A 57671-nucleotide genomic window follows, 5' to 3' on the forward strand; every position below is an offset into this window, starting at 1 on the left:
ATGCGACCTTCAACCTTGCTCCGGGCGGGGTTTACCTAGCCACCCCGGTCACCCGGGGTGCTGGTGCGCTCTTACCGCACCGTTTCACCCTTACCTGCCTCGAAAGGCCGGCGGTCTGTTTTCTGTGGCACTGTCCCGCGAGTTACCTCGGGTTGCCGTTAGCAACCGCCCTGCTCTGTGGAGTCCGGACTTTCCTCGACTCGAGGCCTGTGCGCACTACGCGCAGGTTCCCCGATCCGCAGCCGCCCAGCCAACTCGTCCGCCCCAGTAGGTTACCGGGTCTCTGTCGGTGGTCCACACTATGGTCTCTGTATGACTCGGTACGTTGCCCTGCTACGCGGCATCAATGTCGGCGGTATCAACATCAAGATGGTGGACCTGGCCCGCGTCTTCACTCAACTCGATTTCGAGAACGTCAAGACGGTCCTCGCATCCGGCAACGTTCTTTTCGACAGCGACAGCACAACTGTGGCGGCTTTGAAGCAACAGATCGAGACGGCACTGAACACTGAGTTCGGCTACGAGGCGTGGGTTTTTGTGCTGGACACACCGGCACTGAGGGCGATCGTCGACAACTATCCCTTCGATCCCGACCACGAGGGCTGGCACTCCTACGCGATCATCGCGTCCGAACCTGCTGTACTCGACGAATTAGCTTCGCTGTCAGACCAACTCGATCCGAACCTCGAGCAGATCGGCGTCGGCGACGGAGTGCTGTACTGGGAAGTCGAGAAGGGTATGACGCTCAAGAGCGTCGTCGGCAAATACACCGGCAAGCCGAAGTTCAAGGCGTTCACCACCACCCGCAACCTCAACACCCTCAACAAACTGCTGCGATAGAACTCGGCTGACACCCGCCCGTGAATCTGCTTCCGATCCTTCTGGTCGCCGCGGTCCTGATCTTCGCGATCGCCCGCCCGCGTGGTCTTCCCGAAATAGTTGTCGCCGGCCCCGCTGCGCTGGTCGTCGTACTCACCGGCGCAGTCAGCCTCACCGAGGCCCGTACCGAAGTAGCGACGATGACTCCGACCGTCGTCTTCCTGGTGGCGGTGCTGATACTCGCGCACGCCGCCGATGCGTTGGGTGTCTTCGGTTGGGTAAGCCAAGTCCTGCAGAAACAATCACGGCGCGACCCACGACGACTCCTGATCTGCGTGTTCATCGCGGCCGCCATGACTACTGCGGTCCTGAGCCTCGACGCGACCGTCGTCCTTCTGACACCGGCAGTGATCGGGGCAGCCCGAGCAGTGGGGGCCAGTCCGCGCCCCCACTCGTATGCCGCTGCGCACCTCTCCAATTCGGCTTCGACGCTGCTGCCGATTTCCAATCTGACGAACCTCATCGCATTCTCGGCGACAGGTCTGACCTTCCTGCATTTCACCGCGCTGATGGCCCTGCCGTGGGTTGTGACGATCGTGATGGAGTACCTGATATTCCGGCTGTTCTTTCGGACGGAGCTGAAAGCGACCAGTGACGCGGAACTGAAAGCGACCGATCATGCCGAGCCTGCTCAGCCGAGCCCGCGCGTGCATGCGCCGACCCTGCCGTTGGTTGTCATCGGAGCAACGCTCGTCGGCTTTGCCGCTTCGGGATTCGTCGGTATCGAGCCTGCCTGGGTCGCGGTTGCGGGCGCCTGCGTGCTCAGCAGTGTGGCGTTGCGTCGACGCCGAACCGATCTACGAAAAATTCTGTACGCCGCAGACCTGTGGTTCTGTGCTTTTGTCTTGGTGCTCGGCGTTGTCGTGGCAGGCGTCGCGCACGGACCGATCGGAGACTGGATCGGACGGATCCTGCCGTCGGACACGAGCTTCGTCTCACTGTTCGTTGTTGCGACGGTGGCGGCGCTGGCCTCGAATCTGGTGAACAATCTGCCGGCCACGTTGTTGATGATCGCGGCACTCGGTCCGTCGGCGCCACCGGGGCTACTGCTGGCCATGCTCATCGGGGTCAACCTCGGACCCAACCTGACTTATGTCGGTTCACTGGCGACGATGCTGTGGAGGCGTGTGGCCACCAGCGTGGGCGCTGCGCCCACGCTGGCAACCTTCACAAAGCTCGGCCTGGCCACAACGCCGCTCACCCTGCTTGTCGCGGTGAGCGCACTGTGGCTGGTGTTGTAACTGGTGTTGCGGCTAGCGCAAGTGCGACGTGTCGTTCACAAGCCGAACGGATGCTCCCCCATCAGGATAGAACTCGGCGATACTCAACGACGCCAAATCCAGATGCAAGCGGTACAGCACCGACGGACCGGCATCGAGTGCCAGCTGCACGAGAGTCTTGATCGGCGTCACGTGTGAAACGACGAGAAGGGTTGCGCCGCCGTACGTTGCGATCAAATAGTCACGCGCGGCAATCACACGCTCACGGACCTCGTCGAAGCTCTCGCCTCCGGGCGGCTTCACCGAGGTGTCGGACAGCCACCTATGGTGCAGTTCCGGATCACGCTCGGCCGCTTCACTGAACGTCAGACCGTCCCAGTCGCCGAAATCGGTTTCGATCAAACCCTTGTGCTCGATCACCGGCAGTCCCAGAACACGCGCCGATTCCTCGGCGGTTTCACGAGTCCGACCCAACGGCGACGAGACGATGGCATCGATACCGCCGCGGCTTCCGAATCGCGCTGCGGCCCCGGCAGCTTGGGCGCGGCCCAATGCGGTCAGGATCGGATTTCCCCGACCGGAGTAACGACGATCTACCGACATCGCGGTCTGACCGTGACGTAGCAACAACATTCGCGTCGGCTTGCCGGTGGTGGCAACCCAACCCGGCGACCCGGCGATCTGAGGTTCTGATGTCGACTCGGAGGGTGCGTCCTCCGGAGCGGCAACCGGTGCCGTCTTTGTTTCGATGCCGGCCGCAGCATCCATCGCCTCGTTTGCCAGGCGATCCGCGTGCGAATTCTCGGCCCGGGGAATCCAGGTGTACGTCACGCGGTAGAACTGCTTAGCCAATTCAGCGGCGCGCCGCTGAAGCGGAATCATGTCCGGGTGCTTGACCTTCCAGCGTCCGGACATCTGCTCGACCACAAGTTTGGAGTCCATCCGGACCTCCACGTCGGTCGCTCCGAGTTCACCCGCAGCGGTCAATCCGGCGATGAGTCCGCTGTATTCCGCCACATTGTTGGTGGCGATGCCGATGCTCTCCTTGCGCTCCGCGAGCACAGTGCGAGCCTCGTCGAAAACGACGGCGCCGTACCCCGCCGGACCCGGATTGCCTCGCGATCCACCATCAGCCTCGATGATGACCTGTGACGAACTCACAGACCGGACTCCTTGGTACGAACCATGATTGCGCCGCACTCATTGCAGCGGACAACAGCATCGGACGGTGCGCCTGCAATGCGCGAAATCTCGGCACGGTCGATTTCGATCCGGCACGCACCACAACGGCGAGCCTGAAGAAGTGCTGCACCCGGTCCGCCTTGAGTGCGCTGCTTCTCGTACACGGCCAGGAAATCAGCCGGGAATTCGCCGACCAGACGTTCGCGATCCGCGAGGCAACGCTCCTGCGACTTGTTCAGATCAGCGACTGCATCGTCGCGGCGACGCTTCGCATCGACCAACTCGTCTTCAGCCTGCGAAAGCTGCGCACCGGCGTGATCGTGATCTGCCTGCAGCGCTTCACGCTGTTCCATGATTTCGAGCAACTCGTCTTCGAGGATCCCCTGCCGACGGACGAGGCTGCCCAGTTCGTGTTCGAGTTCGGTGAGCTGCTTCGCGCCCACGCTACCGCTCTGCAAGAGAGTTCGGTCTTTGTCTTCACGCTGACGAACAGCGTCGATCTCGCCCTCGAGCTTACGAATGTCGCGATCGATGTCATCGATCTGGATCTCGACGGAAACCGACGCGTCCTTGCGGCTGATGCGTTCAGCCTCGAGACTGTCCACTTCCTGCTGCTCGGGAAGCGCGTTGCGACGGTGTGCGATCCGGGTGAGCTCCGCATCCACGCCGGCGAGGTCGAGAAGCTTGGCTTGCACCTGTGGTTGGACGTTCACGCTGTGTAACTCCTGCTGTATGTCCGAGGTCGGCACGACTCATGAAAAAACTACTGTTGAAATGTTCGTGCAACCGTACCTTGATCGGGGCCGACCTACGACGCACTCAAGCACCACGGATCCGTGCGAATTGTCGATACCCGACTCTCCCACCCGGGAATGGACCCGAAGGCATCGTCAACCACCGACTTTGCCTGCCCGCACCACGGAAACTCGCTGGCCCAATGCGCGACGTCGACCAAGGCCGGTCCACCGGCCCGCAGATGCTCGTCGGCGGGGTGATGTCGCAGGTCGGACGTCACATAGACATCGACGCCCAATGCCGACACCGTCGCGAGATACGAATCTCCGGAGCCCCCGCAGACAGCGACTGTGCGCACCATCGCGTCGGGGTCACCCGCGGCGCGGACGCCCCACTCCGTCGACGGCAATGCCTTTGCGACACGCGCGGTGAACTCACGCAGAGTCTCGGGGTGCGGAAGCTCACCTATGCGGCCCAAACCCAATGAACTCGGGAATGCTGCGAGTTCGAATACGTCGAAGGCCGGTTCCTCGTACGGATGCGCGGTGCGCAATGCCTCGAGCACGGCCCCGCGCTTGTTTCGCGCCGCGATGACCTCGACACGATCTTCGCTCACCTGCTCGATCGCACCGACACTGCCGACCGTCGGATTCGCCCCAGAGCCGGGAAGGAACTGGCCGGTGCCGGTCACCGTCCAACTGCACTTGCTGTAGTCGCCGATCCGGCCGGCGCCGGCCGCGAACAGCGCTTCCCTCACAGCGACGGTATCGGGGCTCGGCACCATCACCACCCACTTGTCGAGCGGCGCAGACGGTTTCGGTTCGATCGGACGCAATACCGTCAAACCGAGAGCATCGGCGAGCGCGTCGGAAACTCCGGGATCTGCCGAATCTGCATTCGTGTGCGCCGAGAACAACGCACATCCCGCCTTGATCAGCTTGTGCACCAGAGCGCCCTTCGGCGTGTGCGCGCCGACGGTATCCACCCCGCGAAGGAGCAGCGGATGGTGCACCACCAGCAGATCGGCACCCGAAGCAATGGCGTCGTCAACCACGGCTTCCGTCGGATCCACGGCGAAGACGACTCGGCTCACGGAATCTGCCGGATCCCCACACACCAGTCCGACGGAATCCCAGGATTCAGCCAGTGCGGGTGGATACGCAGCCTCGAGGGCCGCGATGACGTCGGCAAGTGTTGTGTTCACAAAAACTCCTTCATCACGTCGATCAATATCGACACCTGCTGCGGTGGACGGACAGCGAGTCGCACGTGATTCGGGCCGAGTCCCGGAAACGTATCGCACCGCCGCACTGCGATGCCGCGAGTCCGCAGGTGCGTCCGCATCGCTTCGCCATCGGGAAGTTCGATGAGAACAAAGGGCGCCGCCGACGGTTCGTGGACGGCGACACCGATGGAACGTAATTTTTCGCATAGTGCGGCGCGCTGATCCGCGATCACGGCTGCCTTCGCCTGTGACTCCGCCACCGCCGACGGTTCGCAACACGCTCTGATTGCTTCGATCTGCAGGCTGCCGAGCGGCCAATGCGCGCGTCCATGTGCCAGTTTTTCGAGCACGTCGGGTGCGCCGAGCGCATATCCGCAGCGCAATCCCGCCAGCGCCCAGGTCTTGGTCAGACTGCGCAACACCAGCACGTCCGGCAACGACAGGTCGGCAATGCTCTCGGTTTCACCCGGTATCGCGTCGCCGAAGGCCTCGTCGACCACAAGAATCCGGCCGGGACGACGCAGGGCCAGGATGTCCGCTTTCGGATGCAGCACCGAGGTCGGATTGGTGGGGTTTCCCAGCACCACAAGATCCGCTTCATCAGGCACAACTGCTGTTCGCAGTGCGTACGGAGGTTCCAGAATCACCTGCACCGCCGGCACGCCGGCCTCCCGCAACGCCAATTCCGGTTCGGTGAAAGACGGATGAATCAAGGCAGCGGACGCTGAACCCAGCCGCGGCAACATCGCGAACCCCTCAGCCCCGCCGGCCAGCAACAACACCTCGTCCGGAGTGCGTCCGTGCCGCGCCGCAACCGTTTCCCGAGCCCGCAATTCCGCCGGCGCCGACGGGTACGAACCGAGCGTCGACAGCTCGAGTGCAAGACGTTCCCGCAGCCAGGGCGGCGGACCGTCCCCCTGAACGTTGACGGCAAAATCGAGTAGACCCGGAGCAGCGTCGACGTCCCCGTGATGACGCAGACTGTCCAGGTTGCCCGTTCCGATACTCACGCACCAAAGCCTACGGGCGCGGACACGGCTCACTTCGTCGGGGACAATGACCTTCTGTGACTCAAACTCTCGACGCCTTCCCCGTAGTTCTCTTCGATCTCGACGGCACCATCACCGACTCGGCGCCCGGCATTCACGCCGGATTTCGGCACGCCCTCGCTGCCGTCGGACACCCGGAGCCGACGGAGAAAATGCTGGCCGCCGTCATCGGGCCACCGATGATCGACACATTTCGGTCGCTGGGAATGACAAATGCCGAGGTAGAGACGGCAATCAACACCTACATCGAGCGCTACGACGCCGTCGGCTGGAGTGAGAACTCCGTATTCGACGGTATGGACGAGGTCCTCGCGCGTGCCAAGGCCAACGGGACCCGCTTGGGTGTCGCGACGTCGAAGTCCGAGCGGTTTGCCATCCGCATCCTCGAGCATTTCGGACTCGCCGAGCACTTCGAGTTCATCGGCGGCGCGAGCAACGACGGTGTCCGCCGCGCCAAGCCTGATGTGATTGCGCACTCACTGACCTCGCTCGGGCTCACCCCGGTGACAGCGGCCGACGGCGGCACCCCGGACGTCCTGATGATCGGCGATCGAGACCACGACGTTCTCGGCGCAGCCAAGTTCGGAATTCCCGCACTGTTCGTCGAATGGGGCTACGGCAGCACATCCGAAGCCCACGGCGCTCATCGCTCCGTCGCGTCGACATCCGAATTGGGAGGACTCCTCGATGGCCGTCTCTGAACCCCTTCACGTCACCTTTGTGTGCACCGGAAACATCTGCCGCTCACCGATGGCGGAGAAGATCCTTCTCGGACATCTCGAGCGCGAAGGGCTCAGCGATCGGGTCCGTGTGAGCAGCGCCGGGATCGAAAACTGGCACAGCGGCAAGGAAGCTGACGAGCGCACCAACATCGTCCTCCGAGCAGCCAACTATCCGACTGGGCACAGCGCCGCACAGGTCGACCCGGACCATCTGTCGGCAGACCTCGTTGTCCCCCTCGACACCGGCCACGACCGTGAGCTTGCGCATCTCGGCGTCCCGACTGAGCGAAGGCGACTCCTGCGGTCTTTCGACCGCGACGCGGACGGGAGTTCGGTGCCGGACCCCTACTACGGCGACTTCGACGGCTTCGAATTGGTCCGAGATCAGATCGAAGCGGCGATTCCCGACATCCTGGTCTGGATCCGAGGACGGCTGTAATCGTCGGAGCGAATTCACTCACCAATCGAGAACGGATACCGTAGTAGTCGTGCGAAGACTCAAATTTATGTTGCGGCCCGGTTGGTTGGTACTGGCAGCTGTGGTCGGCCTCTTCGCTTACCTCTGCTTCACGGTGCTGGCGCCGTGGCAACTCGGCAAGAACACCACTACCGAGCATCGCAACGATCTGATCTCCAATTCCATCAACGCGGAGACAGTGCCCGTCGGCGAGGTCATTGCCGACGGAACTATCGCTCCGGACGACGAGTGGCGAAACATCACGGACACCGGGTCATACCAACCCGATGCCGATATCCTCGTCCGCCTCCAGTCCATCGAGGGCGCGCCGTCGTACGAGGTACTGACACCGTTCGTGCTGGACGACGGCCGAACCATCCTGGTCAATCGCGGTTACGTACGCCCGATCAACGGCGCCGAGGCACCTCCGATCGCGGCCCCGCCGACCGATCCCGTCACCTTGAACGGTCGTATTCGTCTCTCCGAAGGCACAGCGCCCGGCCGGGTTCCGATGGTCGAAGACGGAGCGAAACAGGTCTACTCGATCGACGCCCGACCGATCGGCGAGTTCATCGGCACCGATCTCGTCGACGCGTACATCCAGCTCGAACCCGATCAGCCGGGTGGTCTCGGTACCATTCCGCTCCCCCAGCTCGACGCCGGTCCGTATCTCTCATACGGCTTCCAGTGGCTCGCGTTCGGCATCATGGCGCCTCTCGGACTCGCCTACTTCATTCGGGCTGAATGGCGTGAGCGCCGCAAGGAGAAGGCGCTGGCCGAGGCCGGGACAACTCCCGACGACTCAACCCCTGAAGCACCTCCAGCACCGGCCCGAAGCAGTCGGCTCCGCAAGCCCGAGCCCGTGTCAGTGCCGCGAACGGCGAAGGAAGCCAGACTTGCCGACCGCTACGGCAATTCCCGCTGACACTGCCGCCGCACCGATCTGAACCACCGAGGACAGCCTCGACGCCCGACGCAAATCCGTCGGCGTCGGGGCTGTCCCGTTTCCGAGTACCGGGCGTTGTTCGACGCCATGCGCGTACTGCGTACGACCCCCGAGCGAAATCCCCAAAGCACCCGCCGCGCTGGCTTCGGCGACACCCGCATTGGGGCTCGGATGCGCGGACGCGTCACGCCTCCACGCCTGCAGCGACTCTCGTGCCGAACCTCCGATCAGCGGCGCCGACGCGACCGTGAGGACGCCCGTCAACCGGGCCGGCACGATGTTCACCACATCGTCGAATCTGGCGGCAGCCCACCCGAAGTTTCGGTATTTCTCCGACCGATAGCCGATCATCGCGTCGAGGGTGTTTGCAGCGCGGTAGACGAACAAGCCCGGAACTCCCGCGACCGCACCCCAGAACAGTGCACCGACTGTGGCGTCGGAGGTGTTCTCGGCGACGGATTCGAGTGCCGCTCGTGTCAGGCCCTCCTCGTCGAGTACCGACGGATCGCGGCCGCAGAGCGACGAAAGTAGCTCACGCGCAGCGGTGAGGTCTCCGGTCGTGCGCGAGGTCTCCAACCGAACTGCCATGTCGTTTCCCGTGCGGGCGAGCGACGTCCCACCCAGCACGGCCCACGTTGCCGCTGCCGTCACGCCGACGTCGGCCAGCCACCCGGCTCGAACAGCAACTCGGCTGCTCACGGTGCCCAGCACCGCAACCCCGGTGATCAGCACCGCGACGTGGGCAACTCCGGCGATCTTGTTGTCACGATACGAAAACTGCTGGAGCGCAGCGGCGCTCGTCCCGAAACCGGCGACGGGGTGAAATCGTGCCGGGTCCGCAAAGCAACGATCGGCGGCAAAACCGAGTAGCAGGCCGACGGCGCGTGCAGTGGACGGAGAACAATTCGATGGGCGTGGCACTTGATAGTTCTATCAAGCCTGACCTGTCGGTCGAACAGAGGACTGTGACGGCCCTATTCGTCGTGTTTAGCTGATCCGGTTGTACGTCCACAACCGAATGAGCCTCGGAGACTTGCATGAACTTCATCGTCGGAAAAGTGTGGCCGTACGTCCTCAATCTCCCGGTGATCGCAGCCGTTGCGCTCGCGGTGAGCCTGCTGCTCTACGGGACCAGCTCACGCAGTGATGTCTGCGATGCGTACAAGGATGTTGCCAGCGAACTGAACTCGTATACCTACTTCCACAACACCTCGGTGAACGTAAGCCTCGACAAACTCGTGCGCGCCGCTGGAAACTACTCCGACGACTCCGACATCCAACAAGATTCCAAGGATCTCGAAAGTATCCGCGACGAGTCCTACGAAGTCGACGAGATCGTGGACGCCACACGGCATATCGCGTCGACATGCGGAATCTCGCTCGTGTACTGACAAATCCTGATATTCGCTCGACGGATTGGAGCATCCACATCGTGGAGATCATCAAACGACACATCACCGCACCCGTCCCCGGCGCAATCGGCTTCTGCGTTCTACTGGTCGCCGCGATCATCTCGTGGACGGCATCGGCCGCCACCTGGCCCGGATTCTTGATCTTGTTGTGTGCCTTGCTGTACGGACTCTCTTTGGCTACCGGCGGACCACTGTTGGAGAACCTCCCCGCCACATTCGCACGAATGGTCCCCATCGTGGGGGCCGTCCGCTCGGACCTTGCAAATCCTGCAATTGCCTCGACCGATCCCGACGCCGTCGCGGCCTCCGATCCACGAACCGATCAGACGGCACTCATGCAGTTGGCCTGGGCCCACCCGCATCTTCGACCGCTTGTCGCCCGAAATCCTGCCGCGTACCCCGCATTGCTCGATTGGTTAGCCGCACTGGGCGATCCGGCCGTCAACGAGGCACTTCGACAACGACCTCAGCAGCAACAGTTCTGACCACAGTTCTGACTACAAGGAGCACTCATGAATCAGCCGAACTCCATTGCGATAGCGCCCGGTGAAGTAGTCAGGTTCTCCGAACAGTTCTGCCCCAACATGATTCTCACCCACCTCACGACAACCGTGACACTGACCGACAAGAGAATCATCGTCCGACGCCCCAATACGCTCTTCGGAATCATCCCGATGGGCTACAACGAGCATGCGAGCCCGATCAGTCATATCGCGCAGGTCAGTGCAGGTGAATCGTTTTCCACCAAGTTGATAGGAGCGGGCACAGTCTTCCTTATTTGGGCACTCATGTCCTTCATCGGCCTCGATGTCCTCGGTACACTTTTCGGACTCCTGCAACTCGCCATAGCGATAGCGTGCTTCTTCAAGGCGCACCATTTAGCTTTCGTGATCCGGAATACTGGTGCAGGCACGCTTGTCGCGCAGGCCGCGAAGTCGGAGCGAAACAAGGTCGCCTACGCCCAGGCAGCCATCCGTGACCTTCTGTTCGGCGACGGAACCGCCCTGCCGATGCCGCCCGCTCCCTCATTCCCGAACACAACTCCGCCATCCTCGCCCAACGTTCCAAACACGTTGACAACGCCCGCATTCCAGGGCTCTGTACCTTTTCAGGGCTCTGCACCTTTCCAAAGCACTGCACCCGCTCCGCGATTCACCGCCGAGCAGGCATCGAACCCGAATACGTCGCAAGCACTGCTGTCCCAGATCGCCGAACACGAGCCGTCATTGCGAGTACTGGTTGCGGCAAACCCGAATTGCTATCCCGGACTGATCACTTGGTTGCGAGCGATCGACGATCCGGACATCAACCGCGCGTTGTCTTCCCGGGTTTCGGTCTGACGGACCAGGAGGTCACGTGATGACAATTCCACCGCCACCGCCACCGCCTCCCCCACCCCCGCAACCCGGCCCACCGCCACCACCGTCTGCAGCGCCACCAGTCGATCAGACGATTCCAGTTCGGTTGCAAAAGAATTCACCGACGTCGACGGGCCAGGTCCCCCAGGATCCGTACACACAACCGGCGCCCTACACACAACCCTCCCCATTCCCTCAGCCCTCGCCGTCTGGCAGACCCCCGCAATACGCACAACCGCCGGCCCCCAATCGGTCGCCTGCAACTGCACAGCCAACGCGCAACCGGCAGACCCCGATACTGATTGCGGCCGGCGCTGTGACGCTGATCGTCGTCCTGGCGCTCGGCGCATTTTTCGGCATAAGCCACTTTCGGCAAAACAACAGCGACAGTGGAGACTATGAAGCCGCCGCTGCAGACAAGGCCGCCAGTCCCGACGCCAGTGACAGTTACGTCACCCGATGCGGGACCCCACCGACGTTCACTCCGACAAAAATCGTGACCGACTCCGGCGCGCTGGCGGTGACGATGAAGATCACGGCGACCTGTCCAACCGGCGATGTCCTCGCATCGAGTCGAACTCGAGTATCCGTGAGCGCGTCAGGTGCGAATGTGGCGTCCGGCTACTTCAACTTCTCGTCCACCCCGATATTTGTGCCACGCACCGATACCGGCGGACAGAAGTACACCGAACAGATATTCCGATTCCCGATCGGCGCATTCTGGCGGACCCCTGAGTCGTTGCCGTCGCCCTCCGCATCGACATTTGTAATCGAAAGCCAGCAATCCGGAACCACCGGAGCACAGTCAGGCGAATTCCTTTCACGGAGCACATCATTCGACGCGACCGCACCGGCGTCGCCGTCGACCGGTGACGTCGAAAAGGCCAGCTACGATGCCCTTCGCGCAATCGGCGATGCCGACAGACCAGTAGTTTTGAGCCAACTTGGAGAAAAGTGGGTCCCACAGATCAGCTCGAAGCGACTCGGACTCGTTGCCGACGGCGTCACCTGGAACAACACCGAGATGCTGCGTGAACATCTCGAACTCAGGCTGCGGTACCCGAACGTCAAACTGCTGTGGTCGGGCGAATGGAGTGTGTTTAGTTCCAAGGATTTCTGGATCACGGTCGCCGGCGTGACGTATTCGGATTCAGCCGATGCAAACCGGTGGTGCAGCACCAACGGACTCTCCGCCGACCACTGTTTTGCGAAGCTGATCAGCGCAACCCATCCGATCGAGGGCAGCACCGCAAGTCGATAGCGGCTGTCACGGTCCCGCGGGGACGTGACATGGCCCGTTCGAGAGCCAGAGACGGTGCCGTCGACCTCCCGGTAGCCCGAGATACGTTTTTCGGGTGCAACTCTCGCCACGATGGTGCCAGAGTCCGGTTAGCGTCGTTTGCTGATCCGGATCGATTGAACGCGACGTAAGTACGATCGTCGCGGATGCAGCGGGGCGTAGTTGAAGGGAAGCTGCTACGTCCCGCTGCTACGGCTGCTCGATGTACCCCGACGATCCAACTGATCGCTGGAAGACCGCGTGAGCATGCCGACGTGCCTGTGATCAATCTGCACGACGACGCAAGTCCTCTGCGAGCCTGATTTGGTCATCAACGGCACACCTATCCCGGCTGTCTCGGCATGGCTTGGGCACGCATCGGCTGCGGATGCCCCTGGATGTGTACACCGATCTGTTTGACGACGACCTGAAGGTCGTTGCGACGACGCTCAGCGGGGCGCGGGCGAAACCTGGCGTGGGCAAAATGTGGGCAGAAGACGAACAGCCGGCTGCCGATAGGGCATAGAAAAAGCCCCGGCCCGCATCTACATGCGAACCGGGGCTTTGTCTTTCGGTGGGCGCGGAGGGTTTCGAACCCCCGACCGCTGGTGTGTAAAACCAGAGCTCTACCACTGAGCTACACGCCCGAACTCCCGGCGAGAACCTCACCGGGAGTGCTCTAAGACTCTAACGCAGCGATGGCGTTTGCCCAAAGCCCGTGGTCACGGGCCTCTCCGGGACCATTCATCTCAGCGAAGCGGACGATTCCGTCTTTGTCGATGACAAATGTTCCACGGTTCGCGAAGCCCAACTTGTCGTTGAACACGCCGTACTTCGCCGCAACCTCGCCGTGCGGCCAGAAATCAGCCAACAACGGGAAGGTGTAACCCTGCTCAGCCGACCAGATCTTGTGCGTCGGCGAAGCACCGACAGAGATGGCCAGGATTGCGGTGTCGTCGTTTTCGAACGTGGGTAGTTCGTCACGAACCTTGCAGAGCTCACCCTGGCATGTTCCGGTGAAGGCCAACGGGTAGAAGACGAGCAAAACGTTCTTTTTGCCACGGAAGTCGGAAAGCGAGACTTCCTGATTGTTCTGATCCTTCAACGTGAATTCCGGTGCCTGGGCACCAACTTCGATAGGCATGAGCGATTCCTTAACTGGACAGTGCATCGGAAACTGACAGTGCATCAGAAACTGAAAATGTGCCGGAAACTGAAAATGCATCGGACGTCGCGCTTGCGCCGTCCGATGCACTACTGCTTACAGAGGAAGTCCTGGTCAGCGCTTGCCGGCCGGACGAGCCTTCGGTTGCACGAGTCGGCTGGCCGACCAATCACCGAGGTTCGCGGCCGAAGTCTGAGTCAAGCCGGCTGTAGGTGCAGATTCAGCGATCTCACTGGGCTCGACGTGACCGTCGAGGCCTGTCTTGGGGGTCAGGATCCAGACAAAACCTTCGTCTGCGAGAGGACCAATGGCATCCATCAGGGCGTCGACAAGGTCGCCGTCCTCGTCGCGCCACCAGAGCAGCACGACATCGATGACCTCGTCCGAGTCCTCGTCGAGCATTTCCCCGCCGATGGTTTCCTCAACCGCGGCACGAATGCCGTCGTCGGTATCCTCGTCCCAGCCCAGTTCCTGCACCACCATGTCGGCAGTAATCCCTAGTTTCTGAGCGTAGTTCTGGGCATCCGCCGCGGCGACCACGGTGAGGTCCTCCTTTTGTTGATGGTGTGCGGAGTCCCCGCACACCTAACGTTTGTTGTTCGGTTAGGGAAAGCGAACAGGGTCAGAGGCGTTAGCGCAAGCCGACCACGCCGAAAACTTTTGCCAATCAGCGCCTGTTGACACTCCCGAAACCTTACGCCTTCGAATCTGCGCAGGTCACAAGGCTCCACATTCGCTGCGGATCGAATCTCGAATCGAATTATTTGTATCGGTGATCGAGTTGATTTCGGAGGCCGAGTGACTACGTTCGACGACGCGGGCGGTGTCACTCAAGCTGCCCGCAAGGTCCGAGAACAATCCGGACAGCTCCGATGGGAGGTCTCCGGCAACGTCTTTGAGCCACGACGCCATCTCGTCAGCCGAAGACACCGCAGCGCGCCCTTTGGCCTTGACGTCGGAAGCATCGTTGTTATTGGCATCGATGTACGCGTTGAACGTAGCGACGTCGTCCTTGGAGCGAATCATCATCTCTTCGCAAATCGCAAAGGTGTTTTCGGCTGCAGCCGCAGCTGCTTTCGACGACGAGACAGCCACCACCGACGACGTCACTTCTGCCTGATAGTCGGCAGCCTGAGCCGCGTTGGGCTTCGGTAATCCTTCGACAGCGCCTGAACAGCCGACAATCGCTACCGATCCCACTGCCATAGCTCCGAGTGCGAGGGCGAGTGCGCTCCGCCGGGCCCTGCCCCCACTCTTTTTCGGTCCCACGATCCGCCTCCCCTAGAAAACCACTGGCGCCGCAATCATTGTCGCCACAAACCACTGTCGCCGACGAACCGCAATTGCGGCAACTCGCGAAGGCCCACACTCCCTGTCGCTACCGGCAACGATCGCCGGCGGGCGCCGAACTGAGAAAGGCTACCCGACGGTAACCAGGGCCACAGTGTGCCTGGCCGACCGGGATGGTGAAAGATTGAGGTACGCGCCATATTCATCATGGAAGTGGATCGGGCCTAACAAGGTCTCGATCACCTGCAGAGGACGCCCAACCATGCGTCCCCAAACCCAATGAGGAGCAAACGTTGTCTGACCTGATCCAGGGTCCCGCGTCGCAGCCCAACGCCGAATCCGGCGGAACGGGAGTGACGGGGTCACCGTCACCCAATCCCACGCCCGGAACGGACGGCCGAGTACGCGTCATCCGTGAAGGTGTTGCGTCGTACCTTCCGGATATCGACCCCGACGAGACCACCGAATGGCTCGAGTCATTCGACGGACTCCTGGACCGGTCCGGCCCCACCCGCGCCCGCTATCTGATGCTGCGGATGCTCGAACGCGCCGGCGAGAAGCACGTTGCACTGCCCGCGCTGACATCGACCGATTACGTCAACACCATCCCCACCGAAAACGAACCGTGGTTCCCCGGTGACGAAGAAGTCGAGCGTCGTTACCGCGCGTGGATTCGCTGGAACGCGGCCATCATGGTGCACCGTGCGCAGCGTCCGGGCGTCGGCGTCGGCGGCCACATCTCAACTTACGCATCTTCGGCCGCGCTCTACGAGGTCGGCTTCAACCACTTCTTCCGCGGCAAGGAACATCCGGGCGGCGGCGACCACATCTTCATCCAGGGTCACGCCTCCCCCGGTATCTACGCACGCGCGTTCCTCGAGGGCCGCATCCCGGCCGAGCAGATGGACGGGTTCCGCCAGGAGAAGAGCCACGCTGATTTCGGCGGCGGACTCCCCTCGTACCCGCATCCGCGTCTGCTCCCCGATTTCTGGGAGTTCCCGACGGTATCCATGGGCTTGGGCCCGATGAATGCGATCTACCAGGCTCGGTACAACCATTACCTGAGTGATCGCGGCATCAAGGACACTACCGATCAGCACGTCTGGGCATTCCTCGGCGACGGCGAGATGGACGAGCCGGAGTCACGCGGTCTCGCTCATGTGGCGGCGACCGAAGGCCTCGACAACCTGACGTTCGTCGTCAACTGCAACCTGCAGCGCCTCGACGGCCCCGTCCGTGGCAACGGCAAGATCATCCAGGAGTTGGAGTCGTTCTTCCGCGGCGCCGGCTGGAATGTCATCAAGGTCGTCTGGGGACGCGAGTGGGATTCACTGCTGCATGCCGACAAGGACGGCGCGCTCGTCAATCTGATGAACGTGACACCGGACGGCGATTTCCAGACGTACAAGGCCAACGACGGCGCCTTTGTTCGTGACCACTTTTTCGGCCGCGATCCGCGTACCAAGGATTTGGTCAAGGATCTGACGGACCAGGAAATCTGGAACCTCAAGCGTGGTGGCCATGATTACCGCAAGGTTCACGCTGCCTATGCGGCTGCCATGGCCCACAAGGGTCAGCCGACGGTCATCCTTGCGCACACCATCAAGGGCTACACGCTGGGCAAGGGCTTCGAGGGGCGCAATGCGACGCACCAGATGAAGAAGCTGACGTTGCAGGATCTCAAGGATTTCCGCGACTCGACCCGCGTGCCGATCACGGATGCCGAACTCGAGGCGAACCCGTACCTGCCTCCGTACTACCACCCCGGCAATGACTCACCGGAAATCCAGTACATGCTGGCTCGTCGTAAGGCTCTCGGCGGATTCCTGCCGTCCCGTAATACGGACGCTGCACCGCTCAAGCTGCCCGACGACAAGACGTACGACGTCATCCGCAAGGGCTCGGGCAAGCAGCAAGTGGCTACCACCATGGCCATCGTCCGCATCCTGAAGGAACTGCTGCGCGACAAGGAAATCGGCAAGCGCATCGTGCCGATCATCCCCGACGAGGCCCGCACGTTTGGTATGGACTCGTGGTTCCCGTCGCTCAAGATCTACAACCGCAACGGTCAGCTCTACACGTCCGTCGACGCCGACCTGATGCTTGCCTACAAGGAAAGCTCGGTCGGTCAGATCCTGCACGAGGGCATCAACGAGGCCGGTTCGACGGCGTCGTTCACCGCGGTCGGCACGTCGTATGCCACGCACGGTGAGCCGATGATCCCGCTGTACATCTTCTACTCGATGTTCGGTTTCCAGCGCACCGGCGACGGCCTGTGGGCAGCTGCTGACCAGATGGCTCGTGGATTCGTTCTCGGCGCAACGGCCGGCCGAACCACATTGACCGGTGAAGGTTTGCAGCACGCCGACGGTCACTCGCTTCTCTTGGCGTCGACCAACCCGGCAGCGGTTACTTACGACGCGGCGTTCTCCTACGAGCTCGCTCACATCGTCAAGGACGGTCTGCGTCGTATGTACGGCGGTACGGAGGGTGTGGCCGGTTTCGGCGGCGAGAACATCTTCTACTACCTCACCATCTACAACGAGCCGTATGTTCAGCCGGCCGAACCTGCCGGTTTGGATGTCGAGGGTCTGCTCAAGGGCATCTACCTCTACAAGACCTCCGACTCGTCAGGGCCGAAGGCACAGATCCTGGTTTCCGGCGTGGCAATGCCGGAAGGTCTGCGGGCTCAGCAGATGCTGGCCGACGAGTGGGGTGTCTCTGCAGACATCTGGTCGGTCACGTCGTGGGGTGAATTGCGCCGCGAGGGAGTCGAGTGCGAGCGTCAGGCCCTGCTCAACCCGTCCGAGGACGCACCGGTTCCCTTTGTCACCACCGCGTTGTCGGCGGCGCAGGGTCCCCTTGTGGCTGCATCCGACTGGATGCGGGCAGTCCCCGATCAGATCCGCCAGTGGGTACCGGGCGACTTCACCACGCTCGGCACCGACGGCTTCGGTTTCTCGGACACACGCACCGCGGCTCGTCGTTTCTTCAACGTCGATGCCGAGTCCATCACCGTCGCAGTTCTGAACGGACTGGCGAAGGATGGCTCGATCGATCGCACACAGGCCGTCGAGGCTGCGGCCCGGTACCGCATCGACGACGTGAACGCTGCACCCGAGCAGACCGGGGACACCGGTAGCGCGTAAGTTTCACCGCTCTAACCACCAGCGCCCATCGCTGCGGGTGTCCTTGAGCCATCCACAGCCTCGCGACATCCACAGCGATGGGCGTAAGTTTTGCAGCATGCACGAACCTGATCCCGAAGTAGCCGAAGCAGGCGTGCCTGAAGTCGGGGTACGGAGAATTCGTCCGTCTACTTCCGGTTTGCAGGCTTCGCTTTCCAAGCGTCGCCAAGTTCGCGATCCACTGCCGGACGCATTGCTGCGCCGCGTGAAGCAGTTCTCCGGCCGTCTGGCCACTGAGGCTGTGACGGTGATGGAAGAGGAACTTCCATTCTTCGACAGTCTCGACGCGTCCCAGCGCGCCGACGTTCAGTTGCTGGTGCAGACGTCGGTGGTGAATTTCCTGGAGTGGCTCAAGCAGTTGGATTCGGAGATCAGCTTCGGGTACGAGTCTTTTCCGGTCATCCCCCAGGATTTGGCACGCCGACTCACTCTGCGACAGACCGTCGACATGGTCCGAGTCGCGATGGAATTCTTCGAGAAGTGGCTGCCGGCGTTGGCTCGCAATGACCAGCAACTCATCGCTTTGACGGAAGCTGTCCTGAGATACGGCCGCGAACTCGGATTCGCGGCCGCGACGGTGTACGCGAGCGCTGCCGAATCTCGTGGCGCGCTGGATACCCGTCTGGAGGCGCTGGTTGTCGACGCCGTTGTCCGGGGCGATACCGGTTCGGACATGCTTTCGCGAGCAGCAACTCTCAATTGGGACGCAACAGCTCCAGCCACCGTCATCGTCGGGTCGCCGCCGCCGGATGAACGGGTATCGGTCGCTGGAAATGTTCACGCCACTGCGGCAACTCATGGTCGCGCCGTGCTCGCTGTCGTTCAGGGCAGTCGCCTCGTGATGATTGTCAGTGGCGACGTGAGCAGTAAATCCGAAGAAAGTGAATTCATTCAGGATCTGTTGAAGAACTTCGCCGACGGACCTGTCGTGATCGGCCCGACCACACCGACGTTGAGCGCCGCACATTTCAGTGCGTCCGAGGCGCTGGCCGGAATCAAGGCTGTCGTCGGGTGGCGGGGTGCTCCACGCCCCGTATTCGCGACGGAACTACTGCCCGAACGCGCACTCCTGGGAGACCAGGCCGCGGTCGATGCCTTGCAGGATCATCTCGTCACGCCATTAGCTGCGAGCGGCACCGTCTTGACCGACACTTTGGATACCTATCTCGACTGTGGAGGTGCGGTTGAGACTTGTGCACGTCAGCTGTTTGTTCATCCAAATACCGTTCGGTATCGACTCAAAAGAATTACCGAGGTGACCGGTCGGGATCCTACTAATCCGCGCGACGCATACGTATTGCGCATAGCAGCTACCGTGGGCCGATTGACGCAAATCGATAACAACGTGGACAAATTGGCAACTTCGGTCACAACCTTCACAATGTGACGAACCGGGATGTAACTCTTCGACGTCCAATTCCGATAGCGGACCGCGACGTGGGAATTTGTAGGAAACCTACAAAACGCGCAAGCAGAGTTCATCGCGACCGACATCTCGCAGGCGGCTCCGCGCAGTGTTCTCTTAGTAAGTGATTTCGTTGCTCGCCCCAGGACAGGGCTCTCAGACACCCGGCATGCTCAACCCATGGTTGACGTTGCCCGGCGCGCAAGACCGCCTTGAACTGTGGTCGAAAGCCGCGGGCTTGGACCTCGTCCGCCTCGGCACTACCGCAACAGCCGAAGAGATCACCGATACATCGGTCACTCAGCCGCTCGTCGTAGCAGCCGCCCTCCTTGCCTATGAGGAAATCGAATCACGGGGCCTGCTCGGTTCCGACGTGATCGTTGCCGGTCACTCTGTCGGCGAACTCGCCGCAGCCGCTATCGCCGGCGTCATCTCCGCTGACGACGCCGTCGCACTCGCTGCCGTTCGCGGTGCCGAGATGGCCAAGGCCTGCGCCCTCGAAGCGACGGGTATGTCAGCCGTTCTCGGCGGCGACGAAGCTGAAGTTCTGGCACGCATCGAGGAACTCGGCCTGGAGGCAGCCAACCGCAATGCTGCTGGTCAGATCGTCGCAGCAGGTCTACTCACTGCACTGGCAGAACTCGCGACCACCGCGCCCGCCAAGGCTCGGGTACGCGCACTTCCCGTCGCCGGCGCGTTCCACACACGGTTCATGGCTCCGGCTCAGGACGCCGTCGCAGCCGCTGCCGCCAAGATCACGCCTTCCGATCCGATACGGACATTGCTCTCCAATTCGGACGGATTGCCGGTCACCTCTGGTGCCGATGCACTTTCCAAACTTGCCGCTCAGGTAACGCGTCCCGTCCGCTGGGAACTCTGCTCCGCATCGCTGCGGTCTGCCGAAGTCACCATGGTCGTGGAGTTGCCGCCTGCCGGAGCCCTCGTCGGTATCGCCAAGCGTGAAATGCGTGGCACGCCGACGTTGGCCCTCAAGAACCCGGAGGATATCTCCGAACTGCCCGGACAGCCGTAGTCCGAGCGCTCCACCCACGTTCAGCTGCCTAACGCTGAACGTGGCGCATTACCTCAATCGATCAAGAAGGGAGCCACACCAGTGGCCCACACTCAGGAAGAAATCATCGCGGAACTCGGCCAGATCGTGGAGGAGGTCACCGGTATCGAGCCTTCCGAGGTTACCGCTGACAAGTCTTTCGTCGACGACCTCGATATTGACTCCCTGTCGATGGTCGAGATCGCTGTCCAGACCGAAGACAAGTACGGCGTCAAGGTTCCGGATGAGGATCTTGCGGGCCTGCGCACCGTCGGCGACATCGTTGCCTACATTCAGAAGCTCGAAGCCGAAGGCGCCGAAGCCAAGAACGCAGAGTGAGCCGACCGTGACTTCCGCTTCTACCCGCAGGGGGAAATTTCCCGACATCGTAGTCACGAGCCTCGCGACTTCGACGTCGGTGGCTGGTGATGTGGATGGCACGTGGAAGGCACTGCTCGCCGGCGAAAGCGGCATCGGAGTCCTCGACGACCCGTTCATCGAAGAATTCGACCTTCCGATTCGTATCGGCGGGCACCTCAAAGTTTCACCGGACGAGGGCCTATCGCGAGTTGAGATCCGACGGATGAGTTGGGTCGAGCGTCTCGCGCTCACCCTCGGCCGCACAGCGTGGAGCAACGCCGGTAGTCCCGAGGTCGACAAGGACCGCCTCGCGGTTGTCATCGGCACCGGACTCGGCGGTGGCGACACACTGATCGACGCGGTCGACAAGCTCCGCAGCGGAGGCTACCGAAAGGTGTCCCCGTTCTCGGTGCAGATGGTCATGCCTAACGGGCCGGCTGCGACGGTGGGCCTCGAACTCGGCGCTCGCGGTGGCGTCATCACGCCGGTTTCGGCCTGCTCGTCAGGATCCGAAGCCATTGCTCACGCTCATCGCATGCTTGTCATGGGTGACGTGGACATGGTGGTCGCCGGCGGTGTCGAGAGCTTTATCGACGCTGTCCCGATCGCAAGCTTCGCCATGATGCGGGCGATGAGCACCAACAACGAAAATCCGACTGCGGCTTCACGTCCTTTCGACAAGGACCGCGACGGATTCGTGTTCGGTGAGGCCGGCGCTCTGATGATCCTCGAAACCGAGGAACATGCCAAGGCACGTGGGGCTACGATTCATGCCCGCCTGTTGGGCTCCGGAATCACCTCCGACGGGTATCACATCGTGGCACCACATCCCGAAGGGCTGGGCGCGGCGCGAGCGATGACTCGCGCGATCGAGATGGCCGGTCTGACGAAGTCGGATATCAAGCACATCAATGCTCACGCCACTGCGACGCCGATCGGCGACATCGCAGAGGCTGCGGCAATCAATTCCGCAGTGGGCAATCACGCTGCGGTGTACGGACCGAAATCCGCGCTGGGACATTCGATCGGCGCTGTCGGCGCTCTCGAATCCGTCCTGACGGTTCTGGCTGTGCGCGACGGAATCATTCCGCCGACGCTCAATCTCGACAACCAGGATCCAGAGATCGATCTCGATGTCGTCAAGGGCGAAGCCCGAACCGGCAGCTTCGATTTCGCACTGAACAACTCGTTCGGTTTCGGTGGGCACAATGTTGCGCTCGCTTTCGGCCGGGCATAGCCAGTCGTTGCACCTGTCCGCGGGTGACGCCAGAACACAGCGTCGCTCGCGGGCACACCGATCGGCAATTAACCCGAAGGCACGTAATTGAAGGAGGACGCGATGACCATTCTGGCCCCCGTGACAAAGTCCGAATCGTCGACAGACCCACGCGATCCCCTTGCGCGCCTGGAGAATCTGTTCGATCCGGGATCTACCGTTCCTCTCCATCCCCGTGACAAATCCGGTGTACTCGCGGCATCCGGAATGATCGACGGTATTCGCACCATCGCCTACTGCTCGGATGCCACCGTCATGGGCGGCGCGATGGGCGTCGATGGATGCAAACATCTTGTCAGCGCGATCAATACCGCCATCGACGAGCAGACTCCCATCGTGGGCCTCTGGCATTCCGGTGGCGCCCGTCTGGCCGAGGGCGTCGAAGCCCTCCATGCCGTCGGACTTGTTTTCGAGGCGATGGTCCGCGCGTCGGGCCTGATCCCCCAAATCTCTGTAGTTCTGGGCTTTGCCGCCGGCGGAGCCGCGTACGGTCCGGCGTTGACCGACGTGGTCATCATGGCGCCCGAAGGTCGCGTTTTTGTCACCGGCCCCGACGTCGTACGTAGTGTCACCGGCGAACAGGTCGACATGATCTCGCTCGGCGGGCCAGACACCCACACCAAGAAGTCCGGTGTCGCACACATCGCCGCTCACGACGAGTCAGACGCCCTGCACCGCGCCCGACGACTCGTCTCCATGCTGTGCGAGCAGGGCACGTTCGATCAGCGTGCTGCCGAACTCGGCGATTCCGATCTGCGGGCCATGATGCCGGCGTCAGCGAAGCGCGCGTACGACGTGCGGCCGATCGTCCACGAACTACTCGACAACGTCGAGGGCGAGTCGAGTTTCGAAGAGCTGCAAGGTAATTATGCCCGCAGCATCGTGACCGGATTCGGCCGGATGGCGGGCCGTACTGTCGGCGTCATCGCCAACAATCCGCTCCGTCTGGGCGGGTGCCTCAATTCCGAGAGTGCGGAGAAGTCGGCGCGATTCGTGCGCTTGTGCAACGCATTCGGAGTTCCGCTGGTGGTTGTCGTCGATGTCCCGGGCTACCTGCCCGGTGTGTCGATGGAATGGGAAGGCGTTGTCCGACGGGGCGCAAAACTGTTGCATGCCTTCGCTGAAGCCACCGTTCCCCGCGTCACCGTGGTGACCCGAAAGATCTACGGCGGCGCCTACATCGCGATGAATTCTCGTGCACTCGGCGCAACAGCCGTGTTCGCGTGGCCGAATTCCGAAGTTGCTGTCATGGGAGCCAAGGCCGCTGTGGGGATCCTGCACAAGCGTGCCCTAGCCGCCACACCCGACGACGAGCGTGAGGCCTTGCACGATCGACTCGCAGCCGAGCACGAAGCCATTGCCGGTGGCGTGGATCGGGCCGTCGAAATCGGTGTAGTCGATCGTGAAATCGATCCCACGAAGACTCGCAGCATTGTCACGGCGGCTCTTGCTGCCGCACCGAACGTACGCGGACGCCACAAGAACATTCCGTTGTGAGAAACGTGGAGGGTGGGTCGCTGATCAGCGGCCCACCCTCCACGTTCACATCAGCTCACTCGACGGTGTAACCACATCACTTCCGCGCCCTCACCGGAGCTTCGGTACGGTTCCAGCTCTTCATCCCAAGGCGCGCCCATCGCGCGATCGATCTCGGCCACGATGTCACCGCCCGCATTCATGATGGATCTCAGTCGCATCTCACCGACCATGACATCACCGTTTGCACTGGTGGAACCACGCCACAACCCGAGCCCGGGTACATGACTGTAGCGTTCGCCGTCCACCCCACAGCTTGCATCCTCGGTAACCTCGAATCTGAGCATCGGCCACACGCGCAACGAATCAACCAGTCTTGCACCGGTTCCGACGGGACCGGACCAATCCGTTGTTGCACGGAGCAGTCCGTTGTCTGCCGGCTGAGAAGTCCATCTCAGCTTGGCAGGACTCGCCAACGTGGCGGACAAAGCCCAATCCACGTGCGGGCATAACGCAGCGGGTGACGAGTGGATGTAGACCACACCAGCCGTCAGATCCGCAAGGTGATTCGGTTGCACACGAGCCTCCTGCTTCGACGAGGGACGTCTTCCCCAACGACCTCTGCCGAGTTTGTGAAGCAGGCTCGATTGAACAGTGTGCCTGTGTTACCCGTGTTGCGCTAGTGAAACGGGAGAAAATTGTTACCTATTTGTCTACTATTTCCCCGCTATTACGTGATCGGACACCTCGGTCCATAACGGCTTGGCCCAGTCTCCGAATGGTCGATCAGTAAGAACGACGCACGCCGTGTCGATACGCGGATCCACCCACAGGAAGGTTCCCGACTGGCCGAAGTGACCGTAGGTAGCCTCGGAATTCTCCAGACCGGTCCAGTGCGGATTCTTGTGGCCTCGAATCTCGAAACCCAAGCCCCAGTCATTGGGCCGCGCAGAGCCGTATCCCGGCAAAATTCCGTTCAGGCCAGGAAACTGGACCGAAGTCGCGGCTTTGTGCGTCTGCGGTGAAATCAGCGTCGGAGCGAGTAGCTCTGCAGCGAACTTCGACAGGTCCTCGGCCGACGCCTGGGCTCCGTGCCCCGCCGGTCCCACCAATTCTGCAGTGGTCATCTGCAACGGTTCGAAGACTGCCTCGGCCAGATAGTCGGCAAAAGGTATCGACGTCTCGCTCTCGATCAATTCGGCGAGCACCTCGAACCCCGCGCTCGAATAGATGCGCTTCGATGCGACGGGCGCCTGGACCTTCCGCTCCCCGAACGCCAATCCGGACGCGTGCGCCAGCAGATGGCGAACGGTGGAACCTTCGGGACCCGCCGGCTGATCAAGCTCGACAGCACCTTCTTCGACGGCAACAAGAATTGCGTACGCACACAACGGTTTTGTCACTGACGCCAACGGAAAGACTCGATGCTGATCTCCATGGAATGCACGAAAGCGGCCACCCTCGTCGGAATTCTTTCCCGAGAGGACGACCGCTGCCGCATGGTCGACTGGCCACTGATCGATTACGTCAAGACTGTGCACTCGATCAGACTACTGGCCCATGGATTCAGTTAACTGATCACCAGTCAGCTTCGGTGTAGCGGATGACGCCACGGATGTTCTTGCCGTCCAGCATGTCCTGGTAGCCGTCGTTGACGCCCTCCAGGCTGTAGGTACGGGTAATCATGTCGTCAAGGTTGAGCTTGCCGGCCTTGTACATGGCGAGCAGGTTGGGAACATCCTGGCGTGCATTTCCGCCACCGAAGATGTTGCCCTGAAGATCCTTCTGGAGCATCGACATCAGGAACAGGTTGAGCTTGACGTCCATGTCCATGAGGTGACCCATGGCGGTGACGACACAACGACCAGCCTTGGCGGTCAAGATCATCGCCTCTTCGACGTACTCACCCTTCATCTCACCGACGGTGATGATGGTCTTCTGAGCCATGCGGCCGTGAGTTTCATTGATGATCGGTTCGATTGCGGCCGCAGCACTTTCGTAGGCGTGAGTAGCACCGAACTTGAGGGCCTGCTCGCGCTTCCACGGCACCGGATCGATGGCGAAGATCTTGCGGGCACCGGAGGCAACTGCGCCCTGGAGCGCACTGATTCCGACGCCGCCGCAGCCCATGATCACAACATCTTCACCGGGCTTGACGTCGGCGATATGCGTCGCCGATCCCCAACCGGTGGGAACGCCACAACCGACGAGTGCTGCAACCTCGAAAGGAATGTCCTTGTCGATCTTCACGACAGACGACTGGTTCACAACCATGTACGGGGAGAACGTGCCGAGGAGGCACATCGGGATCACGTTTTCGCCGCGAGCCTGGATGCGGTACGTACCGTCGCTGATTGCTTGACCGCTGAGCAGACCCATTCCGAGGTCGCACAGGTTCTGGTGCCCAGCTGAACATGCCGGACAGGTTCCACAAGCCGGAATGAAGGACAGCACGACATGGTCGCCCACCTCGAGACCCTTGACCTCCGGGCCGAGCTTGGTGATGACGCCGGAGCCTTCGTGTCCGCCCATCACGGGGAACGACGGCATCGGCGTTGCGCCGGTGACGATGTGGTGATCTGAGTGGCACATTCCCGCCGCTTCCATGCGGATCTGAACTTCACCGGCTACCGGCTCGCCGATCTCGATCTCCTCGATGGACCACTTCTCGTTGAGGCCCCACAGGATTGCACCCTTGGTCTTCACGTCACTTCACCTTTCATTCGCACACCCGCATCTTTCTTTGTGACCATAGCCACAAATGACCGAAATTGGAACGTGTTCTAGCAAAAGATTTAGATTCGCAGGTCAGACGCGCTATTGAGCTGGACTTTCGGCGTGGCGTCCAATTTCGGAATGACCCACTGAGTGGGACAACCAGATTTTCGGACCGTTCGCTCCAGCCATTGCGCGCGCCTTCCGACGCGGAGCAGACTTTGATGATGGGGAGTCCGGGGAATCGGCACGGAGAACATCCGCAACGCACACCAGCCTACGGCGTGGTCATGATCATCGTCGCCTTCGCTGCAGCGATCACGGTCAGTTACGTCGGGCCGGTGTGGTTACGGATCACGATCTACATCGTCGCGGTAGTCACCATTGCAGTCGGATTCGTACTCACGCTGCGTGACTACTCGACCTAGTTCGGAGCTCGTGTGATCGTGAAGGATTTCGTTCGCTGAGCGAGTGAAATCCTTCACGATCGCGGGGCTGCGTAGTCAAGCTGAGCATCTACACCAATCGAACAAAAGACGTAACGATTGGTCGAGAATTCGAGAACTATGTGGGTATGACGCAGCCTCCGCCGCCTTTCCAGCCCGATTCGAACGTCGACCATGCGTGGCACGACGGCTATAACCTCGGCCTCGGCCACGGCGCCGCCTCGGTCCCTCGTCCGACGCACCCTGTGGTCTGGGTTGTGACGGGCGCGGTAGGCGCCCTCGCGATCGCCGGTGCAATGTTCGGTGCAGTCACACTGATTGGCAAGGCAAACGCACCAACTGTATTCACGATGACAGGAACCATGAGCTTGGACTCCAGCGACTCGAGTTCCACTGGCTCCGGCTGCGTCGGCGATGGCGGCTATGACGACATACATTCCGGTACCGAGGTGAAGGTAACCAACGGGGACGGCAAGACGGTCGCCACTGGCCGACTCGAAAGTGGAGACAGGTCCAGCGGCGAGTGTGTCCTGCCATTCACCATCAAAGGTGTACCTGCAGGCAGTGAGTTTTACGAGGTCGAGGTCTCCCACCGCGGCGGGTTGACGTACTCCGAGGCTGAGGCGCGGGAGCCCCTGTTCTTCTCGCTGGGCTAACGCCAGCTCGGCGTGATTGTGAAGGATTTCGTTCGCTGAGCGAGTGAAATCCTTCACAATCACGCAGCCTGCGAAGTGGTGGGGCGGGTGGGGCTCGAACCCACGACCAATGGATTATGAGTCCGATCTCGTTACCATGCACATCCTGCGGAAACCTGTCAATAATCGCCCACTGCCTGCAAAAGTTCCGATCCGATCCGATCCGATCCGATCGCCCAATATTCCCGATTGTGGGCAAAATGTGGGCAAGGACGAGTGGGTGCGTCGAACAGGTAAGCGATCGACTTCACTTCCATTCTGAGCGGTAGGCGCGACCTGTCCGGACTGCCTGGCATGTACTTGTCACCACACTACGGAGGGCTGTCGTGTCGCATGACGCCAGCAAGACCGAGATCCCAATAACAGTGGCGCAAGTCGCCAAGCTTCTGGGATGGGAAGGGTCAGGATCAAACACAAGCCCGTCCTACGACACCGTACTCAAGGCATGTCAGAGGGGCGATCTACGTGCTCGACAGGTAGGCGGACGCAAAAGCCGGTGGCTTATCTTGCCTTCGGACGCAATAGCTTGGAGACGTAGTGGACTCTAGTCTGCGCCTTCGGTGAAGTGAATGTCTTCCAACTGTCTGGTATGTATTACGGACACTTCGCGAAAGGTAGTCATGGAAGACAAGCGTGTGCGAGGGATCCTCTACGTCCTCGGAGCTTTAGCTTTCGTATTCATTGTCAGCCAAAGCACGTTAGACGCATCTCCTGCGCAGATCTTGCTCTTCGTCGTCTTTATCGGCCTGCCAGTTGGATTCGTCGTACTTGTGATCCGCGCCTTGATCCGGGTCGGAGACAAGCGGCCGCCGCCTGTGCAGTTCGTCGCACCGCACTCCGGCCTTGGACCAGGGTGGTATCCAGACCAGCAAAGCCCCGGCTTAATCCGCTGGTACGACGGGCACGCAATGGACGTCACACGTGCAGCCAGCGAACACACCTCCCCCACCGCCGAGTTACTGAAGGACGCGACGATGAACCCACAGCCCGGCTGGTACCCAGACCCACAGAACAATGCCCTTCAGCGCTACTGGAATGGCACGATGTGGTCCGACGCCACCCGAAGGGGCAGCGGACTGACCTCACCGCAACCCCAAGGCATGCCGCAGAAGAAGCCGATGAGTACTGGCGTCAAACTGCTGATTGTTGGCCTACTAATCATGGGTAGCGGAATCGTCATCTCAGCTGTCAGCGGCAATGACAATTCGACGTCCACCGCTACGCGGATCACAACGACCGCTCGGGCACCATATGTTGCAGTCGACAAAGTCTCTCCAGAAACGAGGGCAGCAACGACCACCAAGCAAGCGCCGATTGCTACAGGACTCGGCACCGAGATTCGTGATGGCAAGTTCGCATTCGTGGTCACCAACGTGGAATCAGGACTCACCAATATCGGTAAGAAATCGTCATGGTTCAACGAAACCGCTGAAGGCCAATTCGTCATCGTCTCCATCGATGTCACGAACACCTCGACCAAGCCGCAGTTCTATTCCAGTTCAAACCAGCTTTTGATCGACCTTCAAGGCCGTGAATTCACTAACGACAGCTCCGCCGAGTTGGGCCTCGAAGGTGACAACAGAGGTGTCGGCGACCTAAACCCCGGCATAACTCGATCGACGCGCCTGGTCTTCGACATTCCAATTGATGCTGTTCCTGCCGCACTCGAAGCGCATGACTCAATGTTCTCAACGGGCGCGCGAGTCAAATTCAAGTGACCCCAGAAATAACTGAAGGCCCCACCAACGGTGGGGCCTTCGTCTTTTTCAGATCTAAATGCTGGCGCGACAATAGGCCCGGTTATTTCTTCCAGACGTATTCGATGCGTTCGTCGTCTAGTCCGCCGGGTCCTCTGCGGTCGGTGGGTTTGACGGTCACGTGGTCGAGAAGAATGGATACGACGTCGTGGCGTTGGCGGGGGCCGGCCTGTTCCCACCATTCGACTATTGCGGATGGTGTCGGTTCCGGAAGATCGTCGAGCACTTCTTGCTGCTTCATTTTCAATTCGATGGCCGCGATGTTGGCCCGTACTTTGTCGGTTCCGGCGCGCATCGTTTCGCGTTCGATGAGTCCGTCAGCGAAATCCTCACCGAGTGCGGTGTACCGAGCTTGGAGATCTTCGATCCGGGCTTCGGCTTCATCGCGGGATCCGAGCTGGTTGATCGACTTCGTCAACGCTGCCCGAAGTTTCGGTGACGACAGGCGCGCGAGGACCCGTTCGGTGACATCGGCGTCGAGGAGTTCCGCTTGAACAGACACCGTCGCGGGGCATTCACCACTACGAGTTGAGCACGTGTAGACAGCGGCGCGACCGGTGGACGCTGACGAATACAGGGCCCGGCCGCAGCCACCGCAGCGAGCGATACCACCACCGAGCAATGCGACCTGAGTGCGGCCGCCGGTGAACTTCGCGCGCTCCGGATCGAGCAACAGTTTGCACAGCCGGTTGTATGTGCGGGTTTGCAGGATCGGCGGGATTTCGGCGTCGACGAGTTTGTCGCCCGACTTCTTTTTCCCGATCATGCGGGGGTTGGTGAGCGCCCGTTTGATGGTCACCGTCTGCCATGTCTTGTCGCCGGCGGTGGCGATGCCCTCTGATTTGAGGTGCTCGGTGAGGCCGCGAAGTGAGCCACCTTCGAGGAGCCATGTGGCCATCATGCGGATGACGGTCGCTTCGTCCTCGACGACGGCGTCGCCTTTGTCTGTCCAGCCATACGCACGACTCACAACTGTGCCCCCTTCGGTCACTGTACCTACCGAAACTGTAGCGGACATGAGAAAGGGGCGAGACCGCAACGGCCCCGCCCCTCAGTTCCTGCAGCTCAGATCACCGCGACCCGCGTACCCATATCCCCTGGAACTCGACGGGGGTCGGTGTCTTCGCGGCCGCTGTCGCCACACCGAGAACAAGTCCAGCCAAGGTGACGATGGCACCCCACTGCTGGCCGTTGAGGATCCCGAACACTCCCCCGGCAACGCCCTGGACGGCGACGAGAAGAAGATACAGCGCGGTCCGCACACTCGAGGTGGAATGCAGTGCCGCGAACAGCAACGTAATCACGCCGAGGACGAGAGCCGACCACTGCGCGACGACAGTGGTGTCGATGTACCCCCATGACGCGAGGAGCACAATCGCGGCGCCGCCGTAGCGGTACCAGTTCTCCCGCGCGGACGCTGGGACTAGCTTGCGGATGGAATCGAGAATGGACATAAAAGCTCCTATCAGTGGGAGATCGGGAAGTGCTGGTCAGGTCCCGCGGTCGGGCGCAGTGCGACGGTGCCGGTCGGCGAGTAAAAGACGTCGCCATGTTCGAAGTGCTGGACGATGTCGCCGTTCTCGAGGGTGATCTCGTCAGAAGTGGGCCAGCCGAGTTCACCGTTCTCGAATTGGGCACGACGCCACGTCGCGAGTATCAGGCCGTGCACTCGGTGTCCGTCCTGCTCCCCGTACTTGCGGTACAGCGGACCACCTTCGAAGCCCTGGACGTCGCCCCACGGCTTTCCGTCCGGTCCGGTAAGCACGGTGTGGTCACCGATCGGGAACCCGAGCGGCCCTGCCTCCCACTCGTGGGTGGCGTACGTATCGAGCAAGTAGTTCGGGATCGCCTTTGCGCCAGTCTCGGGCGACCAGTAGATGGCCCCGTTATCGAAGTGGGAGAACTTCCCACCTCGGGTGCGACAGTCCAACTCGCCTTCCTCGAGGAGGCCGAGCCACGATGTTTCGCCGCCGATCCGCTTGTACTCCTCGTCGATTGCGTTGAGAACAACGGTCGGGACGGGCGCCGGCGCGAGGTATTCGGCAAGGATCTGTTTGGCGAACCACCACGGGAAGTAGGCGCCGAGGTCGGTGTGGTTGCCGATGCCCAGAACCTTTGTGACATAAGCGTGGTCAGCGATGCCGGATCCGCGGCGGTACCGTCCACCACCTTCGGCGAGGATCTCGGTAGCGATTGTGCCTTTGCGGCGGCAGACCTCGAGGGTGAGCCAGACGGCGATGCGGATGTCGTCGGCGCGGGCCATCCACTGCGCTTCGGTCCACGCTGCGCGGGATCCGGCGAAGCACAGGTTGTAGCTCGACGGGTTCGCGTTGAGTACGGACCATGAGGCGTAGTCGTCGTCGACGACGTGGCAGACGATGCGGTCGCGGACGATGTCGTGGTAGCTCGCATTGTTTGCGGGGTTTCCGCAGTATCCGGCAAGCTGGACAGCCGACGCGTTGCCTTCTTCGGTGTGCCAGAACGCATTTGTGACGGCGGCGCCGAAGCGGCTAGATCGCGCATTGCCAAGCATGAAGCGAGCTTCGAATGCAGGTGCTACAAGTGTCATGACTTCTCCTCGGGGTTGTTTGCGAACTATTCTTGGCCGTTGTCGCCAGTAGTCGTATTACGTGAAATATGTTTCACAGCAAGGCGATTGAATGTCGGACCGCCAATGACGCCGCGACCAACGTTGACTTCCGTGATATAGATTTGCACCTGATATCCCACAGCAGGTACCACCACCGATGTCACATCGAGGGATGAAAAGGTGTCCGAATCTTTCATGCGGGTGCGGGACCGAGAAAACAGGGTGCCGTCAGGTTTCAGGATGCGGATCTCCCACTCCGTTGTCCCACCCAAGGCCGTCCAGTCGAACCAAATTTTGCATTGGATGTCCCACAGCCCATAGTCATCGAGAATGATGCGGCCACCAGAGAGGTGACATTTCTTCATCGGCCCGATCTGATTCGTGAATCCGAATTGGCCTGCCGCGCTGATGCCGCCAGCGGTATTCGCGTACGCAGACCCGTAATCCTGCAGCGGCGAAAGAAGATTCATGTTGTTGTTCAAATCGAGTTGGCCATCACGAATATCTTTCAACGGACCTGGCCCGAAGGAGCCGAGACCGCGGATGGCTTTCGATAGATCATCCAATAACTGTCCGATGTTGAGGAACCCGTTGAGGATGTTCAGCAAGAAGTTTCCGCGTACCCCTTCGGCACGGTTACGCAGATCGAGGTTCCCTGCGTTACTGAAGTCGTACGGGTCAACATTCTGCAGACCCGAGACGGTGCTCTTCGAATATGTCTTCGGTGGAGAATAATTCGGCGCCATCGACGGATCGACAGGCACCTCACCATCCCACGCCATCAGTAGTCACCTTCCCCACGCACTTGCGGGTCGGCCTGCTCGAGGAGTTTGCGGGCGATCCTCTTCTGCCGGAGCTGCAACTCCAGTGCCGCATCCTGGTCTTCGGTGTAGTCGGAGATGTCGGCGACGATGATCGGCTCCTCCGCTTCGACGTCGGCCGGACCTGGGGTGCCGATCGGCACATAGATCACCCGATCAGTACCCGTCGCGTTCAGGCTCTCCGGATCCGGAACCTGCTTGTACAGCGGATTCTGCGGAGGCAAGCAGTCAAGGTTGTCGAAGATATGGATCGCCAACAAATGCTCAGCCATCGGGTCCATGTGCATCCCCGGCAAACCTTCACCCATCGGCGCGTCCCTGAACAGATCCGCCATCGGATGGCGGTTCCTGCGCGCCAACACAATCCCCGTCCGGCGATCCCGAACGATTCCGTCCTTGTCAGCTTTCGCCACAACTACCTCCATCACCTGGGCACAGTGTCACTGTATGTACCGATATTACGGTCACGATGCGACCGACACAGATTGCAGGATTGCCTTGACCTGCTCGATCTGCCGCGCCAACATCGCACCCGGCGCCACATCACGCTTGTCATCACCAATCGAGATGTCGTACCGCGGATCCTGATCGCGACTCCACGACAACTTCAACCCATACACGTGGTCGATGTAGTAGGTGCCGCGCTTACCGATCTCCACCGCAGTCCGGTCACCAAGGTCGAAGTGCTCACCGACACGCCACGGCGCGAAGTTCACCACCGAAACCTTGTACGAGCGGTACGCCTTCGTCTTGTCGAAGCCCGTCTGAATTGCCTGCAGCGCGGACAGCGAGGCACCGGTGCCGCCTGTGGCTTCCCAGTGCTCGCCGTAGCCCGGGCCGCGGATGCCCATCCTGTTCTGCCGCATCGGGTTCGCCATCCGATGGAACGCCAACACGACGTCCTCGATGAGGGAATCGAAGATGCCGAGCGCGAGGCCGGCGTTGCCGAACATGGCGCCGATGTAGCCGAGGATCGCGTTCGCAATGAGCTTCAGCCCAGCGTTCACCCAGTCCGGTGAATGGCCGCCGGTGACGATCGCACCTGCGAGGGCTTTGTGGACGGTCGCTTGCCACTGCCCGATGCCGGAGAGGCCTGTTCTCTGGGCGTTGCGCCACGTCACGAACGGCCGCTCAGGGTTCGTGCCCAGGAACCCGGACAAGGAGTACTCGGGCGGGTTCGGCGCACCGGTCACCGCGTGGACAACCTGATTGATCAGATCGTCCGCAAGCTCCGTGACCAAATGCGTGAGCCCGTCGAGGACGTTGCCTGCCTTGCCGCGGTACCCAGACTTGTCGACGACATCGATCGTGAGGGTCGACTCCGTCAGCGTGAAATGGTCGGGCGCCGGCTGCGGCATACCTGGGAACCAACGCTTCACGACAACCTGCAACCCAGCAATCGCGAGGCACGGTGCGATGACGTCGTGCAGGTTCCCGAAGCGGGTCGTGATGACCTGCCACATCGACTGATCGCTGAAGAACCCGACACTGGGGAGGACAACGATCGGCCAGTTCGCCGGGTTCAGGTTCGCCATCCACGACGACGGATTGAACAAGTCCTCCGGCAGCGCCCACAAGGGCCCGAAGCGCCGCAACAGGTTCAGGAAGATCAAGGACTTGATTCCACGTACCGAGGATCCTGCGTACGACCAGATCTTCGGCGCCTGTAGCTCGGCCGGCAACAGTGGATTCGAGTAGCAGACAATCTTTTTCATGTGCTCGTACTCGTGGAGGAACTTGATCTCGATGAACTCGAAACCCTTCTCATCCCCACGATTGGTGATCGACGACGCCTTACCGGTCCATTCCTTGCCGGCCATCTGCACGCGGATGTGGAGGTCTTCTTCGTCTTCGAGTTCCTCGATGACCCATTCGCGAACCTTGTGGTTCCCGAATAGTGTGAGTTCGGCTTCGCCGGTGTCGTTCAGTTTCTCCTCGAACGATGCAGCGACTTCACCCATGATCGGGACAGGGTTGCGCCAGTTCTTGTCGTACAGCGTCACTCTCGGGCGCGCGCGCATGACAGAAATGCGTTCGATGGTGCGTTGGCGGATGATCGCCCGCACCTCGTCAGGTGTCATCAGATCGGCCATCAGATGCACCTTCCATTACAGGGTGCAGAGTTCACTGTGGGTAACGGAATTGATTTCACAGTGCTTCGCCCCCGAATGCACGATCCCACTGCTGGACTGCGTACACGCTGAGCTGAGTCTGAGCGGTCCCACCCTTCAACGTCACCGGCAGTTGTGCGCCGACAGTGTGTGGTGGCAGCGAGTTATTGAAGTCGCCCTGCAAATTTGCGACCTCCTGACTGTCGTCCATCGCCTCGAGCGCGATCTGCAGCGGGTTCGTCTGAACGTGAAACGACTTCCCCACCCCGAGCGGCGGCAACGGCACATAGATCCTTTGACCAGCAGAGGTGTGCCACTTCGGGTACACACCCAACGCATCCGGCAGCGTGAACGTCGATGTCGTAGTGAGCTCGTTCGAGGAGTACTCGAGCCAACATTCCTGATCAGCAAGGTTGTCGATTAGTAGTGTCCGCTGACTGATCCGGTTCACACCCGACCCGCTGCCGGTGTCGAAGGTGACTGTGTCCTGAAGCGTCCGCGAATACCAATACGGATCGCACGCGAGCAAGGTCAGTGACCACTTAAATTTCGTCGTCAACCCCGGACCCAGTTTGAACAGGTCCTTCGGGGTTCGCTCGAGCCGCACCGTGATCTCACGCCAATCATCCTCACCGGGACCGAAATACATGCGGATCACAAAGTCGGGGCGCTTCCCCTTCGGCGGTTTCATGATCTTCCACAGCAGCGTTTCGACTTGCATGAACTCAGTCCAGTTGCGGCCTTGCACACCGATATCGCAATCGAGGATCCGTTCCTCGACGCGCGGATAATCCGACGGAGTTGAACCGGCCTGGTAGGCGTAGTTCTCCCGGACCTGGGTGATCGGTGTGTGATAGAAACCCGAGTACCCCTCGAGCAGTGAAATGCCTTGCCCCACAAAGTTGGGGCCGAAGATCGGCACCGTCACCAAATCCTGCTCGAACGTCGGAGACGTCGGATCGAAGTCCCGCATGATCAACAGGACGGGGTATCCGCCGTTGAAATCAGGGTCGCAAGTGGTCATTGATATCCATTCCCTACGGCGTCAGCACGGACAGGCCCTGTCGGGCACGACGGTCAATTTCGGCGATGAACTGTTGCGGCGTGCCCTGGTAACCGTGGAACTCGTTGGTGATGTAGGTATCTCCGCTGCTCTTGGACTGGGCGTACTGTGCTGCACGCTCATCGCGGCCCTGCCAACGCATGTACTCCTTCGCCCCCTCGTCGATACGTTCGTTGAGGCGCTCCCCCAGACCAAGAGGTGCCGCGAATTCACCGCCGATCTCCTTGAGCGCGTTGATACCCCACGTCCGCGTTTGCGGCCCGAAATCCTGCCGCGCCAACCACGCGTCGGCACCTTCCTTGCCGCCACGCGCAACGGTGTCCTTGTAGAACGTGTCGTCGTAGCCGGTGTTGTTCGGATCGAATGCCGTCGACGGACCGGAAGTCGCCGCAGCGTTCATCACAGCCGGTGCCGGAGTACTCGGACCAGACGCTGCCGCAGCATTGGCCGCTGCATTCGTGGCGCCATTGTTCGGCATCTGGCGCAAGATCTCGATGAAGTCCGGGCGCTCGAGCACCGAGATGAGTCGCTCGAAATCTGCAGTCATCTCAGGCGACAGCACCCGCTCCGGAGTCAGGATCTTCTTCGGCATCAGGCCGATGCCGCTCGCGATACCGCCCTGGTCGTAGCCGTGTCCCTGCCCCCACATTGCACCGAGGTCGTCGCCGTACGTCGAGCGGTAGTACCGCAACGCTGCTGACATCGATGCGTCCGGGTTCGTGCGATCGTTCGGCAGGGCCGGGTTTCGGTTGGCCGCAAAGGTTCCTGGAATGACCTGCAGTAGACCGACGGCTTCATTGCCGCCGGAGTTGACGTCCTGGACGCTCTGGACGATGTTCGGGTTACCTCCCGACTCCGACTTGATCTGCGCCAACATCAGGTTCTGGTTGCGGGTGCCACTGTCGAAGCCTTCGCGCTCAAGTGCCTCGATGACCTTTCCGCGCCACTGCTCGACACCGGCCCCGAGATCCCACGGTGTCGTGCCCGCGTCGGCAGACGATCCACCAGCGCCGATGAACGAGTTGATCTTGTCCAGGAAGCTGCTCTTGATAGCGTCGAGCGCTGCGCCGGGCACCTGGCCCATGAGGGTGCCACCAAAGTCCGGCATTGCCGACTTGAGTGCATCGAACGGCTTAGAAGCCAGCCCACGAGCTGTTACTGCGATCGCATTCCGGCCGGCGCTGATAGCGCCGCCCACTGCGTCCTTGACTCGATCCAGGAAGCCGGGTTCAGCTGGGGAGGAGGTACCGTCGGCGCCGAGCATCTTGTCCGTCGCCACATGGAGGTGGTGACGATGATCCATGTACGTGCCCTGATCGTAGAAACCAGTCCCGACGTCCTTACCGTCCTTGACATTTCGGTTGAACGGCCAGTGGATGAGCTCTTTGAGGTCCGGTGTGAAGTTGTCTGCCCACCACGTCGCTGCGGCCTTCATCTCGGGTGTGCCTTCGATGCCGCCGTTGGAGAAGTCGGCTGCCATCCCGCGCCCGTGGTACCCGGGGTCGCCGTCACGGTATGACGAGAACGCGCGTCCATTCTGGAGAAGCATGGGGAATTTTTCCGCCATGATCGACTCCATGTTTCCGACGATGCCGCCGTTGGAGAAGTAGCCGGCGAATCGCTTGACCCCTGCCACGCCACCGCTTCGGGCCGCAGCGTTGGCGCTGTTGACGTACGCCGGTCCCATCGCGCGCGTCCACTCGGGACGCATGATCGCTTCGCCACCGCCGACGGCGATCATCCGGTCGTCGCGGCCGGGCGAGTAGCCCGACATGACGCCAGTAGTCGGAGCGATGCCACCGGAAGCGAATCCGAAGAATGCCTTGTCAGCTCCCTCGTCGGACGTGCCGATCTCCGCGACGCCGTCCCACTTGGACAGTCCAGGGATGACTGCGGCGACTGCATTCCAGGCGTTTTTGAGTGCGCCGTTGATGACGTTCCGGATGATCCAGTTGATCGGATCCGCTGCCATGTTTTTGAGACGATCCCAGTCGCCGCCGAAAGCTTCGACAATTCCGAGAGCGAACTCCTTCAAGTTGGCGAGTCCGGTCTTGAAGCCAGGGAAGATCCGATTTGTGATGTCGAGGGTGGCCCCGCCGATCTTGGAACCGAGTTTGCCCCAGTTGATTCCGCCTTCGTCGGTGGTTCCGAGGATGTTCCTCCCGAGGTCGGCCAGGTTTGTCTTGAACGCCGCAAAATCTCCGGTGCCGAGGTTTGCGAGAGCGCTGGCTGCGTTCGATCCGAAGGTGCCGAAGTTGCTGCTGCCGACCTCTTGAGTTTCGATCGCCTTGGCCTGCAACTCCTCAAGCTTTCGGTCGAACTCTTCGACGTCACCGAACGTCTTTTCCCACTCCTCGCGCGTGAATTCCTTGAGCCCGATCGAGCGGCCACCGCTATAGGTACGGGCTGGGACAGTCGGCTCTTGGCCCGGAAGAAACGCAGTCCCATTGCCGGTGGTCGGTGCGAAGCCGCCACCGCCTTCCAAAGAAGGAAGGTTCGAGGGCTTCGGACCGTCATTTCCACCGAAAATTCCTGTCATCCACCCCCAGGTCTTCTTCACGTTGTCGATGCCCATTTGTATTGCGCCGCCGGTGAGTGGCCCCGCCCCAGGGACACCCGCCGATTTGAGAACTGACGCGTATGAGTCACCCGAAATGCCACCTAAACTGTTCGCTACGCCACCGACATCACCGTTCGTAGCGCTCGTGACAGCACCGACAGCCCCGGTTCCGGCACCATCAGATGGAAATGCTCGATTCATTAGATCTGTTGTCTTCTGGATCAGAATTCCGGCTTCCTTCACCAGGTTCAGGATGTCGGTGATGGTCGTGCGAACGTCCTCCCAGAAGTTCCGCATCTTCGCTTGGTTTTCGGGTTCGCGCATCCAAGCTGCGAATTCTCGAAGTGAGTCCGTCATTGACTCGATCATCGACTTTCCGGTTTGCTCCGAACTCTTGAAAAGCCCACCAACGACATCACCGACAGCGAGAAACAAGTCCTTGACCTGCTTCAGAGACTCGATCGACTTCTCCATGAAGTTCCGGATTGATTGCTCGCCCTTATCGGACTCAGTCCATTCCCGGAATTCCTTCATCGTGTCCGCGAACGAACCACTAAATCCGGGAAGAAAGTCAGAGCCGATGGCAGCGATGTTGGTGAGGGCACCGAACAGTTCGGAGAACCCGTCAATCACGGGACCGATTGCGAGGCGGGTGTTTTCGAGTATCTTCGTCCAGTCCAGCTTCACCGAATCTGTCGACAAGTCATCGATCGCGCGCCGAAGACCACCGTTGATCTCCGTCGCAATTCCGCCAAGCCCGGACGTGAGTAGCGGGAAATAGTTGTTTGCGAGATTGACTATCGAATCACCAAGGCCCTCGAACAGTTTCTCCTGAACTTCGAGACGAAGCGTCTTCCACGCGTCACTGAGCCCGCGGACTTCCTCCACGAAGCGACGAGCATTCGGGGACAGGTTCGCAAGCGCATCCGCATACTCATCGATCGCATCAGCATTCGCAGACATCGCCTCCGCTTCAGCAGCCTGCGCATCAACCAAGTTCTCCTGCGCGAGCGTGACCTGCTCCTGCGCGTCGACCACCGACTTGTTCGCATCGACAACACCCTGATCAGCCGCCGCGACAGCCTCTTTCGCGTCGATGACCTTGTCCGAACCCTCGATGCCCTTCTTGTTCGCATCAGCCGCATCCTTCGCGAGCTGCGTATTCCGGCGCCCAACCTCTTCCTGCCTGCGCAGTGCCTTATCCACACCGAGAGCAGCCTCGGACCGATCTAGTGCCGACGCGGCGGGATCTGCGAACGTCTTGTCGTAGGCCTCCCGTGCGCGGGCCAATGCGAGCACCGAGTCACGTTCGTCGATCGCAGTTCCCTTGAGCGCGAAGTTCAGGTCGTCGATCGTTGTCTTCGCGTCCTCACGAGCCTGATTGAGACTCTTCTGAGCTTTCTCCGCCTGGTTTTGTGCAGTTGTGACTCCACGTTCAGCGCGCTCGACACCATCGACAGCTTTCTCGACGCCACGCTCCGCCGAGGCGACAGCTTTCGCGGCCTGTGCACGCTTCCGCGCATCAGCCTCCTGCTGCTTCGCTGCAGCCGCAGTACCTTTCGCAGCGATCTCGGCGGCCTTCGAACCTTTCGAGAACGCATCGAACACGCCCGTGAAACCGATGACCATCGTCGCGATACCAGCAACAGCAGCACCTGCCACTGCAGGCAACAGTGAGATGATCCCTGCGGCCTGAGCGAGCTGGCCGACCAGCGGAACCAAGCTCAGCGCGGCCAGCGCCATGAGCGCCGTCTTGAGTAATCCTGCTGGGCTGATCGATGAGAGTAGGTTCTTGCCCATGTTCATCGCGGTCTCGGCGAGTCCGCCCAGGCCGGCGCGCACTAGTCGCGACGTCGAATTCTGATTCTCCTGAGCACGCCGCAACCGATGATGAGCATCAGCCTGGTCGCCGATGGTTTGGGTGACTCGCGCTGTGTTCGAGCCAAGTTCGTTGTTGGCGCGAGTCAGCGCAGCAGTGGCGGCGAGGCGCTGCGATGTTGTCGAGTTGGCGTTCGCATTGACTTCGGTAAGTCGTGCCTGCGCGACTCGGACGCGGTCGAGGGACTCCGACTGCTTTGTTCGCGCCCCGGACAGGCGTGTTTCCAGTGCTGCGATCTGAGCTTCAGCGCTCGCAACCGAGGATCGATCCATGTCGATCTGCATGCGGATCCGACGGACCATTCCACCGCGCAACCGACCATCTCCGGAACCAGAACCGTTGCCGTTGCCGTTACCATCGCCGCTTCCGTTGCCGCCGTTGGTGACGATGTTGACGGTCTGCGTGACAGGACGTGTCAGTGTCGCGATATGAGCTAGGAAGTCAGCTTCATTTGCGACCTCCAAGAACACCGGGGCCGTAATCCGCGCGACCCGAAGTCGCTCCTCGATCTCTCGCACAAACGGCTGCAAGTTTCCAGCAGCGAGTTTGATCTTCACCGTTGCATCGGGAAGGTTCTTCGTCGCCTTCCGAACATCGGCATGGAACTTCGCAGTATTCGCACGCAACACAACCGTCGCAGAGAACGCCGACTGATTCAGTCGTTCCTGCGTCTGCCGACGGAACTCCACCACATCGGCACGGAAACTGACCTTCGCCGCAAGACGGACCCGATCGAACTGCTTCTGCGCGGCCTTCGCTGCTTTCTCGGCCGCAACCCTGACCCGGGCCTCGAACTCGGTCCCGACGTTGCCCCAGTCGAGTTCCGCAGTAACAACGGCGTTCGCGTACGGGGCAGTCACGCTGGGCGCTCCTCGGGATCACACAAGAGGTGATGCCCGGCCCACAGCCAGCGACAAGTTCTATATGCAGGGTATCTGCACGGGATGGGTTTGGTGGAAAGTCACCGCTGATGTTGCTTCATCAGCTCGAGTGCGGCGGTGAAATCGTATGCCGCAGCTTCGACGGCCTCGGGAGTTGTTTCTTCCGCCTGGTGCTTTCGGAGGATGCGGAGTGGTTCAGTGGTGAAGTCATTGTGCAGCTCGGCTCTTGCGTCTGCGTCCGCCGATACCCACTTGGTGAGTAACGCTTTCACTGCGTTCGTCGCCCGCGCCGGCGGCAAGGTAATGAGATCCACTCCGCGCATCTGCAATTCACCGTCGACTTCTGCCCACGCGCCGAGTACTCGGTACCAGATTTCTTGCACTGTCCAGCGGGGCATCCAAAACCATTCGAGGACAAGCTGATCGGCGACCGCGTCGAGGAGTCGATTGTCGATACGGGATTCTGGGTCGAGGATCTGCTCGAACAGGAACTGCTTATCCGCATCGTCCCTCAGTGATCCGAATACCAGATGGATCGGGGTGAACGATACGACCATGTTGACCAGCGGAACGAGGTCCGGCCGGGTCACGTGCATGACCCGGCCGTCCACTGTCCACGCTGTCGGGTCTGAGACCCATGGTTCTGCCACTGACTATCGGCGACGCTTCGAAGCGCGAGCTCGAGCACGCCGCTCTTCTCGGTTCGTTTCCGGTGTGAATCGTTCGATGACGGTCACGACGATGCGCTCGAGGAAGTCCTGATCAAACTTGTCGCCGCGGGCGAACAGTCGGCGGTTGATGTAGATCCGGGACTGGTCATCGAAGACGTGGTTGATGAACGTCTGCAGCGAACGCGCTTTGTCTGCTGCGGTGGCGTCGTCGGACATCATGCCGATGACCAGGTTCCATGCTGCCGGTTCGGGTTTACGGGCCATGAGTTCGAAGCCATCGACGGTGAGGTACTCGATGTGTCCGTCGTCGTCGGGGAGGTCGGGGAGGTCGTCGGTGCTGAACTGCAACTCGTCGGGGATGGCGAGGCCCTTGTCGTCGATGACCTTTGGTGCGTCGAGGATTTCGTCGGGGGTTTCGATGATGTCGAGTACTGCTTCGACTTCCCGGGCGGTGGGGTTGCCGTCGGCTTGTGAGGGCTTGGTTGCGGTCTTGCGGGTACGAGGAGGCATCGTCATCTTCTTTCGGTTAGAGGGGTCGGACGGTGACGTTGTGGGTGCCGAGGACGTCTTTGAGTGCGTCGGTGAGGAATGGGTTTGGTTGGATGCCTTTGACGGACTTCGCGAACACAAACCCGCCTGGGCTGCGTGAGCCGCCGCGGCCTAGTGGGCCAATCATTTTCGGTGTCGGGAACTTCAGTGCTTTCGCGGTGACCGGGACGATGGGCTTGCCCTTTGGTCCGTAGATGCCGGTGCCTTCGTGGATGTACCGGGCCCGCTCGAGGGGCGATCCGACGCGTGTCTTCGCGGACGTACCAGACAAGGTCACGTGGTGTGTGATCGACGAACGCAACTGTCCGGTGTTGACGTTGCAGTTCACGCGGGCACGGTTGACGACCTGACGGCCCATGCGGTCGGACCACGCGACAGCATCCTGCGCGAGACCCCGCGCCATGCGTTCACGATGAAACTCCACATGGGCGGGCATCAGGTGGTCTTCCTCCGGGCACGCGGGGGCTTCGGGATCTGATTGACGTCTGGGTCGTCGTCAACCTCGAGCACCGCCATCGGCGCGTCGACGACAGCCTCCTCGTCGCGGTACGTCACGTACGGCTGACTCGGATCCGTCTTGAACGCGTCGAGGTCGGTGAGTCCGCCATTCGTGATGAGCTTGTCGACGAACGGAGTGCGCTCGACAACCATGTCGGCGCCCTCCGCCCAATCGACCGTGGTCTGATTCGCACGAACATGCACAGTGGTCATACCGCAGATCATACTGTGGACACAGTTGCACTGTATGTACCGCAATTCATTCGATGCGCGGATCGCCCTCGATAGGTGCGAACACGGAATCAAACTCCGGGATCACCGCATCGCACGGGCACCACAGTTCGACACCGACTGTGACGGTGAGCGATCCACCGTGAATGCCACCGGATGGGCCGCGCGGCATCCACGGACTGACGGATACTGGTGTGCCGCGATCGAACGCGCATTGCACGGCACGCATCATCGCGCGCGCGTCGTCGAGGGCGTCACGAGCCAGGGAGTCCAGCTCGGACAGTTCCGGCATCTCGTTCTTCTCCGTGAATCCGTAGCACCTGTAAACGACCACCTCGAGGTCCGCCGCGTACGACACCGGTTGCGTCAGATCCGTCTGTGCCGGATTCAGCTGGTTAGGGAACGCGGTTGTCGGCCAGATCCTTCCGGGGCGCACGAACGCTGTCTCGCAGCCGTAGGCGGGGACGATGTCGCCGGGGTGCACGGCGGCGTAATCCACTTGGCCGGCGCGCGTCGTTTCGAGTTTCGCGGTCAGCTCGTTGAGAAGTTGCTGAGCTTTGCCGTAGACATCCATCAGCGAAACCTCGCAACCCGAGGAGCATCCACCGAATGCACGCGCGACCGCGACTTCAGCTTGTGCGGATTGCAGGCGGCGATCCACTGATCCACCGACGCAACACCAGTCAACCCTTGCTCGAACAGGACTTGCGCGTCGACGAGCTGGATGTCGACGCCCTGCCTAGCCACGTGCTGCGCGCGGTCCGGGAGTTTGCAACGACCACCTTTGCGGGCTTTCAGGAACTCCACCGCGAGGTCACCAGCGGCCAGCTGCCCAGCGAGTGGTACCTCGAGGCCCTGCTTGTAGGTGACAGTGAACGCACCTTCTGCATCGTCGGCGACGGTGAGGTTCTGGTTTTGTGGCCACACTTCCCCGTCGACGCGGATCAGCCAGCGGTTGTTGCGGATCCGGTAGGCGGTGGCGTCGAGGGTGTCACCATCGACAGTTACGGAGACGATGGAGTGCACCGGCCCCGGCAATGCGACTTCGGTGGGGTGGTGGCAGCCGTCGACACAACCACACGAGCCGGGCATCCACGAACCTGACACCAAGCCGGGAAACCAGTCGGCGCCGACACCGGACCGCCCCTGATAGGTGGAGTAGTCGCGCGGGCTGAAGCACGGCCGCACAGTCGACGTCCGCAACCCGAACACCCTTCCCGTCAGCGCCCACAGGTTCGTGATCGCCAACTCCCCCATCGCTTCCTTGTCTGCCATCTCCGCATCAGCCCACTCTTTCGCCGACGACTGCACCGGCCAATCGAATCCTGCACTCACGATGTCTCCAATCATTCCGGTAGATACAGATAACTGTATCTACCGGAATCCGAGGTGCACCGATCCTGTGGACGCTATGCAGCGCCGCCAAGGAATGACGCCAGGACGTAGTTACCGTGCCGATCGAGGTTTCCGCGCGCCCGGTCGTAACGCTGGGTCATTCGCGGATCAGAATGCCGGGCCATGATCTGCACATCACGCAGTGGGATCCCGGCGTCGAGAGACGCGGTGACATAACCGTGTCGAAGGACGTGCGGCGAAATCACCTTCACGATGCCGGCCTTCTTTGCGAGCCGCTTCACCACCCTGTCAGCTGAGCGGCGCGTCATCCGAGAGCCGTCAGCGCGGAGTATGAGCGGGCCACTTGACCGTCCCGCAGCTGCCGCATCCATCGCCCGGGCGACCGGGATAGGCAGCGGAATGGTGGCAGGTTTGCCTCCCTTACCGATCATGCGCAGCACGCGGTGGTCACGCTCGTACTCCTGAAAATCCTCGATGTCGACGTTGCACGCCTCCGTCACGCGAAGCCCGAGCAAAGCCAGCATCGTAATCAATGCTCCCTCAGAAGGTTTCGACGCCCGGCCTTCGCAGACGAGTGCGGACATCTCAGTGCGAGACAGTCCGGTAATGCGCGCCTCGTCGTAGAAGACCTTCGGCATCTTGATGTACTCGGCAGGATTGCGTGAGATGTGTCCATCGACGTGCATGATCCGGTAAAACATCCGCAAGCAGGACAGTCGACGGTGCACCGTCGAGGGAGCATTGCCGCTCTCGTATTCGAGGGGCCGTGGCCGATGGTACACAAGCAAATTTCTCACCCACGTTGCGAGAGTGGGGACTTCGTCATTCGACAAGGTTTACGCGGGCCCACTGCTGGGCATCTGACTCTTGCTGCGGCGAATCCGTGTAGTCGTCGCGCTTGGCCCGCCTTCTGCCCGTCACTCAGAAGGCGGGCCCTTGAACTGCGCATCGTTCTCGAGACGGTGCGTACGGCTCACCGGCGCACCGCGTTCACAAGCTCGCGCCGGTGAGCACTTCCCTCTAGCGCACAAAACGCCCCGCACCCGGATCTCGGGGCGGGGCATTGATTACGTGTTTTCCGATCCATCTGTTATTTCAAGGCGTGGCCCTCGGTACAGGGCTTTGATATTTTTTGGGATTCGCCCCTTGGGCTTTACCATATAACCGTTAGCAGCCGCCCACTGACGAATTGCATGGGTAGAGGTGACAGCACGTGTCAGCTTGGACACTTGACGTAATGCGGAGATTTCTTCCTCTGCCACTGATCGAATGCTATCCATTGTTCGAGTAATGGTTGTCTCGTCACTGAGAGGGTGACGTTTAGTTACCTGAGTCCATTCCAGCTGAACGCTTTTGGCCCATAGGTTTCTAAGCTCTTCCAGATCGTAGTCCAAAGCTTGTATCTTGATCAGTTTCCTTGATTCATATTTCGTGAAACCAATCACCCCGGAGGTTGAGATGGATTCAACCGTTCCTATTTCTGAAAGTTCCTCCGTTTGAGTTTCTTCTACCTCAAAGAATGATTTGAGTTTATATGCGGATTTTCTTCCGAAATCTATTTTGGTCGTTGAACCCATTGGCTTGGTCCATGAAATATCAAGATCAACAGACCCCTCGATGAGTTCTCTAGATAGACCAAGAAGGCGCTTTCCTATGTTTCTATCAATTGGTAGATTGTTTTCCGCGCCCAATTCTGAGAGGTTGACCCTTTCAAGGATGGTGAACAGCTCAGAAATCGCCCTGTCCACAGGTGTATCGTCAATCCTGGTGTCAATCTTTTCCTCGTCGGAGCTTGGTTCACCATATAGTTCAAGAATTGTCGATCCTGCGTCCACATTTGGCGACAAATATAGATTGGCGGACTGGGGAGAAAGCTGAAGCTTTTCTGCAACAGCATCAAGTGATCCAGAAAATCCTCCAATTACTCCAGCCGCAGTTCCACCTCGTAGATCGTGTCCATTCACCCCCTCGCCAGAGAATCGAATTCTCACGGAAGTGCGAAATACTGGTTTTTTGAACCCGAAGTGCCTTGCGGCACGGGACTGTTCGGACCGTGCGAACTCTTCAACGGATCCTATAGGATCGATTTCAACTTCAGAAAAGGACGCTTCTAGGGCTGCGAGCCTATCTTCTCTAGACATATCCATCGAGATCAACCTCCAGGTACCCTCGGACAGGCATGGAATGACGTCGCTCTGGAAAAGGTCGATCAGCTTTTGGAACGTGCCTTTGCCAAAAGTCGTCCCATTTTCCGCGTGACCCAAGATAACTTCGCTCGGCTCCGTTTTCTGATCCATCAGGATGCCAAAATATAAGAAATGCATCTACATTCAGTCCCCTAGATTTTGGGTCCTGAACGATCTGTTTGATCCCGTCGAGCGTGTTGGGGCTCGTTATCCGCGACACGTCAACAAAAATGGCAACGTCAATGTCTGGGGGGTCTATTTTATCTGTGATAAAACTCCCGCCGATGAATGCTGCGGGAACTCTCACTCTCTTCCGCCTTATTAAATCGACTACGTCTAAAAAATCTTCCCAAACTCCAACTCTGGTCGAGGATGCAGCAAACATCGAGGCCTTGACCAGGGAATTCCGCACCTCATCGGAATCTGTGCAATATCTTCCGCGAGGCAGGAAGCCACTGGCGTCAAAATCTGGTATCACTGGACCTCCTCATGGACTGATCATAGGTGCTACGGCAAGAAAGTTTCAGTGGACCTCTGAACTCGCCACTGCGCCATCTGATGGCGGCTTACCTCGGCCAGTCAGCAGGACGCTGCGGCGGCGGGTGTCCGCAAGGCTGCGGGCCAGAACAACTTCGTGGTGATTGACGTGTTCGCGCCCTTTATTGCGAACCATCAAGTCCCTGCATGAAAGTTCAGTGCGTACACAGTGGACTTATTGCGCAGCGAAAATGTCCGGTGCAAAATCCCCCCGAAGCAGCCGGGAGGGTTTCCGTCTCGGCGGTTGACATAAAGCATGCCTGAATTGCGCAACACTCCCACGTGAGCTGCACCACGAAGCGTTTGCGCAAGTAGATCCTCGGGCAGTAGGTCTTCGGCCCTCCGGCATGTCCCCCGACCTTTCCAGAAAGCCCCCTGTTCTGTGCGCCCGTCCTCGACAGCTTGGGCGCGCCGAGGGCCTGCCGGTTTAGTGATTCAGCAACCAAACCGACAGAGGGTCTTGCCGGACCGCCCGCAAAGTCAGCCCGGCAAGATCCTGCCCGTCAACACAAAACGCCCGCACCTGACGGATCAGGGCGGGGCATAGTGAGCAATTCTGGGCGGGCTACTTTCTGGAAGTGGTGACCTTCGTCCCACCTGCTTGAACCTTCCGGCATGGAATGATTCGCAAATGTTACTTATGCAAACAATCAACACCGATATGGCTGAGAACAAACGGTTACTCGATCGCGTCACTGTGACGGTTTTTCGGATCAACCAGGCTGCCAATCGCGGCCGCTTCCGAGGTCCCAAACGAGTCGCCGCGAAACTTTTTGACGCATTATGGCTTCAGCTTGTAATTGGAGCTGATCTCCCGGGGCGTGCGCAGTGCGGTCCAGCGTTACGAATGCCACACGGCGGACGCGGAGTGGCACTCCATCCCAATGCCGTGATCGGGAACCGTGCCACCATTTATCACCGCGTCACAATCGGCGGCTACAGCCACGACAAAATGAATGTCCCCACCATTGGGGATGATGTGTACTTCGGTGTCGGCTCGACCGTCCTGGGTCGAGTGAAAATCGGCGACGGGACTCGAGTCGGAGCCGGTGCCATCTTGGTCGGTGACATCACGATCGGCGCAAATGCCCGAATAGGCGCTGGTGCCGTCGTAGACCACGACATCCCAGCTCGGCTCTGACGGTGCGCCAATCCTTCCTCGTCCGACCTTTGTAATTCTGGGATGGGCGGTTTACGTCCCGCGATCTTCGGACCTAGGTCCGTAGCCTCCTCGCCAATCAGGCAAATCGACCAATGGGCAGATATATTCCGTGAGTCCCTCAAACCTTTTCGGGGGCCAATATCCGTTGAGGGGTCAATTCGTGGTTGCTCTACTACTGCCGTTCAAGCATGGGCGTCGAGGCACGAAGCAGGCTGACGCAAAGCCTCACCAGCGACTCGACATCCAAGGCCTGCGCATGGTCGCAGTCATTCTGGTTGTACTCTCGCATCTATTCGGCTGGCCGCGTGGCGGGTTCATCGGCGTCGACGTTTTCTTCGTGATCTCGGGATTCCTCATCACAGGATCACTGATGCATACGATGGAGAAGACGGGTCGGATCTCGTTTTCAAGCTTCTACCGTCGCCGCATTAGACGCATTATTCCTGCCGCCACACTCGTTCTCGTCGTCACTTGCATCGCGTCTTACATGATCTTTTTGACCAGCCGATTTCAGTCCACGGTGGTCGACGCATTGTGGGCTTTTCTGTTCGTATCGAACTGGCGGTTCGGAATCGAAGGTACGGACTACTTCACTGCTACCGGGCCGGTATCTCCATTGCAGCACTACTGGTCGCTCAGCGTGGAGGAGCAGTTCTACTTCGTATGGCCCCTGGTAATCCTGGCGATCGGACTCCTGGTCGCCCGCAAAGAGTGGTCACGCCAAGTCCGCCTCGCGATCTCGGCCGGAATCATGGGCGTCGTCGTAGCGGCGTCATTCGCATACTCACTGCTCGACACCGCTAGCAATCCGACGTGGGCATACTTCTCCACTTTTACCCGGGTCTGGGAACTGGGAGTCGGCGCATTAATGGCTATCAGCATCGGATATTTCGAACGGATCCCCGATAGAATTCGCCCGTTCATGGCCTGGGCCGGACTGATTTTCATCGCTGTCGGCGCCTTTGCTATCGCCGAAGGTGGAAGCGGGTTCCCTGCTCCCTGGGCGGCTGTCCCCGTGATCGGCGCAGCACTCGTGATCGGCGGCGGAGTATCCGGTGATCAGCGCTTCCTTGGAGTGCTCACTAATCGAGTAAGTACCTATATCGGAGATATCTCCTACTCGTTGTATCTGTGGCATTGGCCCGTGATCATCCTGCTCGGAACGTTGATTGATCCCAGTGGGTACCTCTATTACTGCAGCGCACTGCTGCTCATGTTTGGGCTCTCGATACCCGCGTACCACTTCTATGAGGATCGAATCCGGAAGTCGAACTGGCTCTTATCCTCTGACGAAACCCGTGACCGGAAGGTTTTGGACCTGTCGCGATGGCGACTGTCAAACCTTCGCATGAAAGAGTCCAACCAGACGATCGGGACACTCTCGCTGATCGCACTCACCGCCGGTCTGGTCCTATCCGGCGTTGCTTTCACGACGCCAGCTGCCACCGCTCGTCCTCCTGAAACGTTGGCAGCAGCGCAGAGCGGAACGGATGCCGCGCCACAAACTGAACGAGGCCTCGCAATTGCGGCCGCAGTTCGGGCCACCGAATTCCCCGATTTCAACCCTTCGATCGATCATTTGGAAGATCTCCGGGCACCACAGTGGAAGCAGAACGGCTGTATCAACGTCACGCAGAACAATGAATCTCAATGCGTGTACGGGTCGGCCACTTTGCCGAAGACTGCCGTCGTGTTGGGCGATTCAATAGCGGTCAGTTATCTGCCAGGGCTCGTAGCCGGCCTAAACGCGGAGGGGTACCGAATTCACTCCTACACAATGGAAGGTTGCGCCACCGCGAATGTTGACGCTGTAGCGAGCAACAAATCCAAAGAGGCGTACACCGAGTGCACTGAACATCGAGCTTGGGCTCTCGACCGGGTGCGCGCACTCAATCCAGACTTGGTCGTCATCTCCGACTCGCACCTGACCGTCTCTCGACTACGGAGCGGAGCGAAGGGCGGGACCGCACAGTTGGAGTGGACGAACGGGCTGAGTTCGGTGATGTCTGAACTTCCCGACCCGAAGAAGGCGGTGCTGTTGACATCGCCTCCTGGAGCAGGGAATCTCGCTGAGTGTGCCGCCAAATTCGGTAATCCTTCGGACTGCACCAAAGCAATTAGCGGCGACTGGTTGACCGTCAATGCGGCAGAAGCGGAGGTTGCAGGGAAGGTAGGAGCGCAATTCGTCGACTCTCGAGAGTGGTTCTGCACCACCTCCGGGTACTGCCCGTCGTTCGTTGGGTCCACTCCCGTATACGTTGATTCCGGTCACCTGACATCCACATACAGCGAGGGGCTCGCGCCCGAGTTGCAAACAACAATCTTGCCGACGGCGTGATCGAAATGCGCACCTCCCATATTTGGGAGGTGCGCATTTACAGCCAGGTCAGAGCGTCAGTACGGACGTGGAAGCATTGGCCGTCCCAGACCACGCAGCACCAGGACTGGACCCATCGAAATACGGCCACAACGCAGTCCCAGTCGTGACCATCACTGCATCCACATCCAGCACCATCCCCACCGTCGCGGAATCGAGCGCGATATTGAAGTCGAGGCGGCTGCCATCAGCAGGCAGAACCACGGTCATGTCGATGCGCTGCCAGTCTCCCGTTGCCCGGAACCCGCCTCGGTGCCATGTCCGCTGAGATGCGTTGGCTGCCCAAAACCCGATCGTGAAGGGCCGAATCAGCGCGGCTTTGTCGGTGCGAATCCACGCCGACAGTGTGTAACTACCGGCCAGCGCCGCGCTCACTCTGCCGATGCGAACGGTTGCCGACCCGGCCTGATTCACGACGATGCGGGCGTGTGCGCCACCGGATTTCGCATCGACCGTAGTCACCTGAGTTGGCGCATCAAACCGCGACAGTGCGGCAACCTGAGTCACGCTCGTCTCGTAAGAAGGTGTTGTGAACAAGTTCGTCAGCGTTGTGAACGATGCACCGACCCGGTTACCGGCAATCAGGGTTGCATCGTTTGTAGCCTTTGCGTTGACGATCCCTCCGCCTGAGTTCTCCGTTACTACGTTGCTCTGGACGAAGGGGTCGGTCATGAACTTTGTCGCGTCCGGAAGATTGATGCCAACACCTCGATGGCCCTGGATGGTGTTGCCGATGATCTTCGGTTCCACCACATCGCCCACAATTTTGATGCCGTCGCCAGTGCCGTTGTTGCGGATCGTATTGCGCGACAGCTCAGGCCGGACAACCAGTGGGGAGTCAAGCACGATCCCGCCAGCACCGTTGCCTTCGACACGATTGCTGTCGAAGCGCCAACCCGCGCCAACCTGTCCGGTCACTGACACCCCGGCCCCGATGTTTGCGGCGATCTCGTTGTTGTCGAACGTGTACGCCCCCGTAGCGGCGTTACCGACAAGCACGCCGACACCGTTACCGCGGATGACACTTGACGAGACGTTGCCGTTCCGTCCACCATGCCGACCCGACAACGAGTATCCGTCAACATGCACGCCAGCGTTCGACGCATTGAGGAAGTGGCAGCCGGACGTGATCACGCCATCGCCACCCGCGTCACGAAGACCGTTGTAACCGCCTATCGAGGTGCATCCGATCATTGCGAAGCCACGTGCGCTTTTCGGTGCCGGGATGTCGAGGAGTCGTTCTACAAAGAATCCCGCCGACCAGCAGTCCTCGGCGTAGCAGTTGACGAAGGACACTGATTCGACCGCGAAGTTTCCGACACCAATTCCGAAGCCTGCACCAAAGCTGTCGTGTCCGCCTGTGACGCCGCGCCCGGATCTGATTGCGCTACATTCCACGAAGGTGGTGTCTTGCAGGAAGTCGCACCCGAATGAGGTTGCCCACGTGTTGATGCAGCGGACTCGTTCGAAGCGGCCGTTACGCATCCAGCGCATCGCGATGCCTTTGGCTCCGACATTGTTTGCGCCGCTGACTTGTTCAGTGCAGTCGATGGTCATATCGGCGAAAATCAGATCGTCCAGATAGTTGCCGATCGTGAACGACGGGTCCATGAGGCCGAACACGGCTTCCCCGGTGGGGAGGATCTTCGTGGCGGCACGCCCGGAGCCCACGAATCCGACGTGGTACCCGTTGAACCAACGCACTGACGATGTGATTCGAAACTTTCCGGGCGGCAGTTTGATGGTGACCGGCCCGGCCGTGACGGCTTGGGTCGCCGCGGCATCGAGCGCCCGTTGCAACAGTGGGCGCGCATTGGCGACACCATCGTTTGGCATGGCCTCGCCAGGGAGTAGGAAGCTGGCCAAGTCGACTGTCGTAGGGCGGACGTATTTTTTGGCAGCATCGGCCTTCGCCATGCCGAGAGTTACGGGGTCCATGTCAGCTCGCAATCCCGGTCAGATTGCCTGAACCGTCGTAGGTGTAAGTGCGCGTCACACCAGCGCGAGTATCGGTGTGCACCGTGCCGTCAGGGTTGTAGGCGTACGTCGTCGTGATCCCGTTCTCGGTGACCGTCTGCACGTTTCCGCTGCCGTCGTACGTGATCCCAGTCGTCGCGAAGGCCGGGGCATAAGTGCCGTCTAGGGCAGCCTCTGACAACCGGCCGTCGATCTCCTCATGAGCCTTCTTGATGCCGCGTTCCCACCGCTTGATATCCGCGGACCTGACCGGAGTTTCACCAGGCTTCGCGGGCGGTCTAGGTGTGTCCACCCAGTCAGTGCGCTCAACGAACGCCATAGCAATCTCCTACAAGTAGTTGGTGCCCCTACTCCCCACGCGCTCCCCGAGGGCTAACCAGGGAGCGCGTCGTTACCCGGCAAAAAGCCGGGCAACAAGGGACCTAAGGGGTCGGCAACGCGACAGCACCAGCAGTCGGCGCCGGGTAGATGATCGAGGTGGGTTCCATGTGGATGTGCTGATCGGCAGCAATCGGCGTCAGCAGCGGCCCCGGCGCCGGTTCCGTTGCGGGAGAGACCGGCTCGTTCAAGACCACCTTGTACGGGCCGACACCCCATGGGGAGTTCGCCTCGGTGCGCGCGGTGATCGTGAAGTTCGCCAACGCATTCTCGAAGGAGAAGTCACCAAGTCGGCCGTCCTTGATCCACGGCAGGAGTGCGTACCCGTACAGCTTGCCGTCGGGTCCGCAGACAGTACCGGGGACGTCGGTCCATGTTTCGAGGCCGAAGTTGGATCGGATGGTTGCGCCGATACGGATACCGGTCGCGTTGCCGTTGTGGTCCAGGACAATCGGCTGTCCGGTGACCATGTTGAACAGTTCGGGATCGACTTTCAGGAACGCGATTTCGACGTTCAGGTACTTCAGTTCGTCCTGCGCCTTGTCGACGAACGCGATCTTGCCAGCTGCGTTCTTCGGTGCGGTTTCTTCGCCGTCCTCGAACTGTGGGCTGATCTTGATGGAGATGTGGCCGTCGGACACGATGGTCGACTTGGGGCCGATGACGGGTGCGCCGCATGCATCGTTCTTGGTGGCGCGGACGACGTGGGAGCGGATGCTGGGCCAGACGGTGGTGGGCATGTGAGCCTCCGAGCGGAAGGTTGTTCGCTCGGCCCACAGCCAGCAGCTCTCTACAAGTGAGGATAGTCGCTGCGTGGATGTGCGGTGGGGATGTGTGCGGGTTTGTTGGTCCAGCGGTCGGTTTGGGGCATCGCGCCGGCACAAGGTGGGGTTCGTACGGTTTGTCCACAGGTTCGGCAGTAGTGAGTTCGATGTCCGCCGTGCACAGCTTGGCTGCAGCCGCAGACTTCCCAGCCGACGAGGCACTGGTTCGGCCCCAGGGGGTGTCCATTGCGGCAGTGGAGGGGTGCGGATTCACTGCTGGACATACCCAAAGTTTCGCACACTCGTTCGAATACTGCTATCGTCGCTGTGCGGGGTCCGGAGGGTAAGGGAAGACCAGCCGGGCCCCGCACAAACGACTGAAAGCCCCCAACCTCACCGCGAAGTTGGGGGCTTTGTCGTGCAGGGTCAGGTGACGCGGAGGAACGTGCTCACGCCAGCAACAATCGTGTCGCCCGCAGCAGGAATACCAGAGTCGCTGTCGATATTGGAATACTGCAACTTCACAGCATCCCCCGCCGAGACCGTGTACGTGACAGACACCGGAACATTCTTGGTTTCGCCGTACACAGTGACCGCTGTACCAGTCTTGACGAGAGTCCCGTTCACTGTCAGATACGGGGTGATGATCGTCGACGTCGGATAGGCAGTGGTCAACCGTATTTGCCCGGAGATCGTCGCACTCGTTTTCGGACCAGACACGATCAGGGCGTTCGACGTGACCGTCGACCCGGAGTCCGCAGTCCAACCGGTTACATCTTTCCGTGCGCCCGACGCTCCTGCTGTCGTGGTCTGGCTACCGTTCTTCGTCATGCCCGCAACCGCGAAGCTGGCTCCTGTGACGACAGGAACCGGAGCAAGTGCCGTCACGACCGCCTTCACAGCCGCAACCGCCGACGAAGCCGACACGACCGGCACCGCAGTAGCCACCTCGCCCGTAACCGCGAGAACGGTCACTCTGGAACTACCTGAAACAACCGGCACCCGAGCAGCCACATTCACCGCCGCCACCGGACTGTTCAACACAGCCGTTCCAGTAGCCGTGATTACAGGCACCACGGGCATCGCATTGACCACCGTCGCCGCCACCACAGCACTGAAGGCAGCAGCAACAACAGGAATCCGCACAACCGCACCGGACGGCGCCGCGAGAGCGACAACCGACGCCGAAAAGGACTGCGCGGCCACAGCGGGCAAAGTCTGACCCGCGACCGTAATGACTTCAGCCATGATTGTGGAATCGCCGCGCACAGAGGGGTCGGTAGCCCTCGCCGTCACGATCACTGTGGTCTCCGGACGAACAACCGATGAAGCCGTCAAAACCGGAACCACTACAGCGACGGACCCGACCGACTTGGAAACCGACGAGACGGCGCCCGCCGAAACAGCAGGCACGACAACAGTTGTTGACACACGAGCGCAAGGCACCGAGACGAATGCTGCTCTCGTTCCATCCCACACCAACATCTCCCCGAGATGCGCCTGGATCGCAAGGTTGCCGTCCAGTTGCATCCCAGAGATCGAACGATCGCGGTTGAAGATTCCCATCGGTCAGGCCCCTCCCGATCAGGCAGCAGTCAACGTGCAGATGCCGGCTGCGTCCCAGGTGATGGTGAAGGTTCCCGCGGTCGTCGACACGTCCGCCCCGAAATCGACATACGCGATCAACGGCCGTGTCGCATCCGTACCCGGCGAACTGTTGTAGATGACCGCATACCGAGCGGTGATCGTTGACGTTGACCATGTCGAGTCCGCCGCATCGAGAACGAGAGTATTCGTTCCTGCGGTGTACGCCACCGACGCCGACGCCAAAGTCGCACCACCCGCCGTGTACCCAGTGCCTGACACCTCGTTCGTCACTGACGACTTGTATCGGTGTGTGTCCTGATCTGGTGTGTAGGCACTCGTGCACAACATCACCTTGATGGTGTCGGTGTCCCAGTCGATTTCCTTGTTGAACGCGGACTGCAATGCGAGTCCGAAAAGCTTTGCTGTCACAGCCATGTCAGTCTCCTAGGACTCAAAAGTGATGTACAGGGTTTCGGGGTCTTTGCTGGGCATCGCCGCATACTCGGCGATTGTGGTCCGCTGAATACGGGCGATACCGCCGGCGTTGCGGACGAAGCCAGGAACATTTGTCGGCGGAGGCATACCTGCATCAATCAGCGGCCACAACCGAACCGGTGTAGACGAGTCAGGGATTTCGATGTTGTACGTTTCGGTGCCGACGTGCGCGATCGCCGGACCTGGCACAAGGTCAGGTGATGTGAGAACACCGTTGACGAGCCGGCACTTCACTTTCACCTTGACGAGCACGTAATTGCCGGATGAAACGAAACGACGTTCGTTGACAGTGAAGTACACGAACCCCAGATCCTCCGGGGATGGTGCGACATTATCGAGCCGACGGAATACCTCAGTGATCACAGTCATGTTGCGGCCGCCTCATCTTCCACTGCTCCGGAATTTTCGTCCACAGGCTCCCGGCGGTCACGCTGCTGCTCACGCACCAACGACCAGATCATCGGTAGATACACCAAGGCGCCGAGAGCATAAATCGCCAGGCGAATCTCCTGACGAAACGGGAAGTCCGGAGATCCCCACACCGCCACAGTGATTTGAATGAGGACCACCGAAAGAATCGTCGACTTCGCCGCATAAATCCGGCCGACATGATTCTTCCGCCACGGTGACCGAATCAGGTAGATCAACGTGAAAGCAGCGACCAGACAGGCCAGGACTAGCAGGGAGACGTTGGCTGCCAGCGTCATTGGGCACCGCCCATCGATTGTCGAAGTAATTCGGTCCATCCGTTGAGTTCCAATTGGCGCCGCTGCTTCCGGGCCACCTTGGTCGCGAGATGCTTTTCTTGCTCGGCATCTATCCGCTGTTGCGTCGAATAGGCATGCTCCTCAGCCGCTTCCCGTGCCTGCGAGCGGGCAGTGTCGAGTTCCTTCGCACACCTCTTCGCCCAGGGCCACTTCATGAGGGACCACCCCCAGCGTCAGGCGCTGCGTGCATGTTTTGCATCGCCTGTAACAGGTGCGCGGATACTTCACCGTTAACGCGCTGAGCGTTCACCGTGTCGGACAGTGACCTGATGATCTGCTGATCCTCGAGACGTGTACCGCGAACATCCGCAATCACTTCGTCTTTGACGCGCACTATCTCTCTGTGGTGCGGGCCGAACACGATCCAGCCTCGGATCAGCGATAGACCTACGAACAGCGCGAGAAGGATCACCACCGTGACGGTGCTGATCCCTTCCCACGCTGAGGGTGTGAGGACGGACATCAGGCTCCTTGCTGGTGTGCGTCCCAGAGTGCGATCAGTTCGTTGCGCTCGAGGGTGTCAGCGAACTCGATTTCCTGGTCTTTGAGGAACAGCTTCCAGGCTTCTTCGCCGGAGCCTTTACCGCTTCGGGGTGGCTCCTCGACAGAAACCGTTTCAGGCTTAACGAGATCGACTGCCGGGTTCGCCTCCGGGAGCTGTTCCAGCGCAGTCTCAATCTCGATTTCTGTGTCCGGTTCGGCGGCAGGTTCTGGGTCTTCGTCGTACTCGCCGAAGCCAGCTCGAGTAGCCAGCTCATCAGAGACGACGAACGCCAGCCGAGGACCGGACGTGTCAGTGCGGACGTCGTCAGGTAAGTCCGCCGCATCCAGAAGTGTGCGAGCAACTTCCGAGACCTGCTCGGGCTCGGGAATGATTGAAGGCATAACAGTGCTCCTAGCTGCTTGTGAGGTTGACGAGGACGGCGGCTTGAACGGTTTCCCA

General features: G+C 60.4%; 59 protein-coding genes, 1 tRNA gene and 1 other RNA gene (1 of these 61 running past the window's edge). 20 read left to right on the forward strand and 41 right to left on the reverse strand.

Annotated elements, in window-relative coordinates; genetic code table 11:
* Window positions 1–258: RNase P RNA component class A (rnpB, locus tag QM600_RS03475), an RNA gene on the reverse strand; the annotation flags it as partial.
* Window positions 259–312: 54 nt separating this feature from the next.
* Here rnpB and QM600_RS03480 point away from each other — a divergent pair.
* On the forward strand, window positions 313–840 hold the full coding sequence (locus QM600_RS03480; RefSeq protein ID WP_283260095.1) for a DUF1697 domain-containing protein: 528 nt from the start codon (window positions 313–315) through the stop codon (window positions 838–840).
* 20 nt (window positions 841–860) lie between these two features.
* Window positions 861–2120 (forward strand): SLC13 family permease, encoded by a 1260-nt coding sequence (locus QM600_RS03485; RefSeq protein ID WP_283260096.1) that lies wholly within the window; start codon window positions 861–863, stop codon window positions 2118–2120.
* A gap of 12 nt (window positions 2121–2132) precedes the next feature.
* On the opposite strand, the gene QM600_RS03490 is transcribed toward QM600_RS03485, so the two are convergent.
* From QM600_RS03490 to cobC, 4 genes are all read right to left on the reverse strand, one after another.
* Window positions 2133–3260 (reverse strand): bifunctional RNase H/acid phosphatase, encoded by a 1128-nt coding sequence (locus QM600_RS03490; RefSeq protein ID WP_283260097.1) that lies wholly within the window; start codon window positions 3258–3260, stop codon window positions 2133–2135.
* Window positions 3257–3994 (reverse strand): zinc ribbon domain-containing protein, encoded by a 738-nt coding sequence (locus tag QM600_RS03495; protein ID WP_283260098.1) that lies wholly within the window; start codon window positions 3992–3994, stop codon window positions 3257–3259. The genes QM600_RS03490 and QM600_RS03495 overlap by 4 nt, the downstream gene beginning before the upstream one ends.
* A 95-nt stretch (window positions 3995–4089) precedes the next feature.
* On the reverse strand, window positions 4090–5220 hold the full coding sequence (locus tag QM600_RS03500; RefSeq protein ID WP_283260099.1) for a Nif3-like dinuclear metal center hexameric protein: 1131 nt from the start codon (window positions 5218–5220) through the stop codon (window positions 4090–4092).
* Window positions 5217–6251: an Rv2231c family histidinol phosphate aminotransferase CobC gene (cobC, locus tag QM600_RS03505; RefSeq protein ID WP_283260100.1), complete on the reverse strand. Its 1035-nt coding sequence runs from the start codon at window positions 6249–6251 to the stop codon at window positions 5217–5219. The genes QM600_RS03500 and cobC overlap by 4 nt, the downstream gene beginning before the upstream one ends.
* A gap of 56 nt (window positions 6252–6307) precedes the next feature.
* Here cobC and QM600_RS03510 point away from each other — a divergent pair, with 56 nt between their 5' ends.
* The 3 genes from QM600_RS03510 to QM600_RS03520 are packed head-to-tail and all read left to right on the forward strand — an operon-like array spanning window position 6308 to window position 8394.
* On the forward strand, window positions 6308–6991 hold the full coding sequence (locus QM600_RS03510) for an HAD-IA family hydrolase (protein ID WP_283260101.1): 684 nt from the start codon (window positions 6308–6310) through the stop codon (window positions 6989–6991).
* Complete coding sequence (locus QM600_RS03515; protein WP_283260102.1) at window positions 6978–7451, forward strand: low molecular weight protein-tyrosine-phosphatase; 474 nt, start codon at window positions 6978–6980, stop codon at window positions 7449–7451. The genes QM600_RS03510 and QM600_RS03515 overlap by 14 nt, the downstream gene beginning before the upstream one ends.
* 49 nt (window positions 7452–7500) lie before the next feature.
* The gene (locus QM600_RS03520; RefSeq protein WP_283260103.1) at window positions 7501–8394 is read left to right on the forward strand and encodes an SURF1 family cytochrome oxidase biogenesis protein; all 894 of its coding nucleotides are present in this window, start codon (window positions 7501–7503) and stop codon (window positions 8392–8394) included.
* Here the strand turns inward: QM600_RS03520 and QM600_RS03525 are convergent.
* Window positions 8335–9336 (reverse strand): cobalamin biosynthesis protein, encoded by a 1002-nt coding sequence (locus QM600_RS03525; protein WP_283260104.1) that lies wholly within the window; start codon window positions 9334–9336, stop codon window positions 8335–8337. The two genes, QM600_RS03520 and QM600_RS03525, sit on opposite strands and share 60 nt — an antisense overlap.
* Window positions 9337–9452: 116 nt before the next feature.
* Here QM600_RS03525 and QM600_RS03530 point away from each other — a divergent pair, with 116 nt between their 5' ends.
* From QM600_RS03530 to QM600_RS03545, 4 genes are all read left to right on the forward strand, one after another.
* Window positions 9453–9806 carry a hypothetical protein gene (locus tag QM600_RS03530; protein WP_283260105.1) on the forward strand — a complete coding sequence of 118 codons (354 nt, stop codon included), beginning with the start codon at window positions 9453–9455 and terminating at the stop codon, window positions 9804–9806.
* Entirely contained in the window at window positions 9782–10312 is a 531-nt protein-coding gene (locus QM600_RS03535) for a variant leucine-rich repeat-containing protein (RefSeq protein WP_283260106.1), read from the forward strand. The genes QM600_RS03530 and QM600_RS03535 overlap by 25 nt, the downstream gene beginning before the upstream one ends.
* 27 nt (window positions 10313–10339) lie before the next feature.
* The gene (locus QM600_RS03540; RefSeq protein WP_283260107.1) at window positions 10340–11167 is read left to right on the forward strand and encodes a variant leucine-rich repeat-containing protein; all 828 of its coding nucleotides are present in this window, start codon (window positions 10340–10342) and stop codon (window positions 11165–11167) included.
* Between the two features lie 334 nt (window positions 11168–11501).
* Window positions 11502–12446: a hypothetical protein gene (locus QM600_RS03545; RefSeq protein WP_283260108.1), complete on the forward strand. Its 945-nt coding sequence runs from the start codon at window positions 11502–11504 to the stop codon at window positions 12444–12446.
* Window positions 12447–13039: 593 nt separating this feature from the next.
* On the opposite strand, the gene QM600_RS03550 is transcribed toward QM600_RS03545, so the two are convergent.
* The 4 genes from QM600_RS03550 to QM600_RS03565 form a co-directional block, all read right to left on the reverse strand.
* A tRNA-Val gene (locus QM600_RS03550) sits at window positions 13040–13111 on the reverse strand.
* Between the two features lie 32 nt (window positions 13112–13143).
* Window positions 13144–13608 carry a peroxiredoxin gene (locus QM600_RS03555; RefSeq protein WP_283260109.1) on the reverse strand — a complete coding sequence of 155 codons (465 nt, stop codon included), beginning with the start codon at window positions 13606–13608 and terminating at the stop codon, window positions 13144–13146.
* 135 nt (window positions 13609–13743) lie between these two features.
* Window positions 13744–14169, reverse strand: coding sequence for a DUF3052 domain-containing protein (locus QM600_RS03560; protein ID WP_094275120.1), 426 nt, complete (start codon window positions 14167–14169; stop codon window positions 13744–13746).
* Between the two features lie 177 nt (window positions 14170–14346).
* Window positions 14347–14898 (reverse strand): Rv2240c family protein, encoded by a 552-nt coding sequence (locus QM600_RS03565; protein ID WP_283260110.1) that lies wholly within the window; start codon window positions 14896–14898, stop codon window positions 14347–14349.
* Between the two features lie 314 nt (window positions 14899–15212).
* Here QM600_RS03565 and aceE point away from each other — a divergent pair, with 314 nt between their 5' ends.
* The 6 genes from aceE (at window position 15213) to QM600_RS03595 (ending at window position 23696) form a co-directional block, all read left to right on the forward strand.
* Window positions 15213–18068, forward strand: a complete 2856-nt coding sequence (aceE, locus tag QM600_RS03570) for a pyruvate dehydrogenase (acetyl-transferring), homodimeric type (protein ID WP_502942869.1) — start codon at window positions 15213–15215, stop codon at window positions 18066–18068.
* Between the two features lie 97 nt (window positions 18069–18165).
* Entirely contained in the window at window positions 18166–19494 is a 1329-nt protein-coding gene (locus QM600_RS03575; protein ID WP_283260111.1) for a PucR family transcriptional regulator, read from the forward strand.
* 142 nt (window positions 19495–19636) lie between these two features.
* On the forward strand, window positions 19637–20545 hold the full coding sequence (locus QM600_RS03580; RefSeq protein ID WP_283260112.1) for an ACP S-malonyltransferase: 909 nt from the start codon (window positions 19637–19639) through the stop codon (window positions 20543–20545).
* A gap of 81 nt (window positions 20546–20626) precedes the next feature.
* Window positions 20627–20902, forward strand: coding sequence for a meromycolate extension acyl carrier protein AcpM (gene acpM / locus QM600_RS03585; RefSeq protein WP_033233096.1), 276 nt, complete (start codon window positions 20627–20629; stop codon window positions 20900–20902).
* Window positions 20903–20909: 7 nt separating this feature from the next.
* Window positions 20910–22160, forward strand: coding sequence for a KasA/KasB family beta-ketoacyl-ACP synthase (locus tag QM600_RS03590; protein WP_243619193.1), 1251 nt, complete (start codon window positions 20910–20912; stop codon window positions 22158–22160).
* Between the two features lie 102 nt (window positions 22161–22262).
* Entirely contained in the window at window positions 22263–23696 is a 1434-nt protein-coding gene (locus tag QM600_RS03595; RefSeq protein WP_283260113.1) for an acyl-CoA carboxylase subunit beta, read from the forward strand.
* A gap of 50 nt (window positions 23697–23746) precedes the next feature.
* On the opposite strand, the gene QM600_RS03600 is transcribed toward QM600_RS03595, so the two are convergent.
* From QM600_RS03600 to QM600_RS03610, 3 genes are all read right to left on the reverse strand, one after another.
* Window positions 23747–24253: a DUF3145 domain-containing protein gene (locus QM600_RS03600; RefSeq protein ID WP_283260114.1), complete on the reverse strand. Its 507-nt coding sequence runs from the start codon at window positions 24251–24253 to the stop codon at window positions 23747–23749.
* A gap of 138 nt (window positions 24254–24391) precedes the next feature.
* Window positions 24392–25216, reverse strand: a complete 825-nt coding sequence (locus QM600_RS03605; RefSeq protein WP_283260115.1) for a serine hydrolase domain-containing protein — start codon at window positions 25214–25216, stop codon at window positions 24392–24394.
* A gap of 37 nt (window positions 25217–25253) precedes the next feature.
* Window positions 25254–26381 (reverse strand): NDMA-dependent alcohol dehydrogenase, encoded by a 1128-nt coding sequence (locus tag QM600_RS03610; protein WP_283260116.1) that lies wholly within the window; start codon window positions 26379–26381, stop codon window positions 25254–25256.
* A gap of 236 nt (window positions 26382–26617) precedes the next feature.
* Between QM600_RS03610 and QM600_RS03615 the strand changes: the two genes are divergently transcribed.
* From QM600_RS03615 to QM600_RS03625, 3 genes are all read left to right on the forward strand, one after another.
* Window positions 26618–26818, forward strand: coding sequence for a hypothetical protein (locus QM600_RS03615; protein ID WP_283260117.1), 201 nt, complete (start codon window positions 26618–26620; stop codon window positions 26816–26818).
* Window positions 26819–26964: 146 nt separating this feature from the next.
* On the forward strand, window positions 26965–27492 hold the full coding sequence (locus QM600_RS03620) for a hypothetical protein (protein ID WP_283260118.1): 528 nt from the start codon (window positions 26965–26967) through the stop codon (window positions 27490–27492).
* 659 nt (window positions 27493–28151) lie between these two features.
* Window positions 28152–29249 carry a DUF4352 domain-containing protein gene (locus QM600_RS03625; protein ID WP_283260119.1) on the forward strand — a complete coding sequence of 366 codons (1098 nt, stop codon included), beginning with the start codon at window positions 28152–28154 and terminating at the stop codon, window positions 29247–29249.
* 82 nt (window positions 29250–29331) lie between these two features.
* Here QM600_RS03625 and QM600_RS03630 read toward each other — a convergent pair whose 3' ends face one another.
* The 17 genes from QM600_RS03630 to QM600_RS29750 all read right to left on the reverse strand — a co-directional run bounded on the left by QM600_RS03630 (window position 29332) and on the right by QM600_RS29750 (window position 47162).
* Window positions 29332–30258: a recombinase family protein gene (locus QM600_RS03630; RefSeq protein WP_283260120.1), complete on the reverse strand. Its 927-nt coding sequence runs from the start codon at window positions 30256–30258 to the stop codon at window positions 29332–29334.
* A gap of 100 nt (window positions 30259–30358) precedes the next feature.
* Window positions 30359–30742, reverse strand: coding sequence for a phage holin (locus tag QM600_RS03635; protein ID WP_283260121.1), 384 nt, complete (start codon window positions 30740–30742; stop codon window positions 30359–30361).
* A gap of 11 nt (window positions 30743–30753) precedes the next feature.
* Window positions 30754–31857, reverse strand: coding sequence for a hypothetical protein (locus tag QM600_RS03640; protein ID WP_283260122.1), 1104 nt, complete (start codon window positions 31855–31857; stop codon window positions 30754–30756).
* Between the two features lie 26 nt (window positions 31858–31883).
* Window positions 31884–32660, reverse strand: a complete 777-nt coding sequence (locus tag QM600_RS03645; RefSeq protein WP_283260123.1) for a hypothetical protein — start codon at window positions 32658–32660, stop codon at window positions 31884–31886.
* A complete protein-coding gene (locus QM600_RS03650) occupies window positions 32660–33127 on the reverse strand; it encodes a hypothetical protein (RefSeq protein WP_283260124.1) in 468 nt (155 codons plus the stop codon). The genes QM600_RS03645 and QM600_RS03650 overlap by 1 nt, the downstream gene beginning before the upstream one ends.
* 36 nt (window positions 33128–33163) lie before the next feature.
* A complete protein-coding gene (locus QM600_RS03655) occupies window positions 33164–34792 on the reverse strand; it encodes a Gp37-like protein (protein ID WP_283260125.1) in 1629 nt (542 codons plus the stop codon).
* A 55-nt stretch (window positions 34793–34847) separates the two neighbouring features.
* Window positions 34848–35834, reverse strand: coding sequence for a hypothetical protein (locus tag QM600_RS03660; protein ID WP_283260126.1), 987 nt, complete (start codon window positions 35832–35834; stop codon window positions 34848–34850).
* Between the two features lie 13 nt (window positions 35835–35847).
* Entirely contained in the window at window positions 35848–41172 is a 5325-nt protein-coding gene (locus QM600_RS03665) for a transglycosylase SLT domain-containing protein (RefSeq protein ID WP_283260127.1), read from the reverse strand.
* A gap of 101 nt (window positions 41173–41273) precedes the next feature.
* Entirely contained in the window at window positions 41274–41789 is a 516-nt protein-coding gene (locus tag QM600_RS03670) for a hypothetical protein (protein WP_283260128.1), read from the reverse strand.
* A 57-nt stretch (window positions 41790–41846) separates the two neighbouring features.
* Window positions 41847–42374 (reverse strand): hypothetical protein, encoded by a 528-nt coding sequence (locus QM600_RS03675; RefSeq protein WP_283260129.1) that lies wholly within the window; start codon window positions 42372–42374, stop codon window positions 41847–41849.
* 16 nt (window positions 42375–42390) lie between these two features.
* A complete protein-coding gene (locus QM600_RS03680) occupies window positions 42391–42849 on the reverse strand; it encodes a hypothetical protein (RefSeq protein WP_283260130.1) in 459 nt (152 codons plus the stop codon).
* Window positions 42849–43124, reverse strand: a complete 276-nt coding sequence (locus QM600_RS03685; protein ID WP_283260131.1) for a hypothetical protein — start codon at window positions 43122–43124, stop codon at window positions 42849–42851. The genes QM600_RS03680 and QM600_RS03685 overlap by 1 nt, the downstream gene beginning before the upstream one ends.
* A 46-nt stretch (window positions 43125–43170) precedes the next feature.
* The gene (locus QM600_RS03690; RefSeq protein WP_283260132.1) at window positions 43171–43716 is read right to left on the reverse strand and encodes a hypothetical protein; all 546 of its coding nucleotides are present in this window, start codon (window positions 43714–43716) and stop codon (window positions 43171–43173) included.
* Window positions 43716–44477 (reverse strand): hypothetical protein, encoded by a 762-nt coding sequence (locus QM600_RS03695; RefSeq protein WP_283260133.1) that lies wholly within the window; start codon window positions 44475–44477, stop codon window positions 43716–43718. The genes QM600_RS03690 and QM600_RS03695 overlap by 1 nt, the downstream gene beginning before the upstream one ends.
* Window positions 44478–44551: 74 nt before the next feature.
* Window positions 44552–45184, reverse strand: a complete 633-nt coding sequence (locus tag QM600_RS03700; RefSeq protein ID WP_283260134.1) for a tyrosine-type recombinase/integrase — start codon at window positions 45182–45184, stop codon at window positions 44552–44554.
* 381 nt (window positions 45185–45565) lie between these two features.
* Window positions 45566–46645 carry an Lsr2 family DNA-binding protein gene (locus QM600_RS03705; protein WP_502942872.1) on the reverse strand — a complete coding sequence of 360 codons (1080 nt, stop codon included), beginning with the start codon at window positions 46643–46645 and terminating at the stop codon, window positions 45566–45568.
* Complete coding sequence (locus tag QM600_RS29750; protein ID WP_502942873.1) at window positions 46632–47162, reverse strand: DUF6932 family protein; 531 nt, start codon at window positions 47160–47162, stop codon at window positions 46632–46634. The genes QM600_RS03705 and QM600_RS29750 overlap by 14 nt, the downstream gene beginning before the upstream one ends.
* A 927-nt stretch (window positions 47163–48089) precedes the next feature.
* Here QM600_RS29750 and QM600_RS03710 point away from each other — a divergent pair.
* Both QM600_RS03710 and QM600_RS03715 read left to right on the forward strand, forming a co-directional pair.
* The gene (locus QM600_RS03710; protein WP_283260136.1) at window positions 48090–48362 is read left to right on the forward strand and encodes a DapH/DapD/GlmU-related protein; all 273 of its coding nucleotides are present in this window, start codon (window positions 48090–48092) and stop codon (window positions 48360–48362) included.
* Between the two features lie 181 nt (window positions 48363–48543).
* Window positions 48544–50721 (forward strand): acyltransferase family protein, encoded by a 2178-nt coding sequence (locus tag QM600_RS03715; protein WP_283260137.1) that lies wholly within the window; start codon window positions 48544–48546, stop codon window positions 50719–50721.
* A 48-nt stretch (window positions 50722–50769) separates the two neighbouring features.
* Here QM600_RS03715 and QM600_RS03720 read toward each other — a convergent pair whose 3' ends face one another.
* From QM600_RS03720 to QM600_RS03770, 11 genes are all read right to left on the reverse strand, one after another.
* Window positions 50770–52698 (reverse strand): right-handed parallel beta-helix repeat-containing protein, encoded by a 1929-nt coding sequence (locus QM600_RS03720; RefSeq protein ID WP_283260138.1) that lies wholly within the window; start codon window positions 52696–52698, stop codon window positions 50770–50772.
* 1 nt (window position 52699) lies between these two features.
* Window positions 52700–53056: a hypothetical protein gene (locus QM600_RS03725; RefSeq protein WP_283260139.1), complete on the reverse strand. Its 357-nt coding sequence runs from the start codon at window positions 53054–53056 to the stop codon at window positions 52700–52702.
* 103 nt (window positions 53057–53159) lie between these two features.
* Window positions 53160–53855 carry a hypothetical protein gene (locus tag QM600_RS03730; RefSeq protein WP_283260140.1) on the reverse strand — a complete coding sequence of 232 codons (696 nt, stop codon included), beginning with the start codon at window positions 53853–53855 and terminating at the stop codon, window positions 53160–53162.
* 450 nt (window positions 53856–54305) lie between these two features.
* Window positions 54306–55445 carry a hypothetical protein gene (locus QM600_RS03735; RefSeq protein WP_283260141.1) on the reverse strand — a complete coding sequence of 380 codons (1140 nt, stop codon included), beginning with the start codon at window positions 55443–55445 and terminating at the stop codon, window positions 54306–54308.
* Window positions 55446–55463: 18 nt separating this feature from the next.
* On the reverse strand, window positions 55464–55901 hold the full coding sequence (locus QM600_RS03740; protein ID WP_283260142.1) for a hypothetical protein: 438 nt from the start codon (window positions 55899–55901) through the stop codon (window positions 55464–55466).
* A 9-nt stretch (window positions 55902–55910) separates the two neighbouring features.
* Window positions 55911–56330, reverse strand: a complete 420-nt coding sequence (locus QM600_RS03745; RefSeq protein ID WP_283260143.1) for a hypothetical protein — start codon at window positions 56328–56330, stop codon at window positions 55911–55913.
* A complete protein-coding gene (locus QM600_RS03750; protein WP_283260144.1) occupies window positions 56327–56668 on the reverse strand; it encodes a putative phage holin in 342 nt (113 codons plus the stop codon). The genes QM600_RS03745 and QM600_RS03750 overlap by 4 nt, the downstream gene beginning before the upstream one ends.
* A complete protein-coding gene (locus QM600_RS03755; protein WP_283260145.1) occupies window positions 56665–56883 on the reverse strand; it encodes a DUF7620 family protein in 219 nt (72 codons plus the stop codon). Before QM600_RS03755 ends, QM600_RS03750 begins: the two co-directional genes overlap by 4 nt.
* On the reverse strand, window positions 56880–57191 hold the full coding sequence (locus QM600_RS03760) for a hypothetical protein (protein ID WP_283260146.1): 312 nt from the start codon (window positions 57189–57191) through the stop codon (window positions 56880–56882). Before QM600_RS03760 ends, QM600_RS03755 begins: the two co-directional genes overlap by 4 nt.
* The gene (locus tag QM600_RS03765; RefSeq protein ID WP_283260147.1) at window positions 57191–57613 is read right to left on the reverse strand and encodes a hypothetical protein; all 423 of its coding nucleotides are present in this window, start codon (window positions 57611–57613) and stop codon (window positions 57191–57193) included. Before QM600_RS03765 ends, QM600_RS03760 begins: the two co-directional genes overlap by 1 nt.
* 10 nt (window positions 57614–57623) lie before the next feature.
* Window positions 57624–57671 carry the 3' end of a hypothetical protein gene (locus tag QM600_RS03770; RefSeq protein ID WP_283260148.1) on the reverse strand. Its footprint extends 747 nt past the window's final position, so only the last 48 of its 795 coding nucleotides appear in the window; its start codon lies beyond the right edge, outside the window — the gene reads right to left on this strand; it ends in the stop codon at window positions 57624–57626.

This window comes from Rhodococcus sp. IEGM 1379, from assembly GCF_030056815.1.
Lineage (GTDB): Bacteria > Actinomycetota > Actinomycetes > Mycobacteriales > Mycobacteriaceae > Rhodococcus_F.

Excerpts from the sequence above, each read along its gene's own strand:
- QM600_RS03685 (WP_283260131.1), bottom strand. The coding sequence starts at position 43,124 with ATGACCACTGTGCATGTTCGTGCGAATCAGACCACGGTCGATTGGGCG.
- QM600_RS03480 (WP_283260095.1), top strand. The coding sequence starts at position 313 with ATGACTCGGTACGTTGCCCTGCTACGCGGCATCAATGTCGGCGGTATC.
- QM600_RS03635 (WP_283260121.1), bottom strand. The coding sequence starts at position 30,742 with ATGTCCATTCTCGATTCCATCCGCAAGCTAGTCCCAGCGTCCGCGCGG.
- QM600_RS03555 (WP_283260109.1), bottom strand. The coding sequence starts at position 13,608 with ATGCCTATCGAAGTTGGTGCCCAGGCACCGGAATTCACGTTGAAGGAT.
- QM600_RS03720 (WP_283260138.1), bottom strand. The coding sequence starts at position 52,698 with ATGGACCCCGTAACTCTCGGCATGGCGAAGGCCGATGCTGCCAAAAAA.
- QM600_RS03660 (WP_283260126.1), bottom strand. The coding sequence starts at position 35,834 with ATGACCACTTGCGACCCTGATTTCAACGGCGGATACCCCGTCCTGTTG.
- QM600_RS03575 (WP_283260111.1), top strand. The coding sequence starts at position 18,166 with ATGCACGAACCTGATCCCGAAGTAGCCGAAGCAGGCGTGCCTGAAGTC.
- QM600_RS03745 (WP_283260143.1), bottom strand. The coding sequence starts at position 56,330 with ATGACTGTGATCACTGAGGTATTCCGTCGGCTCGATAATGTCGCACCA.
- QM600_RS03735 (WP_283260141.1), bottom strand. The coding sequence starts at position 55,445 with ATGGGAATCTTCAACCGCGATCGTTCGATCTCTGGGATGCAACTGGAC.
- QM600_RS03765 (WP_283260147.1), bottom strand. The coding sequence starts at position 57,613 with ATGCCTTCAATCATTCCCGAGCCCGAGCAGGTCTCGGAAGTTGCTCGC.
- QM600_RS03700 (WP_283260134.1), bottom strand. The coding sequence starts at position 45,184 with ATGCACGTCGATGGACACATCTCACGCAATCCTGCCGAGTACATCAAG.
- QM600_RS03750 (WP_283260144.1), bottom strand. The coding sequence starts at position 56,668 with ATGACGCTGGCAGCCAACGTCTCCCTGCTAGTCCTGGCCTGTCTGGTC.
- QM600_RS03595 (WP_283260113.1), top strand. The coding sequence starts at position 22,263 with ATGACCATTCTGGCCCCCGTGACAAAGTCCGAATCGTCGACAGACCCA.
- QM600_RS03535 (WP_283260106.1), top strand. The coding sequence starts at position 9,782 with ATGCGGAATCTCGCTCGTGTACTGACAAATCCTGATATTCGCTCGACG.
- QM600_RS03725 (WP_283260139.1), bottom strand. The coding sequence starts at position 53,056 with ATGGCGTTCGTTGAGCGCACTGACTGGGTGGACACACCTAGACCGCCC.
- QM600_RS03640 (WP_283260122.1), bottom strand. The coding sequence starts at position 31,857 with ATGACACTTGTAGCACCTGCATTCGAAGCTCGCTTCATGCTTGGCAAT.
- QM600_RS03670 (WP_283260128.1), bottom strand. The coding sequence starts at position 41,789 with ATGCACGTGACCCGGCCGGACCTCGTTCCGCTGGTCAACATGGTCGTA.
- QM600_RS03705 (WP_502942872.1), bottom strand. The coding sequence starts at position 46,645 with ATGGATATGTCTAGAGAAGATAGGCTCGCAGCCCTAGAAGCGTCCTTT.
- QM600_RS03675 (WP_283260129.1), bottom strand. The coding sequence starts at position 42,374 with ATGCCTCCTCGTACCCGCAAGACCGCAACCAAGCCCTCACAAGCCGAC.
- QM600_RS03530 (WP_283260105.1), top strand. The coding sequence starts at position 9,453 with ATGAACTTCATCGTCGGAAAAGTGTGGCCGTACGTCCTCAATCTCCCG.
- QM600_RS03615 (WP_283260117.1), top strand. The coding sequence starts at position 26,618 with ATGGGGAGTCCGGGGAATCGGCACGGAGAACATCCGCAACGCACACCA.
- QM600_RS03540 (WP_283260107.1), top strand. The coding sequence starts at position 10,340 with ATGAATCAGCCGAACTCCATTGCGATAGCGCCCGGTGAAGTAGTCAGG.
- QM600_RS03625 (WP_283260119.1), top strand. The coding sequence starts at position 28,152 with ATGGAAGACAAGCGTGTGCGAGGGATCCTCTACGTCCTCGGAGCTTTA.
- QM600_RS03680 (WP_283260130.1), bottom strand. The coding sequence starts at position 42,849 with ATGCCCGCCCATGTGGAGTTTCATCGTGAACGCATGGCGCGGGGTCTC.
- QM600_RS03515 (WP_283260102.1), top strand. The coding sequence starts at position 6,978 with ATGGCCGTCTCTGAACCCCTTCACGTCACCTTTGTGTGCACCGGAAAC.
- QM600_RS03760 (WP_283260146.1), bottom strand. The coding sequence starts at position 57,191 with ATGTCCGTCCTCACACCCTCAGCGTGGGAAGGGATCAGCACCGTCACG.
- QM600_RS03690 (WP_283260132.1), bottom strand. The coding sequence starts at position 43,716 with ATGGATGTCTACGGCAAAGCTCAGCAACTTCTCAACGAGCTGACCGCG.
- QM600_RS03730 (WP_283260140.1), bottom strand. The coding sequence starts at position 53,855 with ATGCCCACCACCGTCTGGCCCAGCATCCGCTCCCACGTCGTCCGCGCC.
- QM600_RS03620 (WP_283260118.1), top strand. The coding sequence starts at position 26,965 with ATGACGCAGCCTCCGCCGCCTTTCCAGCCCGATTCGAACGTCGACCAT.
- QM600_RS03655 (WP_283260125.1), bottom strand. The coding sequence starts at position 34,792 with ATGGCCGATCTGATGACACCTGACGAGGTGCGGGCGATCATCCGCCAA.
- QM600_RS03645 (WP_283260123.1), bottom strand. The coding sequence starts at position 32,660 with ATGGCGTGGGATGGTGAGGTGCCTGTCGATCCGTCGATGGCGCCGAAT.
- QM600_RS03740 (WP_283260142.1), bottom strand. The coding sequence starts at position 55,901 with ATGGCTGTGACAGCAAAGCTTTTCGGACTCGCATTGCAGTCCGCGTTC.
- QM600_RS03755 (WP_283260145.1), bottom strand. The coding sequence starts at position 56,883 with ATGAAGTGGCCCTGGGCGAAGAGGTGTGCGAAGGAACTCGACACTGCC.